The sequence below is a fragment of the Mariniflexile soesokkakense genome (assembly GCF_039650365.1).
Taxonomy (GTDB): domain Bacteria; phylum Bacteroidota; class Bacteroidia; order Flavobacteriales; family Flavobacteriaceae; genus Mariniflexile; species Mariniflexile soesokkakense.
Window position 1 is genome coordinate 57672 of record NZ_JAZHYP010000007.1, and the last position, 57671, is coordinate 115342.

Genomic DNA, 57671 nt, shown 5'->3' on the forward strand with positions numbered 1-57671 from the left:
AATTTGCTTGTACAAATGCGCTTTTAAATTTGATAATTGCTCTTTTTTTACAATCCCTTTTTTAAGAATCGCTGTTTCATCATAAACCGAAAGTTTTTCTAAAATATTAAAAAGGGTCAAAAATTTTGAATCTTCATTTACCCCCAAACGTCCTACATAAAGTTTAAATTGCCGCTTTTCAGACTTAGAAAGCGATTTTACCAATACAAACAAATTATCTTTTTGCTCTTTTGTCATAGTTACAAAAACCTTATTATATATTTGATTTTCAGTTATTTAATTAAATTTTATTCAAGTTAAACATCGTAAAAAAGGCGAGTTGGATTATCATTTAAGGAAACCAAAATATACATTCGTAATACAAAAGAAAAATTTATTTTATTAAATGTCTAATACTAACGTCCAAATTTTTGACACAACGCTTCGCGATGGTGAACAAGTCCCAGGCTGCAAATTAAATACCGAACAAAAAATAATTATTGCTGAACAGCTTGATTTATTAGGTGTTGATATTATTGAGGCTGGTTTTCCTGTATCAAGTCCTGGCGATTTTAAATCGGTTGAAGCCATTTCTAAAATTGTTAAGAACGCAACAGTTTGTGGTTTAACACGTTCTGTTGAAAACGATATAAAAGTAGCTGCCGAAGCATTAAAACATGCTAAAACACCTAGAATCCATACGGGGATTGGAACTTCCGATTCTCATATAAAATTTAAATTCAACTCAAATAAAGATGCCATTATTGACCGCGCCGTTAAAGCCGTAAGTTACGCAAAATCTTTTGTTGAAGATGTAGAATTTTATGCTGAAGATGCAGGTAGAACCGATAACGAATATTTAGCGCGTGTTTGTGAAGCTGTTATTAAAGCAGGTGCTACCGTTTTAAACATTCCAGACACTACAGGCTACTGTTTACCAAGCGAATACGGTGCAAAAATCAAGTACCTAAAAGAAAACGTAAAAGGCATTGAAAAAGCTGTTTTATCATGCCATTGCCATAATGATTTAGGTTTAGCAACTGCTAACTCCATAGAAGGTGTTATTAACGGTGCACGCCAAATAGAATGCACCATTAACGGTATTGGCGAGCGTGCAGGAAATACTGCTTTAGAAGAAGTGGTAATGATTTTAAAGCAACACCCGTATTTAAATTTAGATACTAATATCAAAACTGAAATGCTTTATGGTCTTAGTCAATTAGTATCAGACAGTATGGGTATCTATACGCAACCAAACAAAGCTATTGTGGGAGCTAATGCGTTTGCACACAGTTCTGGAATTCATCAAGATGGGGTTATTAAAAATCGTGAAACATACGAAATTATAGACCCTAAAGATGTGGGTGTTACCGAATCTGCTATTGTATTAACTGCAAGAAGCGGACGTGCAGCACTAGCATATAGAGCAAAAAATGTTGGATACGAATTAACGAAACTTCAATTAGATGAAATCTATGTGAATTTCTTAGATTTTGCCGATAAAAAGAAAGAAGTGAATGATGATGATATCCACACCATTATAGAAAACAGTAGATTATATAAAGAAATTATTTCAGCGTAAAATGAAATTAAATATAGCCGTTTTACCAGGCGATGGTATTGGTCCAGAAGTTATAGCACAAGCCGAAAAGGTCTTGAAAGCTATAGCTATGGAATATAACCATGTATTTACATTTCAACACGCTTTAGTGGGTGCAAGTGCTATAGAAAAAACAAACAATCCGTTACCGGAAGAAACTATAGATATTTGCGAAAAAGCCGATGCTATTTTATTTGGTGCTATTGGAAATGCCGCATTCGATTTAGACCCTTATGCGAAAATAAGACCAGAACAAGGACTTTTACGCTTACGAAAATCTTTAGGTCTATATACCAATATAAGGCCCGTAATTGCTTATGATGATTTGCTAAACAAATCGTCTTTAAAGAAAAAGCAAATTGCAAATACCAACATACTTATTTACCGCGAACTTACCGGAGGTATTTATTTTGGAGAAAAAAAATTAAGTGAAGACGGCAATACCGCATCCGATATTTGCGAATACACCCGTTTTGAAGTGGAGCGCATCGCCCATTTAGCGTTTAAAGCGGCACAATCTAGAAAACGCAAATTAACCTTGGTAGACAAGGCCAATGCTTTAGAAAGTTCTAGATTATGGCGCAGAGTGGTGCAAGAATTGGCAACACAATACCCAAACATTCGATTGAACTTTATGTACATAGACAATGCTGCCATGGAACTCATTATGAATCCAAAACAGTTTGATGTAATATTAACCGAAAACATGTTCGGAGACATCCTATCGGAAGAAGCCAGCGTTATAGTAGGCTCTATTGGCCTATTGGCATCGGCTTCATTAGGTGATAAACATGCTATGTTCGAGCCTATTCATGGGGCGTATTCAAAAGCAGCCAATAGAGGTATTGCAAACCCCATTGCTGCTATTTTGGCAGCAGCTATGCTGTTAGATCATTTTGGGTTGGACGACGAAGCAGCTTTGGTTAGAGAAGGTGTAGACAAATCGTTAAAATTGCACATTACCACACCCGATTTAAACACAAAGTACGATAACATTACCACCACAAAAGTTGGCGATTTCATTGAAGATTTCATAAACAATCCAGATGAAACCAATTTAAACTTTACCAACATACATCTAGGGCAATCCACAATCATTTAATTATTTGAGTTAGTCACCAAAATTAAAATTTTTGGAAAAAGTCCTTAAAAGCGCATTGTTTACAGTGCGCTTTTTTAATACGCTTATTTGGGCGTTACCCTACGGGTCGCGCTTTTCGTTTCAATCTTTTGTTCATACCTCACAAAAGGATTTCCACTGCAATCGCTAACGCAAAAAATTCTATTTCATTATTTTATTTTCAATTAACAGCCTATTTATTATGAACCATTTCAAACTAACAAGAAGATTAGCCTGTTATATACACACATCATCTGAAATTTAAAAATTCCAACATAAACTACCCAAAGTTTTCAAACTTAAATGGTTATATTTAATAGTTAAGACATCAAGCAAAAACAATTCTTCATGACATCCAACTACTTTAAACCATTTATATTAATACTAGTAAGCATTTCTTGCATGGTAATTACAGCTCAAACACCCAACTTTAGTATGGTTGGGTTTGCCACATTAGGTGGAGGAACTACAGGTGGTACTGGCGGAACTACCGTTACACCTACTACACTTGAAGAATTAAGGCAATATGTTGAGAATGCATCAACACCATATATCATTAGAATTAACAAAGAGTTTAATACAGGAGTTCAAACTTGGGTAGATGTTGATGGGGGCATTGTAGCCAGCGGTACGCCTGGGGCTATAGAAACGACCTTTGGTGCTATTTTAAAGGTTGGTTCTAACAAAACCTTAATTGGGATAGGCGACCAAGCTTTCTTAAATAGAATTGGTCTTGTTATACAATGCCAATCCAACATCATTATACGAAACATAAAGTTCACTATGAAATATGTTCCTGCCACCCGCGACGGGGAATACAAAATTCTTGATACAGATGGTGTAACCACACTTGGCGACCCAGATTGCATAGGTATACAAGCCGATAAAGACAGTATTCCAGAACCTCAACGTATTAGCCAACATATTTGGATTGACCACTGTGAATTTTACAATGAAAACATCACTAATAAAGATAGATACGACGGACTTGTTGACAACAAAAACAACACGCAGCACTTAACCATATCTTGGAACTATTTCCACGATCACTCTAAAGCATTACTTTCTGGCAGTGGCAATAGTGATAATTACAACCGTACCATAACTTTTCATCATAACTATTTTGCTAGAATTGACGGATCGCGTTTACCACTTTTGAGATTTGGACAACACCACTATTTCAATAATTATATGGAAGATTGCCCTGGTGATGGTGTTAACCTACGCATCAACACAAATGCGTATATAGAACAAAATTATTTTAAAAATGCTAAAAAACCCATATTTGGAAAACTATCTGAAAATGGCCAAGGAAAATTAATTGACAATATATTTGAAAATTGTAGCAGGCTGCCTGCTGGATATAGCAATATAAATGGCGGAAGTTCTAGCCCTTTAAGTGAAGGTGAAGAATTTGTGAACGACTGTAATTTTACACCCTCAACTTTATACAACTATACGGCCGCATTACACGCAACTGTAGATGTACCTACCATTGTAAAAACCTATAGTGGCGTTGGCAAAATTGATGATGCCCTTAATGTTAATTCTGAATCTGCTTTAAATAAAAAGGTTTTAGTAAAAGACCAAATAATGCTTATTAAGGCTGAACCGGAAACCAGCGTTGTTGTATTTGATTTAAATGGCAGAATTGTTTTTAAAACTAAACTTAAAAACAACTTAAATCATATCCCCTTAAATATAAAAGGATTATACATAATAAAACTTTCTAAAAATAATAAGGCAACTAATTTCAAAGTAGTTTTCTAAGTAAAAAAAGTGGTATGTCCACTTTTTAATTTAATTGTTTGAGTTAGTCACCAAAATTAAAATTCTTGAAAAAATTCTTAAAAGCGCATTTAAAAATGCGCTTTTTTAATTAACGTCTGGCTAGTTTCGCTGCTATAAAACTTATAATTACTATTTGCACTGCATGAAACAACATAAGAGGTAATAAAACAATTCCAATGGCGGCTGTATTCCCAAACAAAATCTTCGAAAAAACGGTACCATGTACCAACGATTTCTTCGTGCCACAAAACTGGGCTGTAATTTGATCTTCTTCATTAAAACTTAATTTTTCAGCAATAAACTTCGTTATAAAAAAGGTTAAAAAGAATAAAATCAATACAGTAACAAACATGAAAAACAAATCGAAGATAGATACTTCACTAAATATATTTTCATAAAACGATTGCGCAAAACTCTTATAAATAATAAGTAAAATAATAGACTTATCGAATAATGTAAGTTCACTACTATACTTGTTTACAAACACATTTAAAAACCGTTGCAACAACAAACCAATAACTACAGGTAAAATAATTTGTACAATAAGTTTCGTGTAAATTTCCGTAAACTCAAAATTGGTTTGCGAACTATCAACAAACAAACCCATCCAAAGTGGTGTAACAGCAATACCTATAATACCCGAAATACTCGCATTAAAAATGGCTGCAGGCACGTTGCCTTTACCTATAGAAACCATAACCACAGATGAAGATACTGTTGATGGCAAAGTTGCTAGGAAAAAGAATGCCAACCACAATAGTTCTTGCTCCTGTGTTTGCAACAAAGGATAAAACACCAGAACAATAAGTGGAAAAATAATAAAGGTTGAAGCCTGCACTAAAAGATGAAGCTTCCAATTCTTAAGTCCCGATTTTAATTTATCGGGGCTTAACTTCAAACCATAAAAAAAGAAGATTAATGAAATACCTACTGTACAAATAGTATCAATAGGCATACGACTATGTGCTGTTCCCAATTCAGGAAAAATATAAGCAACACCTATTACCGCTATAATGGATAAGACAAACTTATCTATTTTCATGTTCATTTAAATATTTAAAAATACGTTAAGCAACCTATTTACTAATCACAAAAGCAATGAATCTTGAAAAATATTATTTTTTGACAAAGTCTTCAAAAGCATCGTTATAATAAATAGTGATTTCTTCACCTTTTATAATATCTGTTTTAGCTACAAATGTTTGAGTGAGATTAACAAAATCACGTTCTTCAACCTGGGCTGTTGGCTCATTACTGTGATTAAAAAAACTACCTGCATCACTAATACAAATGGCATCATATTCCTCTGTCCAAGGAAATTGAAGTGTTGCCAAAACTTCCGGTAAATTTTCATTCACATGAACAAGTGCCATATCACTTTTAACCAACAATTCACCTTTTTTAATGTTTCGCGATGCAAAAACACCTTTTCCATGTACTGGCGATTGTTTTACTTCAACTAAATCAGTCATTTATTTAGGGAACTTGCTTCTAATTTTATCTAAACACAAATTATGAATACTACCAACGTGTGTGTGTTTTTTAGATGTATCGGGTTTGTAAGTTCCGTCTTGTACTTGTCCACCAATTTTTTGATATGCTTCTCTAAAACTTTGTCCTTCAACAACTAGCGTGTTAATATTATCCACTGTAAATAAGTATTTATACAAATCGTTATGAATATCAACATCTTTTACAATGGCTTGCTTAATCGAGAAATTGAAAATATCTAAAATATCTTTTACATCTTCAAAAGCAGCAATCATGTTTTCTTTTAACAACTGAAAATCTCTGTGGTAACCACTCGGTAAGTTGTTGGTTATTAAAAGCATTTCAGTTTGTAAAGCCTGTATTTTGTTACATTTCCCTCTAATCAACTCAAAAACATCAGGATTCTTTTTATGTGGCATGATACTACTTCCTGTAGTTAATTCATCTGGAAAAGAAATAAATCCGAAATTCTGACTCATATACAAACACACATCCATAGCAAAACGGCTCATGGTGTTGCACAAACTACCTAAACTTGCAGCAATAGTACGTTCACTTTTACCTCTGCTCATTTGAGCAGCAACTACGTTATATTTTAGGGTTGAAAAATCCATTTCTTTGGTAGTTAATTCTCTATCAATAGGAAATGAACTTCCGTAACCAGCCGCAGAACCTAACGGATTTTGATCAACTGTTTTGATGGCGGCATCTAATAAATATACATCATCAACCAACACCTCAGCATATGCCGAAAACCACAACCCAAACGATGATGGCATGGCGACTTGTAAGTGCGTATAACCTGGAAGGACTTGATCTTTATGTGTTTCCGCCAAACCTAAAAGGGTTTCAAAAAGTGTCTTCGTTTTTTCTTTTACAATGCCTAAATTTTCTTTGTAATACAATTGTAAAGCCACTAAAACTTGGTCGTTTCTAGAACGTGCAGTGTGTATTTTTTTACCAACCTCACCTAAAGTTTTAGTCAATTCGAATTCTATTTTAGAATGTACATCTTCAAATTGGTCATCAATTACAAAAGTGCCATTCTCTATTTGAATCTCAATTTTTTTAAGACCTCCTAACAATTCAATTAACTCATTGGTAGTAAGAATACCAATTTTTTGAAGCATCTTAGCATGTGCTTTCGATGCTATTACATCATATTTTGCTATATGAACATCAATTTCTCGGTCGTTTCCAACAGTAAATTGTTCTATTTTTTTATCGATTGATATGCCTTTATCCCAGAGTTTCATAAATTTCTGCGAAAGCAGAAATCTCTACTTTCAATTTTAGTTATTATTGTCATTCCCGCGAATCCCAATAGCTATCGGGAGGAAATCTTTCCTTTTATTCTTTATTCCTTTTTTCAGACCTACAAGGTTTTTAAAACCTTGCAGGTCTTAATTATGAGATTCCTGCCTACACAGGAATTAACACCCGATTCAACAATTCAACATAAATTTTAATACCTTCTTCAATTTCATGCAAATAAATAAATTCATCTGCTGAATGCGAACGCGGACTATCACCAGGTCCTAATTTTAATGATTTACATGATAACCACGCTTGGTCTGATAATGTTGGCGACCCATACATGGTTCTGCCCATAGCAATACCTGCTTGCACCAATGGATGCTCCACCGGAATGGATGATGAATTTAAATGTAAACTACGTGGTACTATGCTTGAACATGGTGCATTTTTTTGTAAAAACTCAGCAATTTCAGCATTGGTATATTTATCGTTTACACGAACATCAATTACCAATTCCACATCGGCTGGCACGACATTGTGTTGTTTTCCTGCATTGATTTGTGTAACCGTTAATTTTACATCGCCCAAAGCTTCTGACGTTTTTTCAAACTTCACATCTTTAAACCATTGTAACGTTTCAATCAGTTTATAAATCGGATTGTCATCATTCGGATGAGCCGCATGACTTGCTGTGCCTTTTACTTTCACATCAAAAACAACCAAACCCTTTTCGGCAACGGCCAAATTCATTTGGGTTGGTTCACCTACAATCGCCACATCAATTTTTGGAATGATTTTTAGCATGCTGTTCAACCCATTTGGCCCACTGCTTTCTTCTTCCGCGGAAGCGACTAAAATCAAATTGTATTTTAAATCTTTATGATTATAAAAATGGGTAAAAGTTGCAATTAACGATACCAGACAACCTCCAGCATCATTGCTCCCCAAACCGTATAATTTATCGTCTTCAACAATGGCTTTAAACGGGTCTTTGGTGTAAGCAGTGTTTGGCTTTACCGTATCATGATGCGAATTAAGCAACATGTTGGGTTTGCTAGCATCAAAATGTTTATTAACCGCCCAAACGTTGTTTTGATTTCGTTTATAATCTATGTCATACTTTTTAAACCATGCTTCAATATGTGCTGCGGTTTGGTCTTCTTCCGAAGAAAAAGAAGGCGTTTCTATTAGCTGTTTTAATAGTGCAATTGCATCGTTTGTTAATTCTTGTATTGCCATATTATAATGTTATTCGTGTAAAATTATCATTTTCTTGGGTTAACATCGAAGTATTTCCCATGTTTATGGTTTTTACACCATGATGCAACGCATCAAAACAATTTTCCAACTTTGGAAGCATACCATCGGCAATAATGCCTTGTTCTAACAATTCTGAATATAATTTAGAATCGATGTGTTTTACCACTGAATTTTTATCGTTTATATCTTTCAGAACGCCATTCAATTCGAAACAATAATAAATGGATGTATCGTAAAGTTCACTCATTCCCACCGCCACTTGCGATGTTATGGTATCGGCATTGGTGTTTAATAATTGTCCGTTACCATCGTGTGTAATGGCACAAAAAACAGGCGTAAAATTCGCCTGAATTAATTTATCTATGGAATTGTGCGCTACTTTTTTAACATCTCCAACAAATCCAAAATCGACGTCTTTTACGGGTCTTTTTTCTGATGAAATACTATTGATGTCGGCACCTGTTAATCCAATGGCATCCACTTGCAATGCCTGTAACTGCGCCACCATATTTTTGTTTACTAAACCACCATAAACCATGGTAATCACTTCTAAAGTTTCAGCATCGGTGATGCGTCTGCCATTTACCATTTTAGATTCTATACCTAATTTAGATGCAACACTGGTAGCGCGTTTTCCACCTCCGTGGACTAAAATTTTCTTTCCTTTTAGGTTGGCAAATAATTTTAGAAATGCACTTAGTGATGCATCGTCTTCAATAATATTACCTCCAATTTTTACTATGGATAGTTTTTCTTTAGCCATTTTCCAATATTTTTTTCAGTACCAATTGTGCTGCGTACGTTCTATTATTGGCTTGCTCAATTACCAAAGAATTATCAGAATCTAAAACGGCATCTTCAACAATTAAATTTCTTCTTACAGGTAAACAGTGCATAAATTTGGCATCACCCAATTTCTCTTTTGTAATCATCCAATTCGTGTCCGTATTCAATACTTTTCCGTAATCGTTATAACTGCTCCAATTTTTCACGTATACAAAATCGGCATCTTTAAATGCTTCCTCTTGATTGTAGTTTATTGGTATATTTCCAGTGATTTCCGGATTCAATTCATAACCTTCAGGATGTGTAATCACGAAGTCCACATCCATTTTTTGCATGGATTGAACAAAACTATTCGCCACCGCATGTGGTAACGATTTAATATGCGGTGCCCAACTTAAAACCACTTTTGGTTTGGTTTTTTTAGTGTTTTCTGAAATGGTAATAGCATCGGTAAACCCTTGTAACGGATGCCCTGTAGCGCTTTCCATGTTTACAATAGGAACAGAAGCATATTTTACGAACGATTTCAGTACATGCTCGCTTTCGTCTTTTTCTTTATCAGTCAACGTTGGAAACGCTCTTACCGCAATAATATCGCAGTATTGCGACACTACGGCAGCTGCTTCTTTAATATGTTCTGCGGTGTTTCCGTTCATAATGGTACCATCTCCAAACTCTATACCCCAGGCATCTCCAGACACGTTCATGACGATAGGATCCATACCCAAATTCAAAGCTGCTTTTTGCGTGCTTAATCGGGTACGTAAACTCGAATTAAAAAACAATAAACCAATGGTTTTATGCTTTCCTAAATCTATATACTTAAGCGGATTTGCTTTTAACGCTTTGGCTTCCTCAATCCAAGAATGGATATTATCTATATCGTGTATGGAGGTGTAATTCTTCATTTTAAATTATTTTATTTTGGTAAACGGAACCTTGTTATCCATTGCGTTTAACATGAAATTATCTTCCAATCCGTTTACTATCCAAGTTTCTATATTTGCTTTTTTGGTTACCGATGCCGCTTCAATTTTAGATTGCATACCACCACTTCCATGCGATGATTTTGAACTTACCACTTGTTTTGCTAACTCTTCAAAATCTTCTACCACTTCAATGGTTTTTGGCGTGCCGTTTTCTAAAGACTCCTTGGTATAAATACCGCTTGTATTGGTGGCAATGATGAATAAATCTGCTTTTAAAAGGGATGCTGTTAAGGCTCCTAATTTATCGTTATCGCCAAACTTAATTTCATCGGTTGCAACGGTATCATTTTCATTAATTATAGGAATGTAATTATTCGCAACCAACACATTAATAGTATTTACAATATTGGTTCGGCTTTGCTCCCTTTCAAAATCGGAATAAGACAACAAACACTGTGATGTAAGCAAACCATATTCCCTGAAAATTTCTTGATATATCCTTATTAAGTGTGGCTGACCAATAGATGCCAAGGCTTGTTTTACAAAAACATCCTTCTGTTTGCTTTCCAATTTTACAAATTGTTTAGCCACGGCAATGGCGCCGGAACTTACTATAACAAACTCGCAAGTATCCTGAAGTTTTGCAATTTGACTTGCTATATCTTCAATTTTACCTCTAGAAATATTATCGGTTTCTTTTGTAAGCGTATTGGAGCCAACTTTAAGTAATATCCTTCTTTTTTTCATGGTTATCTAATTTGTCCATTGCCATGAACATACCATTTGTTAGTCACTAAATGCTGTAAACCAATTGGTCCACGTTGGTGTAATTTATCAGTACTAATTGCCAATTCGCCACCTAACCCCATTTGGCTACCATCGGTAAAACGAGTGGATGCGTTGTGATAAACAGCTGCCGTATCTACATTTGCCATAAACACTTTAGCAATTTCATCATTTGTTGTGATGATAGATGATGAATGACCGCCAGAATATTTATTTATCATGGCAATGGTATCTTCATTAGATCCTATTTCTGCCATAGCAATTTTATAATCCAAAAATTCTTGATACCAAATGTCATCCGATTCAATAGGTTCAACACCTTCAAATTTAGAAATGGCTTCATCTCCTAAAATCTGAACCTTGAATTCTTTTAACTTCGAAATCAATGTTTTTATAAAGGTTTCTTTATTAGGAAGATTTTCATCAATCAATACTTTGTCTAACGCATTACATGCTGAAATTTTAGCCGTTTTAGCATTTATAATCACTTTTAATGCCAATTCTATATCTGCTTCTTTATGAACATAAACAAAGTTATTTCCACGTCCACTGATAATTACAGGACAAGAAGCATGCTCTTTTACAAAAGCAATTAAGCGCTCGCCACCACGAGGTACAATTAAATCTAATTTTTGTGTTGGTTTTTCTAAAAAAGCCTGAGTTTCGGTTCGGTTGAATTGTAAATATTCCACCCAATTGCTTGAAGCGCCATGCTCTTTTAAAGCTTGATGCCACAACTCCACAATTTTTAAATTCGATTTTAAAGATTCTTTACCACCTTTTAATAAAATTTTATTTCCCGATTTAAAAGCAATTCCAGCAGCCTCAACAGTAACATCTGGACGTGATTCATAAATAATCAACACCGTTCCAAAAGAGGCGGTTTTGTTATAAACCTGCATGCCATTATCGTGTTTAAAGCTGAAGCGTTCTACACCAACAGGGTCTTCTTGTGAAGCCAAATGTGTTGCAGATTTAATCATTTCATCTACTTTAGAATCATCTACTTTCAAACGGTCGTACATAGAAATATCATCCCCATTATAAGCATCTAAATCTGCTTTGTTAATCTTAATAATCGCTTCCCTTTCGCTTTCCAAAAGTTCTGCCATTCTAAGTAATACGGCGTTTCTTGTTTCTACGTTTAATAAAGTATTCATTTTTTTTGTTTTTTTGAGTTGCAAAGATGCAAAGTAACAAAGTTTCTAAGTATCAAAGCTTTGATTCTCTGAAACTTTGAAGCTTTGAAACTAACAAAGAGAACTTGCAACTCGATTATTATTTCACAACTTCTGTTGACTCCAAAGTTTTCTTTAAAGCTTCAAAAAATTGATCAACATGTTCTTTTTTAATGGTTAATGGTGGTAAAATTCTAATTAACTTTTTGTTTGAAGCACCACCTGTAAAAATATGATGCTCATAAATAAGCTTTTTTCTTAGCTCTCCAACTTCAAAGTCGAATTCCAATCCAATCATTAATCCTTTTCCTTTAATATTTTTTATTTGGTGAATTGTTTTGGCTACGGAAATAAAATACGCTGAAATAGTATTGACATTGTCTATCAACTTCTCTTCTTCAATCGTATTTAAAACTGCTAAACCCGCAGCACAAGCCAAATGATTTCCGCCAAACGTGGTACCCAACATACCATGTTTTGCTTCGATGCTTGGGTGAATTAAAATCCCTCCAATCGGGAACCCGTTCCCCATACCTTTAGCTATAGAAATAACTTCCGGTATTACATTATAATATTGAAACGCAAAGAATTTACCTGAACGCCCGTAACCAGATTGCACCTCATCGGCAATAAAATAGGTATTGTTCGCTTTACAAAGTACATCAACTTGCTCAAAAAATTCAGCAGTTCCTTGGTCCAATCCACCAACTCCTTGTATAAATTCTACAATAACCGCACAAACATCGCCTTTTTCTAATTCTCTTTTAACGCCTTCAATATCATTTAAAGCTAAAATAGTTACCTGTTGTTGTGCGTTGATTGGGGCAATAATATTGGCATTATCGGTTGCCGCAACAGCTGCCGATGTACGTCCATGAAATCCATTTTTAAAGGCAATAACACGTGATTTTCCTGTTTTAAATGATGCCAATTTTAAAGCATTTTCGTTAGCTTCAGCTCCTGAATTGCACAAAAACAATTCGTAACCTTTACAACCCGATAAAGATTCAATTTTATCAGCTAATTCAACCTGTAACGGATTTTGAATCGCATTGGAATAAAACCCTAAAGTTGAAACTTGATTGCTAACAGCCTTCACATAACTAGGGTGTGAATGTCCAATAGATATCACTGCATGACCTCCGTAAAGGTCTAAATATTCAGTTCCAGCATCGTCGTAAACGAGCATATCGTTCCCCGAAACTGGGGTTACATTATATAATGGATAAACGTCAAATAATGGCATTTTAATTCTTTTTAATTTGATTAATTTTCTCAAAAGAAGCCACAATGCCTTGTATTAAGGCCGAACTTAAACCTTGGTGTTCCATAGCATTTAATCCTTCAATGGTACAGCCACTTGGTGTAGTCACGCGGTCAATTTCCTGCTCAGGATGTCTTCCAGATTCCAGTAATAAACTTGCAGCGCCAAAACATGTCTGTGTTGCCAATTGATGTGCTTCGTGGGCTTCAAAACCTAATTGAATAGCTCCTTGTGTTGTGGCACGCACAAGGCGCATCCAAAACGCAATGCCACTGGCACAAATTACCGTTGCTGCCTGTATTAATTCTTCAGGAATCACTAACGTAGTCCCTAATTGGTTAAAAACATCTTGAGCCAAGGTTACTTTATCTTGCGCTTTTTCATTAGCCGCAATACAAGTCATGGATTTCCCAATAGAAATCGCTGTGTTTGGCATTACCCGAATAATATTTTTATCATTCCCGATAATGCCTTCAATTCTAGGAATTTCAACCCCTGCAGCGACCGAAATAACAATATGCTTATCTCTAATTTTCGATGCCACACTTTCCAAAACAGCATTAATATGCTTAGGTTGAAGAGCAAAAATAACCATGTCGCTATTTTCAACCGCCAACACATTATCGTTTGTAACGGTAACATAGTCTTCAGTTTTATAAACATCAACATTTGCCGTGTTTTTATCAGCTAAATACAACGACGTAAACGACTTATTATTGATAAGTCCTTTTGCTATAGAACTTCCTAAATTTCCAGTTCCAATAATGGCTATTTTCATTGATATTATATTTTGTCATTCCCTCAAAGAAGGGAATCGCATTCTTATATTCTTTTTTTTGGCGTTTCCCAAGGGTCGCGCTTTTCGCTATATCTTTTTACGTCATTGCGAAGAAAATTTCTAATTTTCTGTGGCAATCTCTTAATCCAAAGAGATTACTTCGTCGTTCCTCCTCGTAATGACGCCTTTTTATTGAGGTAAAAAGGATGCCGCTTCAATCGCTAACGCACCAATTTGCTATGTGCTTTTTCAATTTCAGCATAAAAACTATTTAAAAATAAGTCGCTTTTAATTGCAAACCTGTTGTTTCTTCCAAACCAAACATCAAATTCATATTTTGGATGGCTTGACCTGAAGCACCTTTTAATAAATTATCAATAATACTGGTTATCAATAATTTGCTATTGTGTTTGTGTAAATGAATTAAACACTTATTTGTGTTCACTACTTGTTTTAAATGCAATACTTCATCCGAAACGAACGTAAATTTAGCCTCTTTATAATAGGCTTTAAACATCTCTTTAGCTTCTTCTAAAGTCCCTTCAAAATTGGTATAAACCGTTGCAAAAATACCTCTTGAAAAATTTCCTCTATTTGGCATAAATAAAATTTCAGAACCAAAACTATTTTGTAATTGTTTAACCGATTGATTAATTTCACCTAAATGCTGATGTGTAAACGGTTTGTAGTATGAAAAGTTATTATCTCTCCAAGGAAAATGGGAGGTTTCAGATAACGAAGTTCCCGCACCTGTAGCACCTGTAACCGCATTAATATGCACATCGTTATTTAGCAATCCTTTTTCAGCAAAAGGTAATAAAGCTAATTGTATAGCTGTTGCAAAACAACCTGGGTTCGCTATATAATCTGCTTTTTTAATGGCATCTCTTTGTAATTCTGGCAAACCATAAACAAAATTTTTCCCTTCAAAATTCTTATCCTTTTCTAATCTGAAATCATTTCCTAAATCGATGATTTTCGTGGTATCAGAAAATGTATTAGCCGATAAAAACTTCACAGAATTTCCATGACCTAAACATAAAAACAACACATCAACATTTGGGTTAATTGTGTCCGTGAATTTCATATCTAAATCACCTTCCAAATCTTGGTGAATACTGCTAATTTTGTTTCCTGCATTGGATGTGCTGTACACAAAGTCAATAGCAACTTCAGGATGATTAATTAACAATCTAATTAGTTCACCAGCTGTATAACCCGCACCTCCAATAATACCTACTTGAATCATTTTTTATGAATTTACTTGATGATAAATTTTATTTTGATTTCCGATAATTTTGATAAATCCTTTTGCTTCATCGGCTGTCCAACCTCTATTTTCTTCACCGTAGCTACCAAACTTCGCATTCATTAAATCGTGTTCAGAACTAATGCCATCTAAATTAAAATGATATGGCTTTAATGTTACAAACACATCACCACTAACAACCTCTTGACTGCTTTGTAAAAAGGCTTCAATATTACGCATAACAGGATCTAAATACTGACCTTCATGCAAATGCATACCATAGAAACTTGCTAAGTATTCTTTGTGTTGCAATTGCCACTTAGTAAGCGTGTGCTTCTCTAATAAATGATGCGCTTTAATGGTAATTAATGCCGCAGGTGCTTCAAAACCAACACGTCCTTTAATACCAACAATGGTATCACCCACATGGATATCTCTACCAATAGCATACGTTTTTGCTAAATTATTTAAGGTTTCTATATTGATTTCAGGGTCGTTTTCAATACCATTTACAGCTACTAATTCTCCTTTGTCAAAAGTTAATTTTACTTTTTCATCTTCAGCATGTTTTAACTGCGATGGATAGGCGCTGTCTGGTAATGGCTTATCAGATGTTAACGTTTCTGAACCTCCAACACTAGTTCCCCAAAGCCCTTTATTAACCGAATATTTTGCTTTTTCCCAAGACATATCAATACCATTGGCTTTCAAATAGTCAATTTCTTGTTGTCTTGTTAATTTCTCATCTCTAATTGGTGTAATGATTTGTATTTCTGGCGCAAGCGTTTGAAAAATCATATCGAAACGTACTTGGTCGTTTCCTGCCCCAGTACTTCCGTGGGCAATATATTCTGCACCGATGCTTTTTGCATACTCCACAATTTCAATAGCTTGAATAATACGTTCTGCGCTTACAGATAATGGATATGTATTATTCTTAAGAACATTTCCGAAAATTAAATACTTCACTACTTTTTGATAAAAAGTCGCTACAGCATCAATATTTTTATAGGTAGAAACTCCCATTTTATAGGCGTTCGATTCTATGTTTCCTATTTCAGTTTTTGTAAACCCACCTGTATTTACACTTACTGCATGTACATCATATTCTTTAGATAAACTTACGGCACAGTACGATGTGTCCAATCCGCCACTATATGCTATTACTAATTTTTTCATTTTTTACTTTTTATCTTTTTTTAAAAACATGGTTTCCTTAATATGTTTTAATCTATTAAAAACCTTTTCTTTTATTTTTCTTGGTTCGCTTTTGGTCTTGTCTTTTGGGTCGTACAGCATACCTGTACACAAGCACATTTTTCTGTTGGTACGTGTTAAAACATCGTAGTTTTTACAGGTTTGACACCCATCCCAAAAGGTTGGATCATCGGTTAATTCTGAAAATGGCACAGGCTTATAACCTAAATCGGTATTCATTTTCATAACAGCCAAACCCGTTGTAATACTAAATACTTTAGCATCGGGAAACTTCGTTCTTGAATGCTTGAATACTTTATGCTTTATTTTTTTTGCTAACCCTACACCACGGTAATCTGGATGCACAATTAACCCTGAATTGGCAACATATTTACCATGCCCCCAAAGCTCTATATAGCAAAAGCCTGCAAATTTATCGCCATCTAAAGCAATAACAGCATTGCCATTTTCTAGTTTCTTTGTGATATATTCTGGGGTTCTTCTAGCAATACCAGTACCTCTAACAGCTGCAGACTCTGCTATTGTATCGCAAATAATTTCTGCGTATTTTGAATGTGATTTATCGGCAATTACAATTTCCATTATAATTCTAAAAATGTATTAAAAGTTAAAGTTAATTTTTTTATACTGAACTGGACTCACCTAGCTCAAAAAATAAAAGCACACCACTAAGGGCGACGCGGATAGATACGACACATAAAATATGTGTTAATCACTATATTAAAAAAACTTTGAAACTTTATGGATGAAATTTTATACACTACAAAAAAATTAAATTACGTTTTGGTTTTTGGCCTTTGAAAGACTAGAAGCTGCGACGAGTAATACTCGCGCGGAAACCGGGTGATGAAGGACGTATTTTATTTTTTAATGTATTCATGACGTAAAATTATGAATTTTATTCATTACGACTATTAAAACCAGGTCTTTTTTTGAAAAAATTATTAATATCAACCCGTTTACATTCTTTTTATTACAAATAACTCATTTTTAATAAATTTCATTGAATAATTAAAAATACTATTCAATGAAATTTATAGTTATTTCACTCAATTACAATATATAATCGGTACTTATAAAGTTAGACGATTTTTTGTCTAATAATTCCTTCAATATAGCGTTATTATAGGCATTATCTTTTGAAGCCACAAAGGTTCTTATTGAGAAAGAACGCAATGCATCATGCACACTTAAAGTACTGAATGCCGAATCTTTCCTTCCCGTGAATGGATAAACGTCTGGACCACGTTGGCATGAACTATTCAAGTTAACACGACACACTAAATTAACCAAAGTATCAATTAATGGCGCTAAGGTTTTTATATCACCACCAAATAAACTTACTTGTTGGCCATAGTTAGATTCAGCCATGTCATCAAGAGGTTCGTCAATATTTGAAAACGAAATTACAGGAACTACAGGGCCAAATTGCTCCTCTTCAAAAACACGCATGGTTTTATTAACAGGATATAGAACTGCTGGGAATATAAAATTATCATTAGTTTCACCACCTTTAGCATTTAATATGGTTGCACCTTTAGCTTTAGCATCATCAATTAACTCTTGGATATATGCTGGTTTTTCAACTTCTGGTAGTGGCGTTAGTTTAACACCTGCTTCCCATGGATTTCCAAATTTAAGTGCATCAACTTTTGCTGTAAATCGTTTGTTAAATTCGTTTACAATAGATTCATGAACATATACAAGTTTTAAAGCGGTACAACGCTGCCCATTGAAAGACAAGGTTCCTGCAATACATTCATCAACTGTTAAATCTAAATCAGCATCTGGCAAAACAATCGCTGGGTTTTTAGCTTCTAAGCCTAATACCATGCGTAACCTATTTCCTTTTGGGTGTTGCGATTGTAATGCATTGGCAGATTTGCTATTGCCAATTAATGCCAATACATCTATTTTACCCGAACCCATAATGGGTGATGCCAACACACGACCACGACCATAAATAATATTAACCGCGCCTTTTGGAAAACTATTTTGAAACGCTTCTAATAAGGGTGAGATTAAAAGAACCCCTATTTTTGCAGGCTTAAAAATAACGGTATTACCCATTATTAAAGCAGGAATTAACAATGTAAATGTTTCGTTAAGTGGATAATTATACGGACCTAAACATAAAACCGTACCTATAGGGCCACGACGAATATGTGCATATACACCTTCGTTTTTTTCAAACTTAGCCGAATCACGATCTATTTGTTTGTAAGCTTCAATAGTATCATAAATATAATCAACAGTTCTATCAAATTCTTTTTGTGAATCGGGTAAATTTTTACCTATTTCCCACATAAGTAATTTTACAACTTCTTCGCGTTTGGTTTTCATTTGCTTCACGAATGTTTCCATACAAGCAATTCGGTTAGCCACTTTCATTGTTGGCCATAATCCTTGACCGTTATCGTAAGCGTTTAATGCAGAATTTAAAGCCCCTAATGCTTCCTGCTCACCTAACTCAGGAATAGTTCCTAACACGGTTGGCTTGTAATTTTCTGTAGATGATATCGTTGAATAAACTTCGGTAGTTTTTCCACTCCAAGTTTTTAATTCACCATCAACCAAATAGGTTTTTTGATGTATCAGACTTGTGATTTTATATTCGTTTGGAATTTCTGAAAATGTAGTACTCATTTTTAAATGTATATTAGTTAAAAACTAAAGCTAATATACCCATAATTTCACTACATAAAGACTTTAAAAACAATGATGTGCCAAAAAATATCGTATTCTTAACACATTAAATACATATTGATAAAATACACAAAACTCAAACGTTTTCGAGAAATAAAATACTAAAAAACTGAAATTTATACCAAAAACTGAAACAACTCTGGTTTGTTGTTTAGGTAATCGCCATAAAAATTACGTTGCTTCATTTTTGCAATTAAAGGCTCTAAATCGGTTGCAGATTTTAATTGAATACCTACTACTGCAGAACCGTTTTCACGATTCGTTTTCTTGGTATATTGAAAATGTGTTATATCATCATTTGGCCCTAAAATATCGACCACAAATTCTTTTAATGCACCAGCACGTTGTGGAAATGTCACAATAAAGTAATGCTTTAAATTGGCATACAACAAGGCACGTTCTTTTATTTCGGCAGTACGGGTAATATCGTTATTGCTGCCACTAACTACGCACACCACGCTTTTACCCTTTATTTCTTCAGCATAAAAATCCAATGCCGAAATACTTAAAGCTCCAGCAGGCTCAACAACGATAGCATCTTTATTATAAAGTTCTAAAATAGTTTCGCATACTTTCCCTTCGGGAACGGTAATCATAGCATGCAAATTGGCTTTACATATAGGAAATGTTAAATCGCCTACTCGTTTTACTGCGGCACCATCAATAAATTTTTCGATATGCTCTAAAGTTGTGTTTTTATTATTTTTTATTGAAGCCAACATAGAAGGCGCGCCTTCGGGTTCTACACCTATAATCTTTGTACTGGGAGATAATTCTTTAAAAACGGTTGACAAACCTGCTGCTAAACCGCCACCACCCACAGCTATAAATACATAATCAATAGTTTCGGTTGCCTGTTCTAAAATTTCTAAACCAATGGTAGCTTGCCCTTCAATAACTTTTTTGTCATCAAACGGGTGAATGAATGTTTTTTGAAATGCTTCACACTCTACCATAGATGCATGATACGCATCATCATAGGTGTCGCCAACTAATTTAATTTCAATATAGTCTTCACCAAACATTTTTACCTGTTCCACTTTTTGGTTAGGCGTAGGTGAAGGCATGTAGATTGTGCCTTTTATTTTCAAGAGCTTGCATGATAAGGCTACACCTTGCGCATGATTACCTGCACTAGCACAAACTACCCCATTTTTAGACTCTTCTTCAGTAAGCGAGCTTATTTTATTGTAAGCACCCCTAATTTTGTACGAACGTACCTGTTGAAGGTCTTCACGCTTCAAAAGAATATTAGCACTAAACTGATTTGAATATCTGAGGCTAGGGCTTAAAGGCGTAACTGCCGATACCTTTTGAATAGTATCGGCAGCTACTTTTATATCTTTAAGACTAGGGAAATATATTTCTTTCTCCTTATTCATTAATGATTTTATAAAAGACCTCACAGGTTTTAAAAACCTGTGAGGTCTGGTTTGTATTATACTATCGGTTTCATAGCCGTCATAGACGCTCTTAAGAAAGACCCCACTTTTTCAACTGGATGGTCTCTTAACGCTTTGTTTACTGCTATTAATTTAGCATTATCTACCGCTTTACCGTTATCTTTTGCATAGGCTTTTCCAATAACATCGGTATCGATTTTCTTCATAAAATCTGCTAATAATGGTTTACAAGCATGATCGAATAAATAACAACCGTATTCAGCAGTATCAGAAATTACAGAATTCATTTCGTATAATTTACGCCTTGCAATAGTGTTTGCAATAAGAGGCGTTTCGTGTAACGATTCGTAGTATGCAGAGGCATCGATAATTCCAGAATCAGTCATAGCTTCAAACGCTAATTCCACACCTGCTCTTACCATCGCTACCATTAATACACCGTTATCATAGTATTCTTGTTCTGAAATTTCAATATTTCCTGCAGGTGTTTTTTCAAAATTAGTTTCAGCGGTTGCAGCTCTCCATCCTAATAAATCTTTGTCATCATTAGCCCAGTCTGCCATCATACCAGAAGAAAATCTTCCTTCCATAATATCATCCATATGTTTTTGGAATAATGGACGCATGATGTCTTTTAATTCTTCAGACAATTCAAAAGCCTTAATTTTTGCTGGGTTAGACAAACGATCCATCATGTTTGTAATTCCACCATATTTAAGACCTTCTGTCACCGTTTCCCAACCGTATTGAATTAATTTTGAAGCATAACCAGCATCAATTCCTTTTTCAATCATTTTATCGAAACATAGGATAGATCCTGTTTGTAACAACCCACAAAGAATGGTTTGTTCACCCATTAAATCAGACTTTACCTCAGCAATAAAAGAAGATGCTAACACACCCGCTCTATCACCACCAGTTGCAGCAGCATAAGCTTTTGCTTGTGCCCAACCTTTTCCTTCCGGATCGTTTTCTTCATGTACCGCAATTAAGGTTGGCACACCAAAACCTCTTTTATATTCTTCTCTTACTTCAGTTCCTGGGCATTTTGGTGCCACCATAATAACCGTTAAATCTTCACGGATTTGTGTTCCTTCTTCAACAATATTAAAACCATGAGAATATGATAAAGTTGCTCCCTTTTTCATTAAAGGCATCACCGCTTTTACCACACTTGTATGTTGTTTGTCTGGTGTTAGGTTTAACACTAAATCTGCCGTTGGAATTAATTCTTCGTACGTACCAACTGTAAACCCATTATTGGTTGCATTTACATAAGAAGCACGTTTTTCAGCAATAGCTTGCGCTCTTAAAGCATAAGAAATATCTAGACCTGAGTCTCTCATGTTTAACCCTTGGTTAAGCCCTTGCGCTCCACATCCTACAATTACAATTTTTTTGCCTTTTAAAGCATTTACACCATCTTCAAACTCTGAAGCGTCCATAAATCTACATTTAGACAATTGAGTTAATTTATCTCTTAACGATAGTGTGTTAAAATAATTTCCCATTTTTAATTTTAGTTATTATTGATTATTGAATGCCATAAGCATTTCGGTTACTTTCATTTCATCTTTTGTTACTGCAATACGTCCTGCACGAACAAATTGCATAATGCCAAACACATTTAAATCTCTTCGCAACGATTCAATTTCATTTCTTCTACCCGATTTTTCAAGCACAAAAAACTCTTTGTTTACGGTAACTATTCTAGCATTACTTTCTTTTATTATATTTTGAATTTGTGGTTCTTCAAATAATAAAGCTGATTTTATTTTGAACATACAAGACTCGGTATAAATAGTCTCTTCGTCTTTATGGTAGTATGCCCGTATTACCTCAACTTGTTTTTCAAACTGACCTATAATTTTTCTTGCTTGAGATTCTGTTATATTTACAACAATTACAAATCTGTTTACACCTTCAATTTCAGATTGCGAGGTTGTTAAGCTCTCAATATTAATATGTCGGCGTTGAAAAATAGCTGATATACGATTTAATAAACCGATGTTGTTTTCGGTATAAATTGAAATCGTGAATGTTTTTATTTCTTCGTTCATTTTTTTGAATATTTAGCTTAAACGTACATCTGAAACCGAAGCTCCCGCAGGTATCATCGGGAATACGTTATCTTCTTTTTCTACACAAACTTCTAAGAAATAAGACTCTTTAGAGGCTATCATTTCTTTTATAGCTCCTGCTAATTCTTCACGTTTTGTTACACGCTTCCCTTCAATATAATACCCTTTTGCAATGGTTACAAAATCTGGATTTGTCATTTCGGTAGATGCATAACGTTTATCGAAAAACAATTGTTGCCATTGGCGTACCATTCCTAAGAATTCATTATTTAAAACAACAATTTTAACCGCTGCTTTTTGTTGAAAAACAGTACCTAATTCTTGAATATTCATTTGGTAACCACCATCTCCAATAATTGCTACCACTTCTCTATGCGGTGCTGCCATTTTAGCACCAATGGCTGCAGGCAATGCAAAACCCATAGTACCTAAACCACCTGATGTGATGTTGCTTTTAGTAACATTAAATTCAGAATAACGACACGCAATCATTTGATGTTGACCAACATCTGAAACAATTGCAGCATTTCCTTTTGATTCAATGTTAATTTGCTTTAATACTTCCCCCATGGTTAACCCATCTTTAGTAGGGTGAATATCATCTTTTATAACTTTTTCATATTCAATAGCATACAAATCTTTGAATTCTTGCAACCATGAATCGTGTTTGTTTTCGTTTAATAACGGTAATAATTTTGCTAAACTATCTTTAGAATCTCCAATAACCGCTACATCTGTTTTCACATTTTTATCAATTTCCGCAGGATCAATATCAAAATGAATGATTTTAGCTTGTTTTGCGTAGGTGTTTAAACTTCCCGTTACACGGTCGTCAAAACGCATTCCTATAGCAATAAGCACATCACATTCATTTGTTAATCTATTAGGCGCATAATTACCATGCATCCCTACCATACCCACATTTAATGGATGTGACGTTGGAATAGCAGAAGCGCCTAAAATAGTCCATGCAGCGGGAATTCCAGCCTTTTCTACAATGGCTTTTAATTCAGCCTCCGCTTGTCCTAAAATAACACCTTGGCCCCAAACAATCATTGGTTTTTTTGCTGCATTTATCAAACTCGCTGCAGCTTGTACCGCTTCAGAATTGGTTTTTGGCACTGGAATGTAGCTTCTAACGCCTGTACATTTTTCGTATTTAAAATCCAGTTCACTTACTTGTGCATCTTTAGTGATATCTATTAATACAGGTCCTGGACGTCCACTTTTAGCTATATAGAACGCTTTCGCTAATACTTCTGGTATATCTGCCGCTTTAGTTATTTGGCAGTTCCACTTGGTTACAGGGGTAGAAATACCAATAATATCGGTTTCTTGAAACGCATCCGTTCCCAATAAATGCGAAAATACTTGTCCAGTAATACACACTAATGGCGTAGAATCTATTTGAGCATCGGCAATGCCTGTAATAAGGTTTGTTGCTCCTGGACCCGACGTAGCCATAGCAACACCTACACGACCAGAAATACGTGCAAAACCTTGCGCTGCATGTGCAGCACCTTGCTCGTGACGTGTTAATACATGATGAATTTGGTCTCTAAATTTATATAATTCATCATAAACTGGCATAATAGCTCCTCCTGGATATCCATAAAGAATATCAACTCCTTCTGCTAATAGACATCTTATGATGGCTTCGCTTCCTGTAATACGCATGGTTTCTTGTGCCACTTCTTGTTTTTTATTTGCTGTTTGTGTATTCATGTTTATCTTATTAAAACCCTTCGACTATGCTCAAGGCGACATGAGATTCCTGCTTTCGCAGGAACTAGAATGCATCGGTAACACAACCTTTTGAAGCTGATGCTACTGATTTTGCATATTTATATAAAATTCCTTTTTTATGTTTCAATTCTGGTTGTACCCATTTTGATTTTCTTTCTGCTAATTCTTCGTTAGAGAGTAAAACATTAATGGTATTATCTTCTGCACTAATTCTAATTCTATCACCTGTTTTTAGCAACCCGATAGTACCACCTTCTTGTGCTTCTGGCGTAATGTGACCTACAACAAAACCGTGTGTTCCACCAGAAAAACGTCCATCAGTAATTAAAGCGACCGACTTTCCTAAACCAGCACCCATAATTAATGAAGTTGGTTTTAACATTTCTGGCATGCCAGGACCTCCTTTTGGACCGACATAACGAATGACGACGACATCGCCTTTAGCTACTTCTCCGTTTGAAATTCCTGTATTTGCTGCTTGCTCACCATCATAAACAACAGCTTTTCCTTCAAACAACAAACCTTCATTTCCAGATATTTTTGCAACCGCACCTTCTTCTGCAAGGTTACCATATAATATTTGAAGGTTTCCTGAAGATTTCAAAGCTTTATCTTTTGGATAAATTACATCTTGGTCGTTTTCAAAAGTAAGCGCTTCAACATCGGCTAAGTTTTCAGCTAATGTTTTTCCCGTTACAGTTAAACAATCACCATGTAAATAGCCATTATCTAATAAGTATTTCATAACAGCAGGAGTTCCTCCAACACCGTGAACATCTTCCATTAAATATTTTCCACTCGGTTTTAAATCGGCAATTAAAGGCGTTCTATCACTTACACGTTGAAAATCTTCCAATGTAAACTCAATATCAGCAGCATGTGCAATCGCCAAGAAATGCAATACCGCATTGGTTGATCCGCCTAAAGCATTCACCAAAGCAATAGCATTTTCAATAGATTTTTTTGAAATAATGTCTAAAGGTTTTAAATCTAATTCCAGTAAATTTTTAATAGCGATGGCTGTTCTTTCACTTTCGGATAATTTATTAGGGTTTTCAGCTGGAATAGAAGAATTATAAGGTAAAGCAAACCCCATACATTCTATAGCCGAAGCCATGGTATTTGCAGTATACATACCACCACATGCCCCAGCACCTGGAATAGCACTTTTTATAATTTCTCTATATTCTTCTTCTTCAATTTCTCCTGCCATTTTTTGTCCTAAAGCTTCAAACGCTGAAACGATATTAAGCTTTCTTCCTTTGTATTTTCCTGAAGCGATGGTACCACCATACATCATAATTGATGGACGATTTAAACGCAACATGGCGATTACAGCGCCTGGCATATTTTTATCACAACCAACTACAGATATAAGGGCATCATAACTTTGAGCATTCATAACCGTTTCAATAGAGTCTGCAATAATATCTCTTGAAGCCAAAGAATAATTCATACCCGAAGTTCCCATAGAAATGCCATCACTAACACCAATAGTATTAAATCCCAACCCTACCAAACCAGCTATTTTACATTCAATTTTCACCTCAGCAGCCAAACCGTTTAAGTGCATGTTGCACGGGTTTCCATCATATCCAGTACTTGCAATACCCACTTGGGCTTTTTGCATATCTTCATCTGTCAAACCTACTGCGTACAACATAGCTTGTGAAGCCGGTTGAGATATATCTTGAGTTAATCTACTACTGTGTTTATTGAGTTTATTCATTCTTTATATGGATAATTTTATACTTTGTCTTTGCTTTAATTAATCTTTCAATGATTTTATGATTTTCATAAAAACCCTTCAATCTCCCTAAATCAATGTTCGAAATTAATTTATTATGATTTTACAAAGGTTATTCTTTCTTATTTAAGGTTAAATTCATTGTGTTTAAAAATAATATAAAGTATTGATTAACAGTTTTTTAAATGAATTTTTTTATGATGTTCAAAACACTCAAAATATTCAATAAAAAAACCTTCCGTTTCTGGAAGGCTATTAATATTTACTATAGTTTATAAATATGCCTTCCTATCTGTGTGAAATAATCACAAGGACATTGACAGAAATACTATTTAATTTTTGATTATTCATAATTAAAAAGCAAATGTTTAAAATTAAAACGTAACAGCCAATTTATTAGTTAAAATAGTAAAAAATAATTTGCTTTTCCTTTTATTTTTTTACTTTTGCTGCATAAATAACAGAGGAAAGATTTGACTGATTGCAACCTCTTTGTACTGAACTTATTTCTTCAGCTTCTTTAAAAGATATCGAAACAAGTTAGGCACAAGTAAAAATGCTAAAGGCAGTGAAAACTTCCTTCGACGTTATCGTCAAATCTCCCGCATAACCTATATTAAAATGGCATATTTATTTACTTCTGAAAGTGTTTCGGAAGGACACCCAGACAAAGTAGCAGACCAAATTAGCGATGCTTTAATTGACAACTTTTTAGCTTTTGACAAAGATTCGAAAGTAGCTTGCGAAACACTTGTTACCACAGGACAAGTTATTCTTGCAGGGGAGGTTAAATCGCACACATATTTAGATGTTCAAAAAATCGCGAGAGATACCATTAACAAAATTGGTTATACTAAAGGCGAGTATATGTTCGATGGCAATTCATGTGGTGTACTTTCTGCAATACATGAGCAATCAGACGATATAAATCGAGGTGTTGATAGAGCTAGCAAGGAACAACAAGGTGCTGGCGACCAAGGGATGATGTTTGGTTATGCAACCAACGAAACCGAAAATTTTATGCCTTTAGCTTTAGATTTATCGCATAGAATTTTAATTGAACTTGCTGAATTAAGAAGAGAGAATAAAACCATTCCGTATTTAAGACCCGACTCAAAAAGTCAGGTAACTATTGAGTATAGCGATGATAATATTCCGCAACGTATTGATGCCATTGTAGTTTCTACACAACATGATGATTTTGCAGATGACGATACCATGCTTGCAAAAATCAGAAAAGATATTGTTGACATTTTAATACCGCGAGTGGTTGCTAAATTACCAGAGAACATACAAGCATTGTTCAATAACGATATTAAATACCATATAAATCCTACAGGCAAATTTGTTATTGGCGGGCCTCACGGAGATACTGGATTAACGGGTCGTAAAATTATTGTAGACACTTACGGTGGAAAAGGCGCTCACGGTGGTGGTGCATTTTCTGGAAAAGACCCAAGCAAAGTAGATAGAAGTGCTGCATACGCAACCAGACATATTGCTAAAAACTTAGTGGCAGCAGGTGTTGCCGATGAAGTTTTAGTACAAGTAAGTTATGCTATTGGTGTGGTAGAGCCTATGGGCATTTTTATTAATACGTACGGCACTTGCCCGTTTAATATGACCGATGGAGAAATTGCTAATATCGTTTCAAACATATTCGATATGCGCCCTTATGCTATTGAAGAACGCTTAAAACTACGTGCGCCTATTTACAGCGAAACTGCTGCTTACGGCCACATGGGGCGTAAAAACGAAACAGTTACCAAAACATTTAGTCAACCAAATGGAGAAACTACAACTTTAGATGTTGAGCTATTTACTTGGGAAAAATTAGACTATGTAGACAAAGTAAAAGGCGCTTTTGGTTTGTAAATTTTAAGCTTAATATTTTAAAAAAGACCATCTTCTAGATGGTCTTTTTAGTTTATAATAAATTTGAATTTGTAGAAATTTCTACTAACTTCGTTTGACGCCATATAATTAAGACATTATAACGATTTTATATTAAGTCCCTATATGCAAATTGAAAAAACTATGAAAACAATTTTAATTTTTATTTTACTGCTTTTTGGAATTAATAATGTAAACGCTCAAAAAACCATCTCATTTGAGGCAGAAGGAAATTTAGAATCACCAAACCCATGTGATTGTGTTGAATTATTGGATGTTACAAATGAAAATAATCCAGCTGATATTTTAATTGGAATGGGAAAATGCATGGAATCAAAACAATTTGAAAAGGCTGCAAGACTGTTTATGATTGCTGGAGTATATGGAAAATACGATGCTTTTAGAGTAAAAGACAGAAGCGCGCATCAAGCCATATTAGTTCTACAACAAAATATTTTACTAAATGTTGATGAAAGTGACAGAAATAGTTTAATGAACAGTCTTAAAAAATACCTTGACCCAACTTCTGAAGAAGTAACTAATGTTTGTCAGGTAATTCAGCAAATTGGAATTCCAAAATACTACCCTAAATATATGGTTCAGCACGGAATTCAGGCATTTTTAGAGAGTGAAGGAAATGGACTAAATATGGAATTTGATAGTGAGAAATCTTGGAACTTAGTCCTGAAAAATTATTTACACTGTGGAGAATAACTAGCTACTGATTTTCATTCGGAAAATCTTCGGGCGCAAACACGCACCTTATTTAATGAATATTAAACTAAAAAAAACAATGAAAACAACTTGCTTAATAGTACTATCAATTTTATTTTCAATAAACTCATTTTCTCAAAATTTTTCGACCGAAACTGGTGGCAATTGTTATAGTATAGAAATACCAAAATATATGGCAAAAACCTATGACTTAAATGATGTTGCTACAGCACAATATAAAAACCCTAAAAGAAGCTTACACCATAGTTATTGAAGACTCTAAAGATGAATTAAACTCTTTAGGAATGATATTTGTCAATCCTAAAGAGTTTTTAGAAAATTTCACCAACGATTATCTTATCGATTCTAAAAACAGAATTATTTCGAAAATAATCGAATTTAAATCAAATGAAAACGATCATGCTCAAGCTGAAATTACTTGGACCGAAGAAGATGGAGATTTCTATATGTTAGTAACAACTGTTGAGACAAAGAAGTATTTTTATAAAATATTATGCTGGACCTTACTTGAAAACAAAGCTGATTTAAAAAGTGATTTTTTAACTATTTCTAAATCAATTCAAGATTAACTAAATACTCTAACTGAGAAAAATCAAACAAAATACATAAATAATGAAATTCACATCCATTTTAATAAGTCTTTTTTTTATATCGACATGCTTTTCCCAAAACCCATTAAATTTTGGCAGTAATATCCTAACAGCAGATCCATCTGCACATGTTTGGAAGGACGGCAAAATATATATTTATGCTTCCCATGATGAAGAATGCCAACTTGATTTTTGGATGAAAGACTGGCATGTATTTTCATCTAGCGATTTAATAAATTGGACGGATCATGGAGCATGCCTTTCTGTAGGCGATTTATCTTGGGCAGATAATTTTGCTTGGGCACCAGATGCTGCATATAAAAACGGAAAATATTACTTTTGTTTCCCTGCTGGAACTGGGTTTAAAGACCGAGAAAACCCTAAAAACAGCACCAAATGGATGGGAATAGGTATTGCCGTGAGCGACTCTCCCACAGGTCCTTTTAAAGATGCCATTGGCAAACCATTATGGACAGAACCTTACGCAAACGACCCTTGCCTTTTTATAGACGATGATAATAAAGGTTACATATACTTTAACGGTGGTGGCGATTATTTAGTTGCTGAAATGGCTGATGATTTATTAAGTGTAAACGGCGATTTATATAAAATGGACATGGGTGGTTACGAGCCTAAAAGAGAAGGTCCTTGGGTATTTAAAAGAAATGGCATGTATTATTATACTATGCCAGAAAACAACCAAATACTTACATATTATACATCAAATACACCAAAAGGACCATGGAAATACCAAGGTAAAATTATGGATGAAGAAAATGCCAGTAACAACCACCATTCGATTGTAGAGTTTAATGGACAATGGGTTTTATTCTATCATAGATGGTTAGACACAGACTCCGAATGCAACAAAAAACAACGCCACATATGCGCTGAATATTTATATTTCAATAACGATGGCACTATTAAACCCATTGAAAGAACTGAAGCAGGCTTGTCATTTAAAAAAATATAACCCAGTATTTTTAAAAAAAACTCTAAAAATGAAAGCCAAAAGATCCTGTAACACCAAACTTACGGGCATTAGGGTTTTTAACTTCATCTAAATAATTACCTCTAAAATTAAAGTCTATTCTAAATACTTTAAAAATATTACCAACCCCAAAACTGTACTCGTAATACATATTTTGGCTTGGAGCAATTAAAGGAATACTATTGGGGTTTGCAGTGGTATTTAATGCAATATTTTCATCTGAAATATCACCCCAAACGCCACGGATGCTTACAATTTCACGAAGGTTTAATTTCCTTAAGAATGGAATTCTAGAAAAGAAACGCCCATTAAAATTATGCTCTAATTGCAACGAAGTATAAGTATCAGAAACAAATTCGTAAAAATCTAACTGAGAAAATGTGTTATATATTGAAAAATACGACTGATTTCCCGGAATAGCACTTAACAACCCAAGCGGTACATCTCCAAAAGTTTTACCTGCTTCAATAGTAGTTGTTAGTCTACCAAAACCCCCTATTTGCCAAGGTTGAATATATGAAAACTGAACTTTGGTATAATTAAAATCACTACTAAAAAAACGTTTATCACCTCTGCTTACTTGTGCAAAAATATTCGCATAATCATCATTAGCATTATAACGTTCTACACCAAACCCTGTCATTTTTCGTTTAGGGAAATAAGATACTGAAAAAGTAGATTCGTATTGCTTAATTTCAGATTCAATACCTGTTGGTGTATTATAATCCAAACTAAAGGTTGGAGATGCCGATGCTAACGTTCTGTAATTTGCTCCCAATCTAAAAACAAGATTTCTCCAAGGTTCTATTTCTACGGCTAAACTGGTTAAATTTATAGAGGTTAATTTGTCGTTTGAGCCCGTTCCAACAACCGATGAAGAAGCTAAACTTCTACCTAACACATCGGTACTGGTAGTTAAACTTGCTCCTATTTGTTCTACATCACGCCTATTACCTCCTGAAATAATAAATCGGTTTTTCTTATCAATCAACCATTTTCCTGAAACACCATACTTAAATTTATCATCATTAAAGCCATAAGCTAAAAAGCCTTCCAATCGCCATAGGTCATTTTTCCCAAAGTAAGTACGCCCACCTGCACGCAAACGCAAACCTTCCACTTCATTGAATCCAAAAGTGGAAAAAATAGGGCCATAATCTAAAGGTAATTCATTAAACTCAATATATCCAGAGGCTAAAATACTTCCCAAATTATAAAGTCTTTTAAACTTTTTTACGGTTTTTAAAGTATCTAACATTTTGTAAACCCCTTTTTCATCTTTATTCAAAGCTTCCAAACGGTTTTGGGACCAAAAACTATCGTCTCGATCGTACACATCCTTATCGTAATTATAAACCTCAGTTTCGTAAAACTTCTTGTTCTTCTCAATATCAAATTTATAATTGTCGTACAATGTGGTTCGCTTACCATAAACACCTCTTGATTTTTCCTTTTTATTAAAAGCAAAATCACTCATCATATAATCGCGCTTTACAAGAAAAATAGAATCGTTTAAAACATCGAATTCTTGTTCAATGTAAATTTCTTTTATCCAGTTAATATTAGCACTTTTTGATGCTTGAAGTTTTATTTCTTTAATAGCATAGGTCGTGTCGGCAACCCAAAAATCGCCTTTAAAAGTAAGTTCGTTTTTACGACGCGGATAATAAATAATATTGTAACACCATTTGTTCTCTATAAAAGCACTGTCTTTTAGCACGTAATTATATGTGCCAATTCCTGTTCTTGACAGCGGACTTACAAAACTCTTATCAAAAAACTTTAGATAATTATCATAGATGTCATAATCTGAATATAAATCATCCACAAAGTCAATAATTATTTGGTTATCGCTAAAGCCAGAATTTTTATTGCCTTTTAATTCTTCCTTTTCTTTATTAATAAGGTTATCTCCATAAACTGTTGAAACGGCTTCGTTAATAAAAATGGGCAAATAGGTTTTACCAGTAACCCGTGAGGTATCTACTTCATTAAAAACGAATTCCATACCTCTAAACAGTTTGCTTTTTATAAGGGCACTATCAATGGTATTAATATCGAATTCTACTTTTTCGTATTTGTTGTATTCGTATTGTTTAAAATGTTTTAAGCCATTTTTACGTTTGTGCTCCCAAATTTTCCTAAGCAAATCAATAGCTGGATTGTTTTTTTTAGATTGTTTACCCGCCACAATAAATACTTGGCTCAATTCAGCAGCTGCTTCTTTAAGAATAAACTTTAATTCGTAATTCACCTTTTTAGTTAAAGGAACATCTAAAGTTTCGTAACCTAAAAAAGAAACGATTAATGCATTCCAAGTATCAGTAGATTCCAAATAAAACTTACCGTTTTCATCGGTAATAGTACCTTGAGTTGAGCCTTTGAATATAACATTGGCAAATGAAACAGGTAAATTGTTTTCATCAAACACATAACCGCTTACTTTAGTCTGTGCGAAGATTGAAAAGATTCCGAAAAAGAAAAATATGAATAGTAGCTTTGGGTTCATAATACAAAAAAACTTCATTAACAATCATGCTAATGAAGTTTATATAACGTAAAAAATGTTTATTTATTTATACAATACTTTTTTCACAGCTTTGATAACTTCGTCTTTATTTGGCAGCCACTCTTCAAGTAAAACAGGCGAATATGGCGCAGGTGTATCTGCTGTATTTATTCTTACTATAGGTGCGTCTAAATAATCGAATGCTTCAGCTTGAACAAAATATGTGATTTCTGTAGATACATTTCCAAATGGCCATGCCTCTTCTAAAATAACCAATCTGTTAGTTTTCTTTACCGATTTTAAAACAGCTTCTTTATCTAAAGGGCGTACAGTACGTAAATCGATAACTTCACATGAAATACCTTCTTTCTCCAATTCATCGGCTGCTTTGTAAGCTTCTTTGATAATTTTTCCAAAAGACACAATAGTTACATCCGTTCCTTCACGCTTAATATCGGCAACACCTAGAGGTAAAATGTATTCACCTTCTGGCACTTCACCTTTATCGCCATACATTTGCTCGCTTTCCATAAAAATAACTGGATCGTCGTCACGAATGGCAGCTTTTAACAACCCTTTTGCATCGTATGGGTTTGATGGCACTACTACTTTCAAACCTGGTGTATTTGCAAACCAGCTTTCAAAAGCTTGCGAGTGTGTTGCACCTAATTGTCCTGCCGAGGCCGTTGGACCGCGAAAAACAATTGGACATTTAAACTGTCCACCAGACATTTGTCTAATTTTTGCGGCATTATTTATAATTTGGTCAATACCAACAAGAGAAAAGTTAAAGGTCATGTATTCCACAATTGGTCTGTTTCCTGTCATGGTTGAACCTACTGCAATTCCTGCAAAACCAAGTTCGGCAATCGGTGTATCAATGACACGCTTTGGTCCAAATTCATCTAACATTCCCTTTGATGCTTTGTACGCACCATTATACTCTGCTACTTCTTCACCCATTAAGTAAATGCTTTCATCTCTGCGCATTTCTTCACTCATTGCTTCGCAAATAGCTTCTCTAAATTGAATTGTCTTCATTAAATATATTTTAATTCGAATTGCAAAAATAACAATAAATGAGATACCTTTTTAAAAGAATTATCTAAAATTTACTATGCATGCATAGTAAATATTCAGAATAAATAATTAACTTCGTAACCTCAATAAATTTATACATCATAATTATGAAAATATTAGTGTGCATTAGTCATGTTCCAGACACCACATCTAAAATTAATTTTACCGAGGGTGACACAAAATTCGATACCAACGGCGTTCAATTTGTAATAAACCCAAACGACGAATTTGGCTTAACACGCGCCATGTGGTTTAAAGAAAAACAAGGTGCCCATGTTACTGTTGTTAATGTAGGAGGTCCAGAAACCGAGCCTACCTTACGCAAAGCCTTGGCTATTGGTGCCGATGGCGCTATACGCGTAAACACTATTGCTACTGACGGATTTTCGGTAGCTAAGCAATTAGCTAATGTGGTAAATGATGGCGGATATGATTTAGTTATTGCCGGTCGTGAATCTATAGATTATAACGGTGGTATGGTACCTGGCATGATTGCAGGATTAATTAACGCAAACTTTGTAAATAATTGCATTAATTTAGAAATTGAAGGAAATAATGCAATAGCCATTAGAGAAATTGACGGTGGAAAAGAAACCTTATCAACATCTTTACCATTAGTAATAGGCGGGCAAAAAGGTTTGGTTGAGGAAAGCGATTTACGCATCCCAAACATGCGAGGAATTATGATGGCGCGCCAAAAACCATTAACAGTTTTAGAACCTGTTGATGCCAATAACGAAACTACTTCTGTGAAATTTGAGAAACCAGCTCCAAAAGGTGCGGTAAAATTAGTGTCTCCAGATAATTTAGATGAATTAATAAACTTACTTCACAACGAAGCAAAAGTTATTTAAAATAAATTCCAACAAATCAAAATCCAAAATCCAAAACAAAGATTGGGATTTGGTGCTTGAAATTTTAAATATTAAAAACATTATGTCAGTTTTAGTATACACAGAATCAGAACAAGGAAAATTTAAAAAAGTAGCTTTTGAAGTTGCCTCATATGCCAAAGCGGTTGCCGACCAATTAGGCACTACGGTTACAGCCATTGCTATAAATGCCAACAACACATCTGAATTAGGGAATTATGGTGTTGATAAAGTATTAAACGTATCTAGCACGCCATTAGACGTCTTTAACGCTAAAGGTTATACCGAAGCAATCCAACAAGCAGCCGAAAAAGAAGCTTCAAAAGTTATTGTAATAAGTTCAAGTGCCAATAGCAAATACTTGGCGCCTCTTTTAGCTGTAGGTTTAAATGCAGGCTACGCTTCAAATGTTATTGAAGCCCCGTCAAGCACAACGCCTTTTACAGTAAAACGTACTGCATTTACAAATAAAGCATTTGAAATAACCGCTATTAACACCGATACGAAAATTGTTGGCGTATCCAATAATTCTTTTGGTTTAGTAGAAAAAAGTGGTAACGCCTCCGCAGAAGAGTTTTCGCCTACAATTTCAGATTTAGGCGTAAAAGTAGAATCGGTTGATAAAGTCTCAAACAAAGTAAGTATTGCCGATGCCGAAATAGTAGTATCTGGAGGCCGTGGATTAAAAGGTCCAGAAAATTGGGGCATGATTGAAGAGTTAGCCTCTGTTTTAGGTGCGGCAACAGCATGCTCTAAACCAGTTTCCGACTTAGGCTGGAGACCTCATGGTGAACACGTTGGACAAACGGGAAAACCTGTGGCTGCCAATTTATATATTGCTATAGGTATTTCGGGAGCTATTCAACATCTTGCAGGAATAAACGCTTCAAAAGTAAAAGTAGTTATTAATACAGACGCTGAAGCGCCTTTCTTTAAAGCTGCCGATTATGGCGTTGTTGGAGATGCTTTTACGGTAGTACCCAGGTTAATTGAAAAATTAAAAGCCTTTAAAGCGCAACAATAAATTATTTTTTTATAAATTGTATTGTCTAAAGAACTGCTTAAATTAGCATTATATTTTTAAATCTGCTTTTGCAGTTGGTAAAGTCCTAATTTAAACGGTTCTTTGCGTTTTTATAAATTTATGAGTTTAGTAAGATTAAATATAAAAGGAATATCCTATAGCCAAACCCAAAACGGCGCTTACGCATTGATTTTAAACGAAGTAGATGGCGACCGAAAACTACCCATAGTTATTGGTGCTTTTGAAGCTCAATCTATTGCTATCGCATTAGAAAAAGAAATTCGACCTCCAAGACCATTAACACACGATTTATTTAAAAATTTTGCCGACCGATTTGATATTATTGTCAAACAAGTGATTATTCATAAATTGGTAGATGGCGTTTTTTATTCGAGCTTAATTTGCGAACGCGATAAAATTGAAGAAATTATTGATGCCAGAACCAGTGATGCTATTGCGCTGGCGCTCCGTTTTGACGCCCCTATTTTTACTTATAAAAACATACTTGATAAAGCCGGTATTTATTTAAAAGTTAATCCGAAAAAAGAGAATGAAGAGGAGGATGCTCAAGACAGTGTATTAATGGATGAGTTAATTGCCAACGAACTGGAGCCAAATGCACCACGCGAAAATTTAAAAGGAAAAACACTACAAGAATTAAATACATTATTAGATGAAGCCGTTGCAAATGAAGATTATGAAAGGGCTGCACATATTCGTGACGAAATTTCAAAACGAGAATAAAGAATCTTACTACTCCGCCTCTTTATGAAAAAAATATTTTTGTCTATTGCACTGATTTTATTCATATTTACATCAACATTAGTAGCTCAAGACAAAGATGAAACCACCGATCAAGATACTGTTTTAAATAATAAAACAGAACTATCTTCTTTACATCACAATTCCATTGATTCCTTAAAAGTTAACACACCAGAAAACCAAATTGAAACAACCTATTTAGAATCAACACCTATAATACCTAGTCAAGGTTTTTCAATAAATAGCCTTTGGCGTGGTGCTTTAGGCATGATTTCCTTAATTTTTATTGCCTTTTTATTTAGCAGCAATCGAAAAGCTATTAATTGGAAAATTGTTGGGGTTGGTTTAGCATTTCAAATATTAATTGCCATTGGTGTTCTAAAGGTTTCTTTTATACAAGCTTTATTTGATTTTATAGGTAAAGGATTTGTTCAAATATTAGAATTCACTAAATCTGGTAGTGAATTCCTGTTTAAAGGGCTAATTTCAGATATGAACACTTTTGGGTTTATTTTTGCCTTTCAAGTATTACCAACTATTATATTTTTCTCTGCATTAACATCTTTATTATTCTATTTAGGAATCATTCAATGGGTTGTTAAACTGATGGCTATGACTTTATCGAAAATCCTAAAAATTTCTGGTGCTGAGAGCTTAAGTGTCGCAGGAAACATTTTTTTAGGTCAAACAGAGGCTCCTCTTTTGATAAAGGCCTATTTAGAAAAAATGAATAAGTCTGAAATGCTTTTGGTTATGGTTGGTGGTATGGCAACTGTAGCTGGAGCTGTATTAGCTGCCTATATTGGCTTTTTAGGCGGAGAAGATGAAACCCTTAGATTGTTTTACGCAAAACACCTTTTAGCGGCATCGGTTATGGCAGCACCAGGTGCTATTATCATTTCTAAAATACTATATCCTCAAACAGAAAAAATAAATTCTGAAGTAGAGGTTTCACAAGAAAAAATTGGAACAAATATTCTTGATGCCGTTTCAAACGGAACAACTGAAGGCTTGAAATTAGCATTAAATGTTGGCGCCATGCTTTTGGTTTTTGTTGCTTTTATTGCAATGATTAATGGAATTCTTGGAGGTTTGGCTAGCTTTGAAGGTATTGCCTATTTTAATTGGCACTTTACCTCGTTGAATGATGCTATAGCAAATAATACCTCATACAAAGATGGACTAACCCTAGAATTTATTCTAGGAACTATTTTTGCTCCTTTAATGTGGCTCATTGGTGTAGCAAAAGAAGATATGACTATGATGGGGCAACTACTTGGTATAAAATTAGCAGCTAGTGAATTTGTTGCTTATATTCAATTAGCCGATTTAAAAAACATATCAAACGCTATGCATCTTAACTACGAAAAATCTGTAATCATGGCCACCTATATGCTTTGTGGTTTTGCAAATTTTGCTTCTATAGGCATTCAAATTGGCGGTATTGGTTCGTTAGCTCCAGGGCAACGAAAAACCTTATCGCAATTTGGCATGAAGGCACTAATTGGCGGTAGTATTGCATCTTTAGTTTCTGCTACTATTGCTGGAATGATTATTGGATAATTCACTTCTGTATCTACAGAAACCTTTCAATTTTAGTTAATAACTTTATAATAATATATTGGGTTTTGAAGCATGAAATTTTAATGCTTTTTATATTTTTATTTCCGGAGAAAAGATTAATAAATGAAGCAATATCACGACTTAGTAAAACACGTTTTAGAAAACGGAAATGAAAAAGGAGACCGTACCGGTACTGGCACAAAAAGTGTTTTTGGTTATCAAATGCGATTCGATTTAAGTGAAGGATTTCCAATGGTAACCACCAAAAAACTGCATCTGAAATCAATAGTTTATGAGTTACTTTGGTTCTTAAAGGGTGATACCAACATTAAATATCTTACTGAAAACGGCGTACGTATTTGGAATGAATGGGCTGACGAAAATGGTGATTTAGGCCCTGTTTACGGTCACCAATGGCGCAACTGGAACAGTGATGAAATCGACCAAATTAAAGAAGTTATTGACACCTTAAAGAATAACCCGAATAGCCGACGCATGTTGGTTTCTGCGTGGAATCCTTCAGTATTACCAGACACTTCTAAAAGTTTCAGTGAAAACGTATCCAATGGTAAGGCCGCATTACCGCCTTGCCATGCTTTTTTTCAATTTTATGTTGCCGAAGGAAAACTATCGTGCCAATTATACCAACGTAGTGCCGACATCTTTTTAGGGGTACCTTTTAACATTGCATCGTATGCATTATTTACCATGATGATGGCGCAAGTTTGTGGCTATGAAGCTGGAGAATTTATTCACACTTTTGGCGATGCGCATATTTATAGCAATCATTATGAGCAATTGGAATTACAGCTATCTAGAGATATTAGGCCACTTCCTAAAATGATATTAAACCCCGAAATTAAAGATATTTTCGACTTTACTTTTGAAGATTTCACATTGATAGATTATGATCCACATCCACATATTAAAGGTGTGGTAGCTATATAAAAAAAGCGCTTTCAAAAAAATGAAAGCGCTTTTTGTTTAGTTCAGGATTTAACTAAACATTTACCACACTGTTATCAGCAGAAGCAAAATCGTTCCATACATAAGCATCGGCAGCATCATCATTAACAAATGCACCGTCTACTAAGTATTTAAATTCATATGAGTTGTCTTGATCTAAATCTACAGCACCTTTAAAAGTACCATTCTTTAATTTTTTTAATGGTGTTGCTTTAGCATTCCATTCATTAAAACTTCCTACAACAGATACCTTTTTAGCATCTTCTGCTAGTATAGAAAATGTTACTTTACAAACTGGTTTGCTTTTTAAATATTGTTTCGTAATAGCCATAATTAATTTTTTTGTGTTGTTTTATGATGCAAATTTATAAAACAATTTCTCACACCTAAACATTTAACGTATTAAACAACAAAGAATTATCAATTTAATAATATCAATTCATAAAAATTTAAAGTTGACAAAAATTACAGTGTATTAATTGTATTATTATCAATGCCAAATCCCTGTTCTCTATTGATTTTCAGGCACTTTTACCTAAGAACATTTTCGAGAATTCATATTTATTAAGATTCTAAATATATCTTTAAGAATTGCTAAAAAGCATTAACTTTACACATATTTTCAATCATTATGTTCGGCAAAAAGAAAGACATTCCACAAATAGATAAAGACCAGTTAGAACTTATTCAAAACGCACAAAAACGCATCAACCAAAAAAAACGATTATACATTCATTTTGTTGTTTTTTTGATTGGTGCTGTATTTTTAATAATTGCTAATACCATTTTAGGTATTGGTAAAAATTTCAAAATATTTGAACTAAATTGGTTTGTTTACGCTATTTTTTTCTGGCTCTTCTTATTTGTTTATCACTTATTCAATGTCTTTATCACCCATAAATTTATGGGTAAAGCCTGGGAAGAACAACAACTTAACAAGCTAGTTGCTAAACAACAGGTTCGTATTGAAAAACTCAAACAAGAACTCCCTAAAGAAATAACTTCAACTCAAAAAAAAGAAGTTTCTAATGTTTTAAAACAAGAACTTACAATAATTGTGGCTGCCGCCGAAAATGATGCCATTGGCAAGCACAACAAATTAATCTGGCACATAAGCGATGATTTAAAACGATTTAAGATGCTAACTAGTGGGCATCATATCATTATGGGGCGTAAAACCTTTGAAAGCTTCCCAAAACCATTACCAAACAGAACTCATGTCGTAATAACTAGAAATTCAAATTATAAAGTTCCAGAAGGCGTTGTATTGGTTCACAATTTAGAAGATGCTATCAAAGCCTGTGCAAATGACCCCCAACCTTATGTAATTGGTGGTGGCGAAATTTACAAACAAGCTATTTTAGTTGCAAATAAAATTGAGCTAACACGTGTACATGAGTCGTTTCCTGCCGATACATTTTTCCCAAAAGTAGATGCTTCAATTTGGAAAGAAACAAATTCAGTTTTTTATAAAAAAGATGATAAAAATGAATTCGATTTTACATTTCTAACTTATGTAAGAGCGTAACTTGAATATCGATTTTATTCTAATCACAAACTTTCATTCTGAATCAAATTAACACTATACTATTACTTGGCATATTTTTTTTCAAAGCACCTCGTTACAAAGCCAACTATTTGACAAACAATACTTAATATTTAAAAATAACATCTTCTATTTTTAAATATTAAGTATTGTTTAGTAATCATTTACATACATAAAAGACTACAAAAAGAGTTTGTTGCCATTTTTTCATATGTATTTCAACGATTTTATGTTAAAATATTTTTTTAAATTAAAAAAAAATATAAATTCGTGCAATCGATTACAATATCTAATTTAGTTCGCTATTTATGATTGTAATTTTTAAACTCAAACTAAATAAACACTTAAATTAAAATCATGAAAAAACTATTACTTTGTATGACTATCTTGCTTGCCTCGGTTCAAGTATGGTCGCAAACAGTAACAATTGATGAAGCTGGTGGCTGGTTAGAATCAGCTTACGTAAAATGGCAACCAGTTGCCGGTGCCGAAAGCTACAATGTATACTACACTGGAAATGGTGCTGTAAACCAAAAAATTGACAACCCACTTATTCGCAGTTACGGCGCTTATTTTCGTGCCGATGTACTGGGTCTTTCAGCGGGGACATACACAATTGGTGTTAAGCCAGTAGTTTCTGGAGTTGAAGGTGCTGCAACTAACACTGGTGATATTACTGTTCTAGAACACGACCGTAATGGTTTTGCGTTTGCTAATGGTAGAATTCCTGGCGCCTACAAATTAGATGGCACACCTAAAACAGGAGCTGTTATTCTTTATATAACCGAAGAAACCAAGAACACCGTATCTCTAGTAGTAACAGGAGCTAATGCAAATCCGTGTGTAGGGTTACAAACTATTTTAGATGGTTTTAAAAAAGGAAGCGACACACGCCCTTTAATTGTGCGTATGATTGGACAGATTACCGACCCTAGCTATTTGCTTGGCGGTGATATTGTTATAGAAAATAAAAATAATGCTTCAAGCCATATTACTTTAGAAGGCGTAGGTGAAGATGCTGTAGCCGATGGTTGGGGTATTCGTGTTAAAAATGCAACGAATATTGAAATACGTAATATCGGTTCGATGAACTGCAATAGTAGTGAAGGCGATAACATTGGTCTGCAACAAAATAATGATTACGTATGGGTGCATAACATTGATTTCTTTTATGGTGATGCTGGTGGTGATGCCGACCAAGCAAAAGGTGATGGTGCATTAGACTGTAAGAAATCCAAATACGTAACCTTTTCATATAATCATTTTTGGGATTCAGGAAAAAGCAATCTTTTAGGACTAAGCGAAGGAACCGATACTGAGTTATATATTACCTACCATCACAACTGGTATGACCATTCCGATTCTCGCCATCCTCGTGTACGTTATTATTCTGCCCATGTTTACAACAACTATTTTGATGGTATTTCAAAATACGGATCAGGCTCTACAAATGGATCCTCTTTATTTGTTGAAGGAAACTATTTTAGAAATAGCAAAAACCCGATGATGACTTCTATGCAAGGTACTGATGTGTGGAATAACTCAACTCAACAAAACGATCCAAATAACCAAGGAACTTTCTCCGGAGAAGATGGTGGCACTATCAAGGCTTTCAACAACACTTTCGATGCTGATAATGGCACTAACTCTATGCGCTTTGTTGCCTATGGAGACCCAAATCCTGCATATAATATTCCTGGAAAAATTAGTTCTACAATAGATTTTGATGCTTATGTAGTAGCAAACCGTGGTGACCAGGTACCAAATACTGTAAAATCGTATAAAGGGGCCAACATACATAATAACTTTGATACAGATGCCACAAAATCTGCTACCGATTATATTAGAAGTTTAGTTCCTGATACCCCTGAAGCAGCAAAAGCAAAAGTAATTCAATATTCAGGGCGCATGCATGGCGGTGATTTCAACTGGACTTTTGTGCCTGCAGATGATACTTCTTATGCTGTAAACACAGCTTTAAAAGCGGCACTTATTAATTACGAGACTGAATTAGTTTATATACAAGGGGAAACTGTACCAAGTACACATACCCTTACCGTAACAACAAGTAATGCGAGTCAAGACGTTATTGAAGGAGATGCTATGGAAACAATCATTTTTACATGGGGAGGAGACGCCAATGATGCTACAGTAAGTGGATTGCCTGCATCTGGAATTGATTTTGTAAAAGATGCCGGAAACAAAACAATCACTATTACAGGTACACCAACAGCTACAGTTTCTTATACCATTACTACAGCCGGTGCTACAGGCACTCCTATATCAGAATCTGGGACCATTACTTCAGTACCTCCTGGTAGCACAACAGGAGAGGAAATTCATAATTTCACTGTGTCAGAAAAAGTTAGTTCATTCTATACCATTTCGGGGAATATGAATTCTACTAACGGTTCTGAGACTTATGATGGTTTAACTTTAACTAGACGTTTAAAAATTGAGTCTGCAACATCAATTACCTATACAACTACAGCGGTATCTAGTTTAACATTAGTTTTTGACAGTACATTTTCTGGAAAAATAAAACTTGATAATGTAGATTACACTGCTTCTGCAGGTATAGTTACTATAAGTAATATTCCTGCGGGGTCTCATTCAATCACAAAAAACGCTACAGCTAACCTATTCTATATAAAAACCGTGTATAATACATTAGGTTTAGGAAAAGTAGAAGCACTTAAATTAAAACTATACCCAAACCCTGTAACAAGTACGTTTCAAATAACTACACAGGCTAGAATAGAACATATTAAAGTTTACAATATGGTTGGCGCTTTAGTTAAAAGTATGGAAGGCAACCATAAAACTGTCGACATAAGTAATTTAAGTACCGGAAGTTATTTATTAAACGTACACACCGATGAAGGTGTACACAAACAAATAATCATCAAAAAATAACTACAGATTAATAATAGCAACCAAAAACAAGAGACTTCCCCATATTGAAGTCTCTTGTTTTTTATTATGGTAATAAAACGTTATCATTAATTGTAACCCCTAGTCAACTAAAAATCTTCAATAATTTTATGTAATTTGGAAAGAATTTACAATTGGTATCCTATGAAACTATTAAAAATATTACTCATTACTAGTTTGTCTTTTTTATTTATAAAAACTACTGCACAAACAAATTCAAATGCTTTATCTTGGCAAATGAATGCGGCATATAGCAATTACCTAATGTGCGATATACACCAACAATATAGCAATCGTGACAAAAAGTTTTCAGAAGCTTTAAAATCGAAAGAAAGTTTATTAAAATATCTCGACAACTGCATTAAAAAATACAAGAATATAATTAGCGTCTTTCCAGAAAAAAGTAACCTGAATGCCCAAGTTGTTGGCACGACACAATTTGAAGGATTTAGAATAGAAAAAATCATTTTTGAAAGCCTTCCAAAACGCTATGTAACCGCAAACCTATACATGCCCGATGGCAACGAATCTTTTCCAGTAAGTTTATCATTATGCGGACACGGATTAGGTGGAAAAACACCAGCTTCTAGCGCCGCTATTCTAATGGCATTAAACAAGATAGCTGTTTTAGTGGTTGATCCTGTTGGCCAAGGTGAACGCATTCAATTTGTAGACGAAAATAGTAAGTCCCTAACTCGCGGCGCAACCACCGAACATACCATACTAAACATGGGCGCTAATTTAGTTGGCACTAGTGTAGCTGCTTACGAATATTGGGATAATCACCGTGCGATTGATTATTTAGAAACACGCCCAGATATAGACAAAACCCGTATAGGCATTTTTGGGAGTTCTGGGGGTGGCACACAAGCTTCTTATATGTTAGGGTTAGATCAACGCATTAAAGTAGCAACCGTTTGCAGTTATTTCACTCAACGTGAAAGAGTTTTTGAAACTTATGGCGCTTCCGATGGCTGCCAGCACATACCCTATGAAGGCAGAGAACAACTTGAAATTGCAGATTTTGTTTTAATGATGGCTCCAAAACCAGTGTTAATTATGTCTGGAAAATACGACTTTGTAGATTATTGGGGTGCTACACAAGCCTTCAAAGATTTAAAAGCCGCCTATAATATATTAGAAAGTCCAGAAAAGGTGAGCATGTTTTCTGCAGAAGTGGGCCATGGTATGCCCAAACCAAAACGAGAAGCTATGGTTTCTTGGTTTAAAAAATGGTTCTATAATGATAGTAACCCAGTAATTGAAGGTGAACGAATTTCAATTCCTACTGATAATCTTAAATGCACTTCTACAGGACAGGTTATAACTGCCATTTCTGATAACGTTTCAATGCCCGAATATCATAAACAACTGTTTGAAAATTATAAAAACCATAGAACCAAGTTTTTAAAACAAGACCATACACTCATTAAAAAAACCGTTTTAGAATTGCTAGGAATTGAAGTTCCAAAAGAAGCTATCGATGTTCAACAAACGGGATTTAATGTTTCTAGAAAATACGACTTATACAAATATCAAATAAATCGTATGGGCGAAATGCCTGTACCCTGCCTCGTTTTAATGCCTGAAAACATCAATATAAAAAGCAATATTGTTTTATACCTAAATGAAAGCGGCAAAGATGATATACTTTCAAACGAAAGTTTTATTGATGAATATATAAACCAAGGAACCATTTTAATTCTTGCCGATTTACGGGGTTTTGGTGAAACTGCCGATCCTTCCAACCTCAACGACTCTAAATATTGGAACTGGGAATACCGAAATTCTATGGCAAGTATGCATATTGGCAAACCCATTATGGGACAGCGTGTTGTTGATATTATAACACTACTCGATTTTATTAATGAAACACCTAATTTAAAAGGTCGCAATATTAAACTTATTGCCAATGGCCTCTACGGGCCTACAGCAATTCATGCTTCGTATTTAGACCAACGTATCACTCAAACTGAAATTTCTAGGTCTATTAAATCATTTTACGACTATTTAGAAAATCCATTACAAAAAGACATTTACACCAATGTGCTTTATGGGGTTTTGAAGTATTATGATTTAAAAGATTTAATAACCCTTTTAGGAAAAAATCGAGTTCGATTTGTGGATTAAAACAACAAACAGCTATTTTCATTAATTTTACAACATGTTTAAAGTCCTATATTTTCAATTACACGCACTAACCCTTTATTTTGCCTTAGTATTTTTATCTATTACATCTTGTGCTTCAACAGGAAAATGGGCTAGTAAGGTTACAGGAAGCAACATCAATTATAAAATAAATGAACCAAAAAACCCTATAAAAGATTTTACAGGTAATTACCTAACCGCTATATATCTTGAAAATTTAGGATTTGCTAAAATAGGAAGAAATAGTAATACTGAAGATGTTGCATGGTTGCTATCTCAAGGCTACCGGGTTATAGAACTTGATTATGCTAAAAACAAAAAAGCAGTACCAACTAATATAAACAAAGACATCATTGCTATCAATAATGCAATTGCTTCTGGTGATTTTTGCGGAATTAAAACCTGTTCAACTTCTAAATCGTATATTTTATTTGAAGGTTACAGAATAACTCGCGATGTACCTTATTTTAAAGACGACCCAACCGTTTATAACACCCCCACGGAATATACTAAAGGAGACATGCTACACATGGATATCATTTATCCTGCAAATACCGAAGTTACCGTACCTACGGTAGTATCGTTTTCATTTAGTAACAGCTATGCAACTTACGATTCTGACAAAAAGGGACTAACAGATGCACATAAAAATTTCCGAATGTTTCTCCCTTATACTTTTGCAGGTTTTAACGATTCGTTTTTAGAAGGCGCACCCGCACACGGTATGGCATGGGCCATTGCAGACCATCCCAAATATTGTCCTTGGGGAAGCGGCAAGCCAACTAACGGCAAAAACGACACTTATAAATCGTATCAAGTCAATCCCGATACAGCCCAAAAAGTGAAGTCTGCCATTCGCACTTTACGTGCTATGAGTTCTGAATTAGGACTTTCAGGAAAAATAGGTGTTTATGGTTTTTCACGTGGTTCGACTGCCGGTGCAATGGCAGTTGGTGATAAAATAGTTTCAGAATTTGAGAATGCAGGTTTTAACATGGGTATTCCCGATGATGTTCAAGCAGCAGCACTAGGTCCAGGAGTTTTCGACTATACACAAATTTACAATACTATCGATGATGGCGATTCAAATCTTGAAACCAGATGTCCATGGGCTTGGGGCAAATTAGAAAAAAACTATGATTTATGGCAATCTATGAGTGCTAGTTATTTGGTGGAATCTTCCAAAACCGCTCCTACGCTCTTCTTTTATAATACAGATGATGATGCCTATTATCATGACCAAATCACACATTTTAAATCCAAATTAGACACACTTAACATTCCCACTTCAACATTAATAAATTATGGCACAGGACATGCCGTTCCTCAAACAAGTGAAGCACTAAACAAACTCTATGATTTTTTTAAAAAGCACCTAAAACCTTCAACTATTGAAGTTGTTATAAAACCAGATATGGTTTCTTTCGTTGAGGGGACTGATAGCATATTAAATTATCAAGTTGCAGAAAAATCTTTAAATGACACTTACAAAAGAACAAACTATATCCATCCACTTTATACTTTAGATAGTGAAGTTTTAACCGAAGATTTCCCTGAAGACCATCCACATCACAGAGGCATCTTTTGGGCATGGCATCAATTATATATTGGAGCTAAACGCATGGGTGATGGTTGGGAAATTGAAAATTTTACTTGGGATGTAACTTCTGTAAAAGAACTTAAACAGCTTGATAATTCTAAAGCAATTGAAGCTGAAGTTTTATGGAAATCGAACCAATGGCTAGATACCCATGGCAATGAAAAACCCATGGTTAAAGAAACTACTACCATAAAAGTCTATCCTAAGGAAAAAAATTACCGCCAAATTGATATTGAAATTTCCATACTTGCTTTAGAGGAAGACATGCGTATTGGTGGCTCTGAAGATGCTAAAGGGTATGGTGGATTTTCACCTAGAATTAAACTCACAGACGATATTATATTTACAAGTTCTAAAGGACAAGTAACTCCAACCAATTTACCAGTTAAAGCCGATTCTTGGATGGATATTTCAGGTTCTTTAGGCAAAGAAGGAAAACAAGCAGGACTTTCCATACTTTGCCACCCAAAAAACCCAGAACCTTCAAACCAATGGATATTACGTGCTAAACGCAGTATGCAAAATGCGGTTTTTCCTTACCCCGGAGCGACTCCTATACCATTATCTAATATTCAACCTACTATTTTACGTTACCGTTTAATTATCCATGAAGGAGGTATTAACACCATTGATACACCTACCATTTACGAAGACTATTCAAAATCATAATTTATAAATAGCTTTCATTGGTTATTGAATAATTCCAATGGTATTTTCACTAATTTTGCCACATGATAAAAGAACTTCAGCTTCGTATTTCACTTAAAGAAGAAGAACGTAGCGATATTTTGGTGCAAAAAGCGTCGCATATCCTTGATATTGACAAGGAAGATATTACAGGAGTAAAAGTACTTCGAAAATCTATTGATGCCCGAAAACCAAAAATCATCTTCAACTATAAAGTAGCTGTTTATATTCGTGAAGTGTTGCCTAAAACATCCGAATATCAATTTGAATATAAAGATGTTTCAAAAGCGAAACCCATACATATTATAGGTTTTGGTCCTGCAGGCATGTACGCCGCATTGCGTTGTATTGAATTGGGTTTTAAACCCATTGTTTTAGAAAGGGGTAAAAATGTAAAAGACCGCCGCAGAGATTTAAGAGCCATCAACCAAGACCATTTTGTAAATGAAGATTCCAATTACTGTTTTGGTGAAGGAGGCGCAGGAACGTATTCTGATGGAAAACTTTATACCCGAAGTTTAAAACGTGGTGATGTTCGCAGAATTTTTGAAAACTTAGTTTTTCATGGTGCAACCGACCAAATTTTGGTGGATGCCCACCCACATATTGGCACCAACAAACTACCAAAAGTGGTACAAAATATTCGGGAAACCATTTTGAAATATGGCGGTGAAGTTCATTTTGAAACACGCGTAACAGATTTCATTATAAAAAACAATAAAATACAGACTATTCAATTAAATAATAATGAAGAAATGCCTGCTAACCGCGTTATTCTGGCAACAGGACATTCGGCACGAGATGTTTTTTATTTACTTCATAATAAAGAAATTGCTTTAGAAGCCAAATCGTTTGCCATGGGTGTTCGTGTGGAACATCCGCAACATATTATAGATGCTATTCAATACCATTGCAGCGGCGATAGACATGAGTTACTACCTGCCGCTTCATACAGTTTGGTGCAACAAGTGAATGAGCGCGGAGTATATTCTTTTTGTATGTGCCCGGGTGGGTTTATAGTTCCTGCAGCAACAGCTAATGGCGAAGTAGTAGTTAATGGGATGTCGCCTTCAAAACGAAATAATTTATTTGCAAATTCTGGTATTGTTGTTGAAATTGATGTGAACAAAGATTTACCAAAATACGAGCAATTTGGTGCATTAAAAGGATTGGAATATCAAAAGAATTTAGAACGCATGGCGTTTACCGCTGGTGGCCGCAGTCAGATAGCACCTGCGCAACGTTTAACTGATTTTGTTGAAGGTCGATTGTCAGCAAGCTTGAACCCGACCTCCTATCAACCCGGATTAAATTCGGCGCCTTTACATTCACTTTTACCTAAATTAATTGGTAGTAGATTACGAAAAGGGTTTGAAGCTTTTGGACAAAAAATGAAAGGTTATTATACCGCCGAAGCAAATATTGTTGGGGTAGAATCGAGAACTTCATCACCTGTTTGTATTCCTAGAAATGAACATTTAGAACATCCACAAATTGAAGGTTTATTCCCTTGTGGTGAAGGTGGCGGTTATGCCGGAGGTATTGTGTCGGCGGCTATGGATGGGGAGCGTTGTGCCGAAGCTGCCATAAAAAATCTATAATTATTTTTATGACTGAAAAAGAAAAAATGTTGGCTGGATCCATGTACAATCCGTCCGACCCTGAATTGGCGAAAGCACGCCATCGGGTACGATTATTATTTTACAAATTCAATAATTTAAGCGAATTACATTTAGAAGTACGTCAAAAAATATTATATCAAATTTTTGAAAATGCTGGTGAAAATTTATTTGTAGAACCGCCTTTTCATTGCGATTATGGTAGCAATATTAAAGCAGGAAAAAATCTGTTCATGAATTTTAACTGCTGCATTTTAGATGTTGCTCAAGTTACCATTGGAGACAATTGTATGTTTGGACCGCATGTACAGATTTACACAGCTACACATCCTTTGGAATTTAAAGCCAGAAATAGTGGTAAAGAGTTAGGTTTTTCTATTACTATAGGAAACAATGTATGGATTGGTGGCAATGCAACCATTTGTCCAGGAGTTACTTTAGGCAATAATGTTGTGGTTGCTGCTGGCTCGGTGGTTACTAAAAATTTTCCCGACAATGTGGTTATCGGAGGTAATCCTGCTAAAATTATTAAAACCATAGATAATCACTAAATTTATAATTCTTATTTTTGCATCACTTAAAAATTAACCAACTATGAACGCATATATATTTCCCGGTCAGGGCGCACAATTTACAGGCATGGGCTTAGATCTTTATGAAAACTCGCCTTTAGCTCAAGAATTATTTGAGAAAGCAAACGCCATTTTAGGTTTCAACATTACAGACATTATGTTTGAAGGAACGCCTGAAGCTTTAAAAGAAACCAAAGTAACACAACCTGCCATATTTTTACATTCGGTGATTTTAGCTAAAACCCTAGGTTCTGGTTTTAAACCCGATATGGTTGCTGGCCATTCGCTAGGGGAATTTTCTGCCTTAGTAGCTAATGGCGCTTTAACTTTTGAAGATGGTTTAAAATTAGTATCACAACGTGCTTTAGCTATGCAAAAAGCTTGCGAATTACAACCAAGCACCATGGCTGCTGTTTTAGGTTTGGATGATGCTATTGTAGAAAAGGTATGTGCTGAAACGAAAGGTATTGTGGTAGCAGCTAATTACAACTGCCCAGGTCAATTAGTGATTTCCGGTGAAGTTGAAGCAATTAATAGAGCTTGTGAAGCCATGAAAGAAGCAGGTGCTAAACGTGCTTTGGTACTACCTGTTGGAGGTGCATTCCATTCGCCTTTAATGGAACCTGCTCGTGAAGAACTTGCTGCTGCTATTGAAAACACAACGTTTGGCAAACCTAATTGTCCTATTTACCAAAACGTAACTGCAAATGCCGTTATTGATGAAGCTGCTATAAAAGCGAATTTAATTTCACAATTAACCGCCCCTGTACGTTGGACCCAATCGGTACAACAAATGATTGCTGATGGCGCATCTTTATTTACTGAAGTGGGGCCAGGAAACGTTTTACAAGGCTTGGTAAAGAAAATTGATAGAGAAGCTCAAACTGCTTCAGCAAGTTTATAATGAAATTTACAAAACGTACTATATATATAGTATTAGTAATTGTTGTTACAATTGCTATCGACCAAATTTCTAAAGTACTTGTTAGAAACAATATTCAACCACGTACCGATTTTCAACCTAGTGAACGTATCTCTATCCTTGGAGATACTTTTATTATGATGAATGTTGAAAATACTGGTGCATTTTTAGGTATGGGTAGTGATTTAAACCCAACCCTTAGAATTATTTTATTGCTCATCTTACCCATTCTTGTTTTGGGGTTTGTTTTACGTCATATTTTAAAAGACAGCTCTATAGACAGATGGTCTCTTTTTGCTTTTGCAAGTATTATTGGCGGTGGTATAGCCAATGTTTACGACCGCATTGTTTATGGATCTGTAACCGATTTTTTCTTTATTGATTTAGGAGGGGTTTTTAGAACCGGCATTTTTAATATGGCAGATCTATCGGTAACAACGGGTATGATTATATTGGTACTTGTTAGTTTTAGAAAGAAAAAGAAAAGTGATAATATAGAAAAAGCTGTTTGAAAAAACAGCCATTATTTTAAACTTCATATTATTAAAAACAGAAAAGGCTGCCAATTAATTGGCAGCCTTTTCTGTTTTTATAGTTTCAAAGTAGATTATTTATTTCTTCTTACTTTCTGTTCCCAATTCCAAGCCGAACGCATCGCATCATCTAACGATAATTTTGTTTTCCAACCCAATTCATCATTGGCTTTTGTAGTATCTGCATAAGCAGAAATAATATCACCTTCCCTTCTGCCTACAATTTTATAATTTAATTTTTCACCTGAAACCTTTTCAAAAGATTTAACAACTTCTAAAACAGAACTTCCTTTACCTGTTCCTAAGTTAAACGTCTCGTAATTAGATTTATTTTTGTTTTTTAATAAACGTCCAAGCGCCACAACGTGTGCTTTCGCTAAATCGACTACATGTATGTAATCACGAATACAAGTTCCATCTGGGGTCGGATAATCATCTCCAAAAACAGATAATTGTTCTCTTAAACCAATAGCCGTTTGCGTAATAAAAGGCACTAAATTTTGCGGCACGCCAATTGGCAATTCTCCAATATTAACGGACTCATGCGCCCCAACTGGATTAAAATAGCGTAATGCAATCGCTTTAAGATTTGGTGTTACTTTACAGGTGTCGCTAATAATTTCTTCCCCAATTTGTTTGGTATTTCCATACGGAGACTCCGCCTGTTTTACTGGTGCATTTTCCGTGATTGGCAACTCATCTGCTTGACCGTAAACCGTACATGACGAACTAAAAATAAAACTTGCTGCTCGTAGTTTTTTTAATTCTTTAAGTATGTAAACTAATGTACTTATATTATTTTCGTAGTATAATAAAGGCTCTTTTACACTTTCACCTACCGCTTTACTAGCTGCAAAATGAATAACTCCTTTTATATCATTATGTTTTGCAAAGAAATTTTCAACACCCGCTTTCTCTTTTAAATCTAATTTTTCAAAAAGTGGTTTTTTCCCAGAAATAGATGTAATACCATCTAATACTGAAATTGAAGAATTTGATAAATCGTCAATAATAACAACTTCATAGCCTTCGTTTTGTAATTCTACAACGGTGTGCGAGCCTATAAAGCCTAAACCGCCAGTAACTAATATTTTATCCATTTATAAACTTTATAATTGTTGATGTAATAAATTCTATTTGTTCGTCATCCAATTCAGTATGCATAGGTAATGAAATAACATCTTTCACCAATTGATTTGTTACTGGAAAATCTGCTTCATTATACCTAGAACCTTCATATGCTTTTTGTTTATGAAGCGGAATTGGATAATACACGCCACACGGAATACCTTTTTCGTTCAAATGCTTTACTAAGGCGTCTCTATCAGAACCTAAAATTCTCAAAGTATATTGATGAAATACGTGACAATCACAAGTATCGCAAATTTCTTCACAACCATTTGTAACTTTTGGTGTGATAATATTTTTATTCCCCTGAAATGCTTTGTTGTACTTTCTTGCTGCTTCTTGTCTTTTATTATTATAAGTATTTAAATGTGGTAATTTAGCATCTAAAACAACTGCTTGAACACTGTCTAAACGTGAATTAACACCAACAACATCATGATGATAACGTTCGTACATGCCATGATTTACGATACCTCTAATGATATGCGCTAAATCATCATCATTTGTAAAAATAGCACCGCCATCTCCATAACACCCTAAATTTTTTGATGGAAAAAAGGACGTAGATGCTACATGACCAATGGTACCAGCTTGCGCTTTTGTACCATTTTTAAAAGTATAAGTGGCTCCAATTGCTTGGGCGTTATCTTCAATTACATATAAATTATGTGCTTTTGCAATTTCCATAATAGCTTCCATATTCGCACATTGCCCAAATAAATGCACGGGTACAATCGCCTTTGTTTTTGGCGTAATAGCTTTTTTTATGGCTTCAATGTTTATGTTAAAATCGTCTTCATTTACATCAACCAAAACAGGCGTTAATTGTAATAAAGCGATTACCTCAACGGTTGCAGCAAACGTAAAATCGGCAGTAATAACTTCATCACCTGGTTTTAAGCCCAATCCCATCATAGCAATTTGTAAAGCATCGGTTCCGTTAGCACACGGAATCACATGCTTTACTCCTAAATATTCCTCTAAATTCTTTTGAAATTGGTGAACTTTTGGACCATTAATATAGGCTGTTGTTTCTAAAACCTCAAGAATAGACGTATTTACAAGGTCTTTAATTTCGTCATATTGACCTTTAAGGTCAACCATTTGAATTTTCTTCATCTAAAAAATTTCAACTTCTATGGGTTGCAATGAGAATAGTTACAAACTTCCATATTAAGAGTTAATAAGCTACGAAATTACAAAATTAGTACACGGTAACCAATGAAATTATTTTAAAGAAATGTATTTTAGCCTCAAAGAAAAAAGAATTGGGTTTTATTTATAACATTGGTATCCACCTTGCTCATTTTGGCTTAAAATGCGCAGCGCCATTCAATAAAAAAATTAAAAGCGGTATTGTTGGAAGGCAAGAGACTTTTAGTACACTTAAAAATCACTTAAAAACGACTGACAAAACACTTTGGTTTCACTGTGCTTCTTTAGGTGAATATGAACAAGGACTTCCCGTTTTTAAAGCACTTCGGGAGCATTACAAATCACATAAAATTGTATTAAGTTTTTTTTCCCCTTCTGGTTATGAGATTCGAAAAAATTCACCCATTGCAGATGTTGTGATTTATATTCCTTTAGACACTAAAACGAATGCGAATCATTTTTTAGATTTAGTAAACCCCGAGCTCACTGTTTTTGTTAAATATGATATTTGGCCTAATTTTTTAAATGAAGTTAAAAGAAGAAAGCTAAGAGCTATTTTAATTTCGGCAGCGTTTCGGGAAAACCAGTCGTTTTTTAAGTTTTACGGAAACCAATTACGTGACGCTTTATTTGCTTTTGAACATATTTTTACCCAAAACGAAACTTCTAAAAAACTACTGCAATCTATAAATCATAATAACGTAACTGTTTCTGGCGACACTCGTTTCGATAGGGTTTCCAGTCAATTAAGTATAGATAACACTTTAGATTTTATTGAAGTTTTCAAACAAAACAAACTTTGTGTTGTTGCAGGAAGCACATGGCCAGAAGATGAAAGCTTACTAGTTAATTTCATTAATTCAGAAGCTTCAAAAGATGTTAAGTTTATTATGGCGCCACATAATATTAAATCCTCCCAAATAAAAAATATTCAAGAAAAACTAAACGTTGAAAGTGTGTTGTTTTCTGAAAAAGAGAACAAACAACTTGAAAATGCTCAAGTTTTTATAATAGATACCATTGGCATCCTTTCAAAAATATATAGTTATGCTGATATCGCTTATGTTGGAGGCGCCATGGGAACTACCGGTTTGCACAATACCTTAGAACCTGCTGTTTTTGGTGTACCGATTATTATTGGAAACAATCATTCTAAATTTCCTGAAGCTCAAGAGATGATTGATGGAGGTGGTATGTTTTCAATTTCAAACCAAAAAGATTTGGGTATTATTTTGAATGAATTAATTCAAAACAACCAAAAGCGATTACTCGCTGGAAAGAATAATTTAAAATACATTGAAACTAATAAGGGTGCTGTAACTAGAATATTAGCGTATTTGAAACTATAAAAAATATACCTACAAGGTTTTAAAAACCTTGCAGGATTTATAAATCTATACTTTTCTAAGTAAAATAGGCAAGTACCCCTACAACAATTATAACCAATAGAACTGATAAAACCACATCTATGGTATCGTAACTGCCTTTATTGGCGACTTTTTGTTCTTCAGAAAGCGTACCAAATGCCAATCCTTTTATGGTTTCATAATTTGGTGCTTGTGTCATCAAACTAACCGAAATACAAATAAACACCGAGAAAATAAACATAAATATTGCCATGTGCGCAAAATTAATAGTTGCAAAAGCATAGGCTATCCCTTCTACAGTTTCACCTGAAAGTATTTGTGGCTGGTAATATATTTCACTACTTAACCTTAAAACTAAAAGCACCAATCCCGTTAACAACGTTGTAATTGCTGCTGTAGAATTAACACGTTTCCAAATAATCCCCAGTAAAAATACTGCTGTTACCGGAGGCGCAATGTACGACTGTACATTTTGAAGGTACTGATACATAACACCACCACCAATTTTTTCCATAATTGGTATCCAAATAATACCTAAAACAACAATAAATCCTGTTGCTATTTTACCTGTATTCACCAAAACTTTCTCGGTTTTATCAGGATGCAATTTTTTGTAAATATCAATAGTGAAAATAGTTGAGCATGAATTAAAAACCGAAGCCAACGAACTCATTAAAGCTGCCATTAAACCACCAGCTACCAAGCCTTTTAAACCAACTGGCAATAAGGTTTTAACCAACATGGGGAATGCTCTATCTGCCTTTTCAACCGAAAATACTTCTGGATTTTGTATAGATAAAGCGAATGCAATAATACCAGGAACCAAGAAAATTAATATAGGAAGCAATTTTAAATAGGCTCCAAAAATAGCACCGCGTCTACCAATTTTAATATTGTTTGCAGCCAACGTACGTTGAACAATATACTGGTCTGTACACCAATACCAAATACCTACAATGGTACCACCAATTAGCAACCCTGTCCATGGAAACTGTGGGTCGTTCATAGGGCGCCACATATTAAAATGCTCTGGACTTACCGCGGTTACGGTTTCACGTAATTGAGACCAGCCTCCTACTTCTTGCAACCCTAAATAAGTAATAACTACCGAACCAAAAATTAAAATAATTGTTTGTAATGTTTCGGTGTAGATTACTGCTTTCATTCCTCCAACAACCGTATAGATTCCCGTAAAAATTACAATACCAATAGCCCCGTACCAAAACGGGATTCCTAAAAGTTCAGAAACCACAATACCACCAGCATAAATGGTTACAGACACTTTTGTAAGTACATAAGCTACCAATGAGAACAAGGATAGGAACCAACGCGAACGACTGTCAAAACGTTTTTCTAAAAACTCTGGCATTGTAAAGGCTCCACTTCGAATATAAAATGGTAAAAACAACCACCCTAGAAGTAAAACAATCCAAGCATGTAACTCGTAATGTGCCATGGGTGTACCAGATTCAAAACCAGTTCCTGCAAGTCCAACAACGTGTTCAGATCCAATATTGGAAGCAAAAATGGATGCTCCAATAACAAACCACCCGACGTTTCTACCTGCCAAAAAATAATCTTCGGTGTCCTTATTCTTTTGAAGTACCACCCAAACAGCCACCGCTATAAGCGCAAGGAAATAAATTCCTAAAACTATCCAATCGAGGTTTTCTAAAACCGATTGCATAACTAAAAAGTGATGTTTCATAAAATATTTAGTTTAGTTGGTAAAAGTTAATATTAAATATATTGGTTAATTATATTTTCGAACAATTCTTGTTTTCCGCTAGTTAATGGTAATTCACCATTTTCTTGAGCTATTTTGTATAAATCCTGTAAGCTTAATTTCCCAGCTTCAAAATCTTTTCCTTTACCAGAATCGAATGATGCATAACGTTCAGTTCTTAATTTATTATAAGCTGAAGACGTCATGATTTTATCGGCAGTAACTAATGCTCTTGCAAACGTATCGGCGCCACCAATGTGTGCGTGGAAAACATCTTCTAAATCGGTTGAGTTTCTTCTGATTTTTGCATCAAAATTAACACCGCCACCTTGCAAACCACCTGCTTTTAAGAATACCAACATAGCTTCGGTAGTTTCTTG

General features: G+C 34.7%; 48 protein-coding genes (2 of these 48 cut by a window edge). 21 read left to right on the forward strand and 27 right to left on the reverse strand.

Features of this window, described 5'->3' with window-relative positions; translation table 11 throughout:
- A protein-coding gene (locus tag VP395_RS13130; protein WP_346242476.1) for a hypothetical protein crosses the window boundary here: on the reverse strand, nt 1-237 show its 5' portion. 1314 nt of this gene lie to the left of the window's left edge; the window shows 237 of its 1551 coding nt (coding positions 1-237); it begins with the start codon at nt 235-237; its stop codon lies off the left edge, out of view.
- 148 nt (nt 238-385) lie between these two features.
- On the opposite strand from VP395_RS13130, the gene VP395_RS13135 reads away from it, so the two are divergent.
- From VP395_RS13135 to VP395_RS13145, 3 genes are all read left to right on the forward strand, one after another.
- Entirely contained in the window at nt 386-1561 is a 1176-nt protein-coding gene (locus VP395_RS13135; RefSeq protein WP_346242477.1) for a 2-isopropylmalate synthase, read from the forward strand.
- A 1-nt stretch (nt 1562) separates the two neighbouring features.
- Nucleotides 1563-2681, forward strand: a complete 1119-nt coding sequence (leuB, locus tag VP395_RS13140) for a 3-isopropylmalate dehydrogenase (RefSeq protein WP_346242478.1) — start codon at nt 1563-1565, stop codon at nt 2679-2681.
- 366 nt (nt 2682-3047) lie between these two features.
- A complete protein-coding gene (locus VP395_RS13145; protein WP_346242479.1) occupies nt 3048-4469 on the forward strand; it encodes a pectate lyase family protein in 1422 nt (473 codons plus the stop codon).
- A gap of 109 nt (nt 4470-4578) precedes the next feature.
- Here the strand turns inward: VP395_RS13145 and VP395_RS13150 are convergent, their stop codons facing one another.
- From VP395_RS13150 to ilvD, 19 genes are all read right to left on the reverse strand, one after another.
- On the reverse strand, nt 4579-5538 hold the full coding sequence (locus VP395_RS13150) for a bile acid:sodium symporter family protein (RefSeq protein WP_346242480.1): 960 nt from the start codon (nt 5536-5538) through the stop codon (nt 4579-4581).
- 67 nt (nt 5539-5605) lie between these two features.
- Nucleotides 5606-5962, reverse strand: coding sequence for an SET domain-containing protein (locus VP395_RS13155; RefSeq protein WP_346242481.1), 357 nt, complete (start codon nt 5960-5962; stop codon nt 5606-5608).
- Complete coding sequence (gene argH, locus VP395_RS13160) at nt 5963-7237, reverse strand: argininosuccinate lyase (RefSeq protein ID WP_346242482.1); 1275 nt, start codon at nt 7235-7237, stop codon at nt 5963-5965. It abuts the gene before it with no gap.
- A gap of 166 nt (nt 7238-7403) precedes the next feature.
- Nucleotides 7404-8477, reverse strand: coding sequence for a M20 family metallo-hydrolase (locus VP395_RS13165; RefSeq protein WP_346242483.1), 1074 nt, complete (start codon nt 8475-8477; stop codon nt 7404-7406).
- 1 nt (nt 8478) lies between these two features.
- Complete coding sequence (gene argB / locus VP395_RS13170) at nt 8479-9261, reverse strand: acetylglutamate kinase (protein WP_346242484.1); 783 nt, start codon at nt 9259-9261, stop codon at nt 8479-8481.
- The gene (locus VP395_RS13175; RefSeq protein WP_346242485.1) at nt 9254-10192 is read right to left on the reverse strand and encodes an N-acetylornithine carbamoyltransferase; all 939 of its coding nucleotides are present in this window, start codon (nt 10190-10192) and stop codon (nt 9254-9256) included. Before VP395_RS13175 ends, argB begins: the two co-directional genes overlap by 8 nt.
- Before the next feature lie 6 nt (nt 10193-10198).
- A complete protein-coding gene (gene proB / locus VP395_RS13180; protein ID WP_346242486.1) occupies nt 10199-10960 on the reverse strand; it encodes a glutamate 5-kinase in 762 nt (253 codons plus the stop codon).
- Between the two features lie 2 nt (nt 10961-10962).
- The gene (locus VP395_RS13185; protein WP_346242487.1) at nt 10963-12183 is read right to left on the reverse strand and encodes a glutamate-5-semialdehyde dehydrogenase; all 1221 of its coding nucleotides are present in this window, start codon (nt 12181-12183) and stop codon (nt 10963-10965) included.
- 94 nt (nt 12184-12277) lie between these two features.
- A complete protein-coding gene (locus tag VP395_RS13190; RefSeq protein WP_346242488.1) occupies nt 12278-13423 on the reverse strand; it encodes an aspartate aminotransferase family protein in 1146 nt (381 codons plus the stop codon).
- 1 nt (nt 13424) lies between these two features.
- The gene (proC, locus tag VP395_RS13195) at nt 13425-14219 is read right to left on the reverse strand and encodes a pyrroline-5-carboxylate reductase (protein WP_346242489.1); all 795 of its coding nucleotides are present in this window, start codon (nt 14217-14219) and stop codon (nt 13425-13427) included.
- Nucleotides 14220-14490: 271 nt separating this feature from the next.
- Nucleotides 14491-15468 carry an N-acetyl-gamma-glutamyl-phosphate reductase gene (gene argC, locus VP395_RS13200; RefSeq protein ID WP_346242490.1) on the reverse strand — a complete coding sequence of 326 codons (978 nt, stop codon included), beginning with the start codon at nt 15466-15468 and terminating at the stop codon, nt 14491-14493.
- A 3-nt stretch (nt 15469-15471) separates the two neighbouring features.
- A complete protein-coding gene (locus VP395_RS13205) occupies nt 15472-16647 on the reverse strand; it encodes an argininosuccinate synthase (RefSeq protein WP_346242491.1) in 1176 nt (391 codons plus the stop codon).
- A 3-nt stretch (nt 16648-16650) separates the two neighbouring features.
- Nucleotides 16651-17268 (reverse strand): GNAT family N-acetyltransferase, encoded by a 618-nt coding sequence (locus tag VP395_RS13210; RefSeq protein ID WP_346242492.1) that lies wholly within the window; start codon nt 17266-17268, stop codon nt 16651-16653.
- Nucleotides 17269-17739: 471 nt separating this feature from the next.
- Entirely contained in the window at nt 17740-19332 is a 1593-nt protein-coding gene (locus VP395_RS13215) for an NADP-dependent glyceraldehyde-3-phosphate dehydrogenase (protein WP_346242493.1), read from the reverse strand.
- A 176-nt stretch (nt 19333-19508) separates the two neighbouring features.
- Nucleotides 19509-20774 carry a threonine ammonia-lyase IlvA gene (gene ilvA, locus VP395_RS13220; RefSeq protein ID WP_346242494.1) on the reverse strand — a complete coding sequence of 422 codons (1266 nt, stop codon included), beginning with the start codon at nt 20772-20774 and terminating at the stop codon, nt 19509-19511.
- 56 nt (nt 20775-20830) lie between these two features.
- Nucleotides 20831-22306 carry a ketol-acid reductoisomerase gene (ilvC, locus tag VP395_RS13225; protein WP_346242495.1) on the reverse strand — a complete coding sequence of 492 codons (1476 nt, stop codon included), beginning with the start codon at nt 22304-22306 and terminating at the stop codon, nt 20831-20833.
- A gap of 15 nt (nt 22307-22321) precedes the next feature.
- The gene (gene ilvN / locus VP395_RS13230; RefSeq protein ID WP_346242496.1) at nt 22322-22855 is read right to left on the reverse strand and encodes an acetolactate synthase small subunit; all 534 of its coding nucleotides are present in this window, start codon (nt 22853-22855) and stop codon (nt 22322-22324) included.
- Between the two features lie 12 nt (nt 22856-22867).
- Entirely contained in the window at nt 22868-24601 is a 1734-nt protein-coding gene (gene ilvB, locus VP395_RS13235; protein WP_346242497.1) for a biosynthetic-type acetolactate synthase large subunit, read from the reverse strand.
- A 64-nt stretch (nt 24602-24665) separates the two neighbouring features.
- Nucleotides 24666-26351 (reverse strand): dihydroxy-acid dehydratase, encoded by a 1686-nt coding sequence (gene ilvD, locus VP395_RS13240; RefSeq protein WP_346242498.1) that lies wholly within the window; start codon nt 26349-26351, stop codon nt 24666-24668.
- Between the two features lie 639 nt (nt 26352-26990).
- On the opposite strand from ilvD, the gene metK reads away from it, so the two are divergent.
- The 4 genes from metK to VP395_RS13260 all read left to right on the forward strand — a co-directional run bounded on the left by metK (nt 26991) and on the right by VP395_RS13260 (nt 30560).
- Nucleotides 26991-28244: a methionine adenosyltransferase gene (gene metK / locus VP395_RS13245; RefSeq protein ID WP_346242499.1), complete on the forward strand. Its 1254-nt coding sequence runs from the start codon at nt 26991-26993 to the stop codon at nt 28242-28244.
- 162 nt (nt 28245-28406) lie between these two features.
- Nucleotides 28407-28976, forward strand: coding sequence for a hypothetical protein (locus VP395_RS13250; RefSeq protein ID WP_346242500.1), 570 nt, complete (start codon nt 28407-28409; stop codon nt 28974-28976).
- A gap of 215 nt (nt 28977-29191) precedes the next feature.
- Complete coding sequence (locus tag VP395_RS13255) at nt 29192-29566, forward strand: hypothetical protein (protein WP_346242501.1); 375 nt, start codon at nt 29192-29194, stop codon at nt 29564-29566.
- Between the two features lie 43 nt (nt 29567-29609).
- Entirely contained in the window at nt 29610-30560 is a 951-nt protein-coding gene (locus VP395_RS13260) for a family 43 glycosylhydrolase (protein ID WP_346242502.1), read from the forward strand.
- A gap of 22 nt (nt 30561-30582) precedes the next feature.
- Here the strand turns inward: VP395_RS13260 and VP395_RS13265 are convergent, their stop codons facing one another.
- Nucleotides 30583-33087: a DUF5686 and carboxypeptidase-like regulatory domain-containing protein gene (locus tag VP395_RS13265; RefSeq protein WP_346242503.1), complete on the reverse strand. Its 2505-nt coding sequence runs from the start codon at nt 33085-33087 to the stop codon at nt 30583-30585.
- 63 nt (nt 33088-33150) lie between these two features.
- Nucleotides 33151-34128 (reverse strand): pyruvate dehydrogenase complex E1 component subunit beta, encoded by a 978-nt coding sequence (locus VP395_RS13270; protein WP_346242504.1) that lies wholly within the window; start codon nt 34126-34128, stop codon nt 33151-33153.
- Nucleotides 34129-34274: 146 nt separating this feature from the next.
- Between VP395_RS13270 and VP395_RS13275 the strand changes: the two genes are divergently transcribed.
- The 5 genes from VP395_RS13275 (at nt 34275) to VP395_RS13295 (ending at nt 39336) form a co-directional block, all read left to right on the forward strand.
- Nucleotides 34275-35021, forward strand: coding sequence for an electron transfer flavoprotein subunit beta/FixA family protein (locus VP395_RS13275; protein ID WP_346242505.1), 747 nt, complete (start codon nt 34275-34277; stop codon nt 35019-35021).
- Nucleotides 35022-35103: 82 nt separating this feature from the next.
- Entirely contained in the window at nt 35104-36063 is a 960-nt protein-coding gene (locus VP395_RS13280; RefSeq protein ID WP_346242506.1) for an electron transfer flavoprotein subunit alpha/FixB family protein, read from the forward strand.
- 120 nt (nt 36064-36183) lie between these two features.
- On the forward strand, nt 36184-36807 hold the full coding sequence (locus VP395_RS13285; RefSeq protein WP_346242507.1) for a bifunctional nuclease family protein: 624 nt from the start codon (nt 36184-36186) through the stop codon (nt 36805-36807).
- 24 nt (nt 36808-36831) lie between these two features.
- Nucleotides 36832-38388 carry a NupC/NupG family nucleoside CNT transporter gene (locus tag VP395_RS13290; RefSeq protein WP_346242508.1) on the forward strand — a complete coding sequence of 519 codons (1557 nt, stop codon included), beginning with the start codon at nt 36832-36834 and terminating at the stop codon, nt 38386-38388.
- Between the two features lie 123 nt (nt 38389-38511).
- Nucleotides 38512-39336, forward strand: a complete 825-nt coding sequence (locus VP395_RS13295) for a thymidylate synthase (RefSeq protein ID WP_346242509.1) — start codon at nt 38512-38514, stop codon at nt 39334-39336.
- 52 nt (nt 39337-39388) lie between these two features.
- On the opposite strand, the gene VP395_RS13300 is transcribed toward VP395_RS13295, so the two are convergent.
- Nucleotides 39389-39685, reverse strand: a complete 297-nt coding sequence (locus VP395_RS13300) for an isoamylase early set domain-containing protein (protein ID WP_346242510.1) — start codon at nt 39683-39685, stop codon at nt 39389-39391.
- 300 nt (nt 39686-39985) lie between these two features.
- Here VP395_RS13300 and VP395_RS13305 point away from each other — a divergent pair, with 300 nt between their 5' ends.
- From VP395_RS13305 to lspA, 8 genes are all read left to right on the forward strand, one after another.
- The gene (locus tag VP395_RS13305) at nt 39986-40882 is read left to right on the forward strand and encodes a dihydrofolate reductase (RefSeq protein ID WP_346242511.1); all 897 of its coding nucleotides are present in this window, start codon (nt 39986-39988) and stop codon (nt 40880-40882) included.
- Nucleotides 40883-41257: 375 nt separating this feature from the next.
- Entirely contained in the window at nt 41258-43816 is a 2559-nt protein-coding gene (locus tag VP395_RS13310; RefSeq protein WP_346242512.1) for a pectate lyase family protein, read from the forward strand.
- A gap of 162 nt (nt 43817-43978) precedes the next feature.
- Nucleotides 43979-45964, forward strand: coding sequence for an alpha/beta hydrolase family protein (locus VP395_RS13315; protein WP_346242513.1), 1986 nt, complete (start codon nt 43979-43981; stop codon nt 45962-45964).
- A 34-nt stretch (nt 45965-45998) separates the two neighbouring features.
- Entirely contained in the window at nt 45999-48251 is a 2253-nt protein-coding gene (locus tag VP395_RS13320; RefSeq protein ID WP_346242514.1) for a DUF6807 family protein, read from the forward strand.
- Nucleotides 48252-48313: 62 nt separating this feature from the next.
- Nucleotides 48314-49870: an NAD(P)/FAD-dependent oxidoreductase gene (locus VP395_RS13325; RefSeq protein ID WP_346242515.1), complete on the forward strand. Its 1557-nt coding sequence runs from the start codon at nt 48314-48316 to the stop codon at nt 49868-49870.
- A gap of 8 nt (nt 49871-49878) precedes the next feature.
- Nucleotides 49879-50439, forward strand: coding sequence for a sugar O-acetyltransferase (locus VP395_RS13330; RefSeq protein WP_346242516.1), 561 nt, complete (start codon nt 49879-49881; stop codon nt 50437-50439).
- A gap of 43 nt (nt 50440-50482) precedes the next feature.
- Nucleotides 50483-51364 carry an ACP S-malonyltransferase gene (gene fabD, locus VP395_RS13335; RefSeq protein ID WP_346242517.1) on the forward strand — a complete coding sequence of 294 codons (882 nt, stop codon included), beginning with the start codon at nt 50483-50485 and terminating at the stop codon, nt 51362-51364.
- Nucleotides 51364-51894, forward strand: a complete 531-nt coding sequence (gene lspA, locus VP395_RS13340) for a signal peptidase II (RefSeq protein WP_346242518.1) — start codon at nt 51364-51366, stop codon at nt 51892-51894. The genes fabD and lspA overlap by 1 nt, the downstream gene beginning before the upstream one ends.
- A gap of 95 nt (nt 51895-51989) precedes the next feature.
- Here the strand turns inward: lspA and galE are convergent, their stop codons facing one another.
- Nucleotides 51990-53015, reverse strand: a complete 1026-nt coding sequence (gene galE / locus VP395_RS13345; RefSeq protein ID WP_346242519.1) for a UDP-glucose 4-epimerase GalE — start codon at nt 53013-53015, stop codon at nt 51990-51992.
- Complete coding sequence (locus VP395_RS13350; protein WP_346242520.1) at nt 53008-54162, reverse strand: DegT/DnrJ/EryC1/StrS family aminotransferase; 1155 nt, start codon at nt 54160-54162, stop codon at nt 53008-53010. Before VP395_RS13350 ends, galE begins: the two co-directional genes overlap by 8 nt.
- Before the next feature lie 149 nt (nt 54163-54311).
- On the opposite strand from VP395_RS13350, the gene VP395_RS13355 reads away from it, so the two are divergent.
- A complete protein-coding gene (locus tag VP395_RS13355) occupies nt 54312-55547 on the forward strand; it encodes a 3-deoxy-D-manno-octulosonic acid transferase (RefSeq protein ID WP_346242521.1) in 1236 nt (411 codons plus the stop codon).
- 55 nt (nt 55548-55602) lie between these two features.
- Here VP395_RS13355 and VP395_RS13360 read toward each other — a convergent pair whose 3' ends face one another.
- The gene (locus VP395_RS13360) at nt 55603-57273 is read right to left on the reverse strand and encodes a sodium:solute symporter (RefSeq protein WP_346242522.1); all 1671 of its coding nucleotides are present in this window, start codon (nt 57271-57273) and stop codon (nt 55603-55605) included.
- A 32-nt stretch (nt 57274-57305) separates the two neighbouring features.
- Nucleotides 57306-57671: the 3' portion of a xylose isomerase gene (gene xylA, locus VP395_RS13365; protein ID WP_346242523.1), read on the reverse strand. The gene runs 960 nt beyond the window's last position; the window shows 366 of its 1326 coding nt (coding positions 961-1326); the start codon falls outside the window, past its right edge; its stop codon occupies nt 57306-57308.

What these genes read in the sequence shown, in the direction of transcription:
- VP395_RS13135 (WP_346242477.1), top strand. Translation starts at nt 386, where the DNA reads ATGTCTAATACTAACGTCCAAATTTTTGACACAACGCTTCGCGATGGT.
- leuB (WP_346242478.1), top strand. Translation starts at nt 1,563, where the DNA reads ATGAAATTAAATATAGCCGTTTTACCAGGCGATGGTATTGGTCCAGAA.
- VP395_RS13145 (WP_346242479.1), top strand. Translation starts at nt 3,048, where the DNA reads ATGACATCCAACTACTTTAAACCATTTATATTAATACTAGTAAGCATT.
- VP395_RS13150 (WP_346242480.1), bottom strand. Translation starts at nt 5,538, where the DNA reads ATGAACATGAAAATAGATAAGTTTGTCTTATCCATTATAGCGGTAATA.
- VP395_RS13155 (WP_346242481.1), bottom strand. Translation starts at nt 5,962, where the DNA reads ATGACTGATTTAGTTGAAGTAAAACAATCGCCAGTACATGGAAAAGGT.
- argH (WP_346242482.1), bottom strand. Translation starts at nt 7,237, where the DNA reads ATGAAACTCTGGGATAAAGGCATATCAATCGATAAAAAAATAGAACAA.
- VP395_RS13165 (WP_346242483.1), bottom strand. Translation starts at nt 8,477, where the DNA reads ATGGCAATACAAGAATTAACAAACGATGCAATTGCACTATTAAAACAG.
- argB (WP_346242484.1), bottom strand. Translation starts at nt 9,261, where the DNA reads ATGGCTAAAGAAAAACTATCCATAGTAAAAATTGGAGGTAATATTATT.
- VP395_RS13175 (WP_346242485.1), bottom strand. Translation starts at nt 10,192, where the DNA reads ATGAAGAATTACACCTCCATACACGATATAGATAATATCCATTCTTGG.
- proB (WP_346242486.1), bottom strand. Translation starts at nt 10,960, where the DNA reads ATGAAAAAAAGAAGGATATTACTTAAAGTTGGCTCCAATACGCTTACA.
- VP395_RS13190 (WP_346242488.1), bottom strand. Translation starts at nt 13,423, where the DNA reads ATGCCATTATTTGACGTTTATCCATTATATAATGTAACCCCAGTTTCG.
- proC (WP_346242489.1), bottom strand. Translation starts at nt 14,219, where the DNA reads ATGAAAATAGCCATTATTGGAACTGGAAATTTAGGAAGTTCTATAGCA.
- argC (WP_346242490.1), bottom strand. Translation starts at nt 15,468, where the DNA reads ATGATTCAAGTAGGTATTATTGGAGGTGCGGGTTATACAGCTGGTGAA.
- VP395_RS13205 (WP_346242491.1), bottom strand. Translation starts at nt 16,647, where the DNA reads ATGAAAAAATTAGTAATAGCATATAGTGGCGGATTGGACACATCGTAC.
- VP395_RS13210 (WP_346242492.1), bottom strand. Translation starts at nt 17,268, where the DNA reads ATGGAAATTGTAATTGCCGATAAATCACATTCAAAATACGCAGAAATT.
- VP395_RS13215 (WP_346242493.1), bottom strand. Translation starts at nt 19,332, where the DNA reads ATGAGTACTACATTTTCAGAAATTCCAAACGAATATAAAATCACAAGT.
- ilvA (WP_346242494.1), bottom strand. Translation starts at nt 20,774, where the DNA reads ATGAATAAGGAGAAAGAAATATATTTCCCTAGTCTTAAAGATATAAAA.
- ilvC (WP_346242495.1), bottom strand. Translation starts at nt 22,306, where the DNA reads ATGGGAAATTATTTTAACACACTATCGTTAAGAGATAAATTAACTCAA.
- ilvN (WP_346242496.1), bottom strand. Translation starts at nt 22,855, where the DNA reads ATGAACGAAGAAATAAAAACATTCACGATTTCAATTTATACCGAAAAC.
- ilvB (WP_346242497.1), bottom strand. Translation starts at nt 24,601, where the DNA reads ATGAATACACAAACAGCAAATAAAAAACAAGAAGTGGCACAAGAAACC.
- ilvD (WP_346242498.1), bottom strand. Translation starts at nt 26,351, where the DNA reads ATGAATAAACTCAATAAACACAGTAGTAGATTAACTCAAGATATATCT.
- metK (WP_346242499.1), top strand. Translation starts at nt 26,991, where the DNA reads ATGGCATATTTATTTACTTCTGAAAGTGTTTCGGAAGGACACCCAGAC.
- VP395_RS13250 (WP_346242500.1), top strand. Translation starts at nt 28,407, where the DNA reads ATGAAAACAATTTTAATTTTTATTTTACTGCTTTTTGGAATTAATAAT.
- VP395_RS13255 (WP_346242501.1), top strand. Translation starts at nt 29,192, where the DNA reads ATGATGTTGCTACAGCACAATATAAAAACCCTAAAAGAAGCTTACACC.
- VP395_RS13260 (WP_346242502.1), top strand. Translation starts at nt 29,610, where the DNA reads ATGAAATTCACATCCATTTTAATAAGTCTTTTTTTTATATCGACATGC.
- VP395_RS13265 (WP_346242503.1), bottom strand. Translation starts at nt 33,087, where the DNA reads ATGAACCCAAAGCTACTATTCATATTTTTCTTTTTCGGAATCTTTTCA.
- VP395_RS13270 (WP_346242504.1), bottom strand. Translation starts at nt 34,128, where the DNA reads ATGAAGACAATTCAATTTAGAGAAGCTATTTGCGAAGCAATGAGTGAA.
- VP395_RS13275 (WP_346242505.1), top strand. Translation starts at nt 34,275, where the DNA reads ATGAAAATATTAGTGTGCATTAGTCATGTTCCAGACACCACATCTAAA.
- VP395_RS13280 (WP_346242506.1), top strand. Translation starts at nt 35,104, where the DNA reads ATGTCAGTTTTAGTATACACAGAATCAGAACAAGGAAAATTTAAAAAA.
- VP395_RS13285 (WP_346242507.1), top strand. Translation starts at nt 36,184, where the DNA reads ATGAGTTTAGTAAGATTAAATATAAAAGGAATATCCTATAGCCAAACC.
- VP395_RS13290 (WP_346242508.1), top strand. Translation starts at nt 36,832, where the DNA reads ATGAAAAAAATATTTTTGTCTATTGCACTGATTTTATTCATATTTACA.
- VP395_RS13295 (WP_346242509.1), top strand. Translation starts at nt 38,512, where the DNA reads ATGAAGCAATATCACGACTTAGTAAAACACGTTTTAGAAAACGGAAAT.
- VP395_RS13300 (WP_346242510.1), bottom strand. Translation starts at nt 39,685, where the DNA reads ATGGCTATTACGAAACAATATTTAAAAAGCAAACCAGTTTGTAAAGTA.
- VP395_RS13305 (WP_346242511.1), top strand. Translation starts at nt 39,986, where the DNA reads ATGTTCGGCAAAAAGAAAGACATTCCACAAATAGATAAAGACCAGTTA.
- VP395_RS13310 (WP_346242512.1), top strand. Translation starts at nt 41,258, where the DNA reads ATGAAAAAACTATTACTTTGTATGACTATCTTGCTTGCCTCGGTTCAA.
- VP395_RS13315 (WP_346242513.1), top strand. Translation starts at nt 43,979, where the DNA reads ATGAAACTATTAAAAATATTACTCATTACTAGTTTGTCTTTTTTATTT.
- VP395_RS13320 (WP_346242514.1), top strand. Translation starts at nt 45,999, where the DNA reads ATGTTTAAAGTCCTATATTTTCAATTACACGCACTAACCCTTTATTTT.
- VP395_RS13325 (WP_346242515.1), top strand. Translation starts at nt 48,314, where the DNA reads ATGATAAAAGAACTTCAGCTTCGTATTTCACTTAAAGAAGAAGAACGT.
- VP395_RS13330 (WP_346242516.1), top strand. Translation starts at nt 49,879, where the DNA reads ATGACTGAAAAAGAAAAAATGTTGGCTGGATCCATGTACAATCCGTCC.
- fabD (WP_346242517.1), top strand. Translation starts at nt 50,483, where the DNA reads ATGAACGCATATATATTTCCCGGTCAGGGCGCACAATTTACAGGCATG.
- lspA (WP_346242518.1), top strand. Translation starts at nt 51,364, where the DNA reads ATGAAATTTACAAAACGTACTATATATATAGTATTAGTAATTGTTGTT.
- galE (WP_346242519.1), bottom strand. Translation starts at nt 53,015, where the DNA reads ATGGATAAAATATTAGTTACTGGCGGTTTAGGCTTTATAGGCTCGCAC.
- VP395_RS13350 (WP_346242520.1), bottom strand. Translation starts at nt 54,162, where the DNA reads ATGAAGAAAATTCAAATGGTTGACCTTAAAGGTCAATATGACGAAATT.
- VP395_RS13360 (WP_346242522.1), bottom strand. Translation starts at nt 57,273, where the DNA reads ATGAAACATCACTTTTTAGTTATGCAATCGGTTTTAGAAAACCTCGAT.